The organism is Novosphingobium sp. GW835-FHT14H07, assembly GCF_058793515.1.
The window spans coordinates 108429-162935 of sequence record NZ_JBXAFX010000009.1; the positions used below are offsets into that span (position 1 = coordinate 108429).

Consider the following 54507-nt stretch of genomic DNA (forward strand, 5'->3'; position numbering starts at 1 on the left):
AGCACGTAGGGCCCTGAAGGGCTGTCGATCTTGTAAGTCGGGTTCGATTGCCCGCCCTTGAATTTCGAGACCGTAAGCGGGCCCTGAAAGCCCGCCACGTTTTCCTCGAACCAGCGGGTCAGGCTTGCCCCATCCAGCTTGTCCGCGCCTTCGGGAACGACCGTTCCCGTAAACGCTGCCTGTGCGTCCATCACCGCCTCGCTCATTGGCCGAACACGATGACCGAGCGGGCAGAATTGCCCTGCTTCATCTTCTCGAACCCTTCGTTGATGCCCTCCAACGGAATTCGTTCGGCAATGATGGTGTCGAGATCGAGAAGCCCGCGCATGTAGAAGTCAACCAGACGCGGCAGATCCACGGGGAAGTGATTGCCGCCCATGATGGCGCCTTGCAGCTTCTTGTCCGACAGCAGGTCCATCGCCGACAGGCCGACCTTGTGATTAAGCGGCATCATGCCGAGGATAGTGGCCGTCCCGCCGCGCCGCAGCGAAGCAACTGCCAGGTCGCCGGAAGCCGGCCTGCCCACTGCCTCGATGGCATGGTGGACGCCGCCCTTGGTCATCTCGACGATTTCCTTGGCCGCATCCGGCCCTGCGTCGATCGCATCGGTCGCGCCGAGCTTCAGCGCCAGTTCGCGCTTCTCGGGCATGGGGTCGACAGCGATGATTCGTCCGGCCCCTGCAATCTTTGCGGCATTGACGGTGGCCAGTCCCACTCCGCCGCAGCCGACGACGCAGATCGTTTCGCCCGGCGTCAGCTTGGCGGCGTTGAACACGGCGCCGGCACCGGTCGTCACCGCACATCCGATTACGGCGGCGCGGTCGAGCGGCATGTCCGGCGTGATCGCGACGCAGGCATGTTCATGCACCAGCATCTGCTCGGCAAAGGCCGAAAGGTTCAGCATCTGGTTCACGGTGCTGCCATCGTCGGTGCGGGTGAGGCGCGGGGGCGCGCCAACCCCGCGCCGGGTGTCGGCACCGAGGCACAGCGACATGCGTCCGGTGACGCAGAACTCGCAGTGCCCGCAGAAGGCCGACAGGCAGGTGACGACCGCGTCACCCACCTTCACGGTCCGCACTTCCGAACCCACGGCCTCGACGATCCCGGCTGCTTCATGTCCTGGCACGGCCGGGAGCGGATGCGGATAGGCGCCCTCGATGAAGTGCAGGTCCGAATGACACAGCCCGCAAGCGGCCGTACGGATCAGAACTTCGTGCGGACCCGGCTTTGAAACGGTCAGGTCCTGGATTTCGAGCGGTTTGCCCGGTTCGACGAGTACGGCGGCTTTCATCTTCTCTCTCCTTACCGAGCCACGCCCAGATCGCCCGAACTGAAGCCACGGTCGCCCGAGGGCAATTCCGAATGACGGGCAAATTCGATGCGGGCGATGGCGCGGGCGTGAACTTCGTCTGGTCCATCGGCCAGTCGCAGCGTCCGCTGGTGGGCATAGGCTTCGGCAAGACCGAAGTCTTCCGAAACGCCGCCGCCGCCATGGGCCTGGATCGCATCGTCGATGATCCGCAAGGCCATGTTCGGCGCCTGGACCTTGATCATCGCAATTTCCAGCGCAGCCGACTTGTTGCCGACCTTGTCCATCATGTCCGCCGCCTTGAGACAGAGCAGGCGGGTCATTTCGATGTCGATGCGGGCCTGCGCGATGCGCCATTCCCAGATCGATTGATCAGCCACGCGCTTGCCGAAGGCCACGCGCGATTGCAGGCGCTTGGCCATCTTGGCAATCGCCTCCTCGGCCACGCCGATCGTGCGCATGCAGTGATGGATGCGGCCCGGCCCGAGGCGTCCCTGCGCAATCTCGAAGCCGCGACCTTCGCCGAGCAGGATGTTGGATGCGGGCACGCGCACGTTGTTCATCACCACTTCCATGTGGCCGTGCGGCGCGTCGTCATAGCCGAAGACGGGCAGGTGACGGACGATCTCCACGCCCGGCGCGTCGAGCGGCATCAGGATCATCGACTGCTGCTGGTGACGCTTGGCCTCGAAGTCGGTCTTTCCCATGACGATGGCGATCTTGCAACGCGGATCGCCCACGCCCGACGACCACCACTTGCGCCCGTTTATCACGTACTCGTCGCCCTCGCGGCGGATCGAGGTTTCGATGTTGGTCGCGTCCGACGAGGCGACGGCCGGTTCGGTCATCAGGAAGGCGGAGCGAATCTCGCCGTTCATCAATGGGCGCAGCCACTGCTCCTTCTGCTCGAGAGTGCCGTAGCGATGGAACACTTCCATGTTCCCGGTATCAGGTGCCGAGCAGTTGAACACCTCGCTGGCCCAGCCGATGCGGCCCATTTCCTCGGCGCAAAGTGCATATTCAAGGTTGGTCAGGCCCGGGCCTTCGAATTCGAAGCTTTCCTCGACATGATGGTGACCGCCGTTGCGTGGCGGCATGAACAGGTTCCAGATTCCGGCAGCCTTGGCCTTGGCCTTCTCCTGCTCGACCGTCTGCAAAACCTTCCACCGGTCGCCCGTGGCCTGTTCGGCCTTGTAGTCCTTGTAGCGCGGGCGGACATTGTCCTCGATGAACTGGCGGACGCGGTCACGCCAATACTTCTGGCGGTCGGTCGGTTCGAAATCCATGAGCCTCTCCTTGGTTGCCCGGCAATGTCCATCGGGCCATGCGCGAATTCAAGCGGAAATTAAGTGACCGATTAAGTTCTGTCGTTGATTGGGATCATTGCGGCGTCAGGGATGCAATCCCGCGGCATCGGGATCGGCCCTTGCCACCTGATTGAGCCGTTCAAGTCGAGCCTGGTGCGTCGCCCGGTCAATCGGAAATCGCCGGACCACGAATGCGGTCATTCCCGCCAGCACGGCAATGCTGGCGCAATAGGCAAGACTGAGGCGATATGTCACTTCCGGCGCGACGGCATCGGGGGCGGTGTTGGGTTCCAGTCCCGCAAAGCTCAGTAGCAGCCCGGTACAGAACACGCCAAGCCCGCCTGCACACTTCGAGGCAAGGAATGCGCCTGCCGACAGTGTCCCTTCCGACCTTCGCCCGGTCTGTTCCTCGGACGCCTCCACAACATCCGCAACCATCGACCACAAGGTCATGGTGCCGGTGACAGTGAAGGTGTTCGAAAGCAGAGTGCATGCAAACATTCCCCCCAGCGACAAGGTAGAACCGTCTGCTGCCCACAGACCCAGCCAGCGCAACAGTAGCGGGCCTGCCCAGAAGACCATGCCCAGCGGCGCCATCCGCATGACTGTCCCCGCCTTGCCCCAGCGCAGTTGAGCGCGTCCGACGAGCAGCGATGCTCCCACGACGCTGGCGAAGAGCAGGAATGGGAAGGCCTGCAAGGCGGTTGGCGTGAATTTCCAGACGTAGAGGTAAAGGTAGTTGGACAAGGCAAACGTGATGCCCTGCGCGGTCAGCGCCGCTGCAATGCCTGCCATCACGATGAGGCAGGCAGGATGTGAGAAGCTCTCGCGAATTTCGTCCAGAGAAGCGAGGGCGCTCTTCCCTGTCGCCCCCCGTTCCGGTGGCCAGCCGGCAACTGCCCGATGTTGCCCGAATGCCGAAACCAGCACGCAGGTCACCATCAGCGCTGCGCCGAACAGGCCGAAGTTGCGATAACCTTCGCGTGCCAGCATCGCGTCGGGCAGGAACACGCCATAGGCGAGCAAAAGCATCAGCAGCCCGCCCCCCCATGAGAACAGGAAGCGGAAGCGTGTCAGGCGCGTCCTCTCGTCGTAGTCGCGGCTGATCTCGGCAACCAAGGCTGCAGACGGAACTTCGCACATCGCCACCAATGCGCGCACGATGATGGCTGATGCCAGCAACACGGCAAAGCTCGGCTCTCCGATCGGAGACCACAGGAATATCCAGGCAAGCCCGAGAGGGATTGGCGCGATATACAGGTAGGGCAATCGCCTGCCCCAGGCGGTTCTGGTGCGGTCGCTGAAATGCCCCACTATCGGGTCGATCAACCCGTCGAAGACCAGCGCGATCAGGAGGGCCAGGCTGACCAGCCGCGCGTCCATGCCAAGGACCTGATTGTAGAACAGCAGCAGGAACGTGGCGAAGCCATTGTCCTTTACGCCATAGGCGACACTGCCCAACCCGTTCGCCAGGGCGAGCCGGGTCGGCACGCGGCCTTCGATCGGGATCATGCAGCCTTTCCGCTGTCGACCATCTGCTGCAGCGCGTCGAACAGACCCGGCATGTTCGGGTCCCAGCTATGACGCGGCCCGATGGTGATCCCGCCATCGACGATGAGCGATGTACCCGTGACAAAGCCCGCCGCCTCGCTGGCGAGGAACAGCACGGCTTGCGCAATGTCGTCAGGCTGTCCGCCGCGCGCCACCGGCTGCGCCTGCTGCGACATTGCGGCAATCGCGCCCTTGGCCTGCGCCTCCAGTTCGGCGGGCATATCCAGCGAAGCGGTGAAGATGTTGGTGTTGATGAAGCCCGGCTGGACCGCGTTGACCCGGATCTGGTGCTTGGCAAGGTCGGCCGCGGCGACTTTGGTCAGGTGCAGGACGCCAGCCTTGGCGACCGCATAGGCAGTGGGCGAATAGCCCGGTCCGACTGCGGCAACGCTTGAAGTATTGACGAACGATGCGCCCTTGCGCCCGATCATGTGGGGGACGGCGTAGCGGATGCCGAACGCGACCGAACGCAGCAGCAGGTCCATAGTCCGGTCCCAGCCTTCGGGCTCGATCTCGTCGATCGGGGCTCTGTCGCCGCCAGCGCCTGCATTGTTGAAGACCGAGTCGATGCCGCCGGTCTCTGCCGCGGCGCGGTCCATCAGGGCCTTGATGTCCTCGCAACGCGTGACATCGCAGCGGGCAGTGACGACCTTGCCATTGGATGCGCTCGCCGTCGCCAGAAGGCCGGCCTCGTCGATGTCGGCAGCGTAGACCGTTGCCCCCTCGGCCGCAAAAGCGATCGCGCTCGCCCTCCCGATTCCCGAAGCTGCGCCGGTCACGACGACCGTCTTGCCGTTGAATCGCATCCCTCTCTCCAGCGTTCTTGTATCGTTTTACGTTTACGTCAGCTTAGGCGCGAAAGACCGTCCGTCAATGGCGATGGGGTTTACGCTACGGCAAGCGGCATTTGCCCCAAAGCGCAGGAAAGGCGCCGCAAATCCGCCCTTGCCAGACCATCGCGACTCGCCTTAACCTTCCGATTAAGAGAGGAGCATAACCATGTCAGACCTTGATGCTTTCCGCGCGGAAATCCGCGCATGGCTTGAAGAGAACTGCCCTGCCGAAATGCGCGAGCCCGTCCGCGACGAGGGCGACGTCTGCTGGGGCGGACGCAACTTCAAGTTCAAGAACGAGGCGCAGAAGACCTGGATGGAGCGCTGCGCAGCCAAGGGATACACCGTGCCCGATTGGCCCAAGCCCTATGGTGGCGCCGGCATGTCTCCGGCCGAGGCGAAGATCTGGCGCGAGGAATGCGCCCGCATCGGCGCCCGTCCGCCGCTGTCCAGCTTCGGCATCTGGATGCTCGGCCCCGCGCTGCTGAAGTTCGGCACGGAGGAGCAGAAGGTTCACTACCTCAACCAGATCGCCCGCGGCGAAATCCGCTGGTGCCAGGGCTATTCGGAACCCGGCTCGGGCTCGGACCTCGTCAGCTTGCAGACTTTCGGCGAGGACAAGGGCGATCACTGGCTCGTAAACGGCCAGAAGATCTGGACCTCTTATGCTGACAAGGCTGACTGGATCTTCTGCCTTGTCCGCACCGACAAGGCCAACAAGTACCAAGGCATCAGCTTCCTGCTGTTCGACATGACCACCCCGGGCGTGACGACCAAGCCGATCAAGCTGATCAGCGGCAATTCGCCGTTTTGCGAAACCTTCTTCGACAACGTCGTGGTGCCGAAGAACCAGATCGTCGGAGAACTGAACCGCGGCTGGGACGTCGCCAAGTACTTGCTCGGGCATGAGCGCGAGATGATCTCGGGTGCGGGCGGCGGCGATCGCCTCAACGCTATCGGCGCGATCGTTGCCCGTAACGGTCTCGAAGACCCGATCTTGCGCGCCGACCTCGCCATGTTCGATGTCGATGCCTTGGCCTATGCCTGCATGGGCGAGAAGTTCCTGGATGAGGCCAAGGTCGGCCGTGCCCATCCCGCGCAGCCCAACATGATGAAGTATGCCGGCACTGAACTGAACAAGCGCCGTCACGAACTGCTGATGTCGGCAGGCGGAGCGACGGCACTCGAATGGGAGAGCGAGCGCACCAATGGCGGCTCCCCGTCGCGTTCGTGGCTGCGCACCAAGGCCAACTCGATCGAGGGCGGCACCAGCGAAGTCATGCTCAACGTCGTTGCAAAACGCATCCTCGAACTGCCGGGAGCCTGATCGATGCCCCTTTTCCACACCGAAGATCAGGCCATGCTGGCCGAAAGCGTCACCGGCTTCATGGCCGATGAAGGCGGCATCAAGAAGCAGCTGCGCCACTATCGCGACATGAACTGCCAGGATGGCTTCGGCCATGCCCTGTGGAAGCAGTTCGCCGAGATGGGCCTCACCGGCATGCTTGCTGCCGAGGCTGATGGCGGTCTGGCGATGGGCCACGTCGAGGCAGGCATCGTCCTGCGCGAAATCGGTCGCAACCTAACCCCTTCGCCATTCCTGACCACCTCGGTCATGGGCGTGACGGCGCTTGCCGGCGGATCGGACGAGCTGCGCGGCCGCTGGCTCCCAGGGGTAATCGCCGGCGACAGTGTATTGGCCGTAGCGGTCGACGAAGGTCCGAAACATCGCCCCGAACGCATCGCCTGCAAGGCCGAAAAGGCTGGTAACGGCTTCCGCCTTCAGGGCAGCAAGGCCTTCGTCGTGCATGGAGCCTCGGCTGACGCGATCATCGTCGCTGCGCGCACGTCGGGCAGCGATACCGACAACGACGGCATCACGCTGTTCGCCGTACCCAAGGACGCATCGGGCGTGTCCCACGAGAACCTGCGCCTCGTCGACAGCGCGATGGCCAGCAACGTCACCTTCGACAGTGTCGAACTCGACGGCGATTGCGTTATCGGCGAAGTCGATGGCGGTCGCGAGCTGCTGAACAAGGTTCTCCGTGCAGGCCGCATCGGCGCTGCTGCCGAACTGACCGGTGTCGGGCAGGGGGCATTCGACATCACCACCGCCTACCTCAAGACGCGCAAGCAGTTCGGCCAGCTGATCGGAGAATTCCAGGCGCTTCAGCACCGCGCCGCGCACCTCTATTCCGAGCTGGAAATCGCCGAAGCCGCCGTGATCAAGGCGCAGCAACTGCTCGACGGCAATTCGGAGAAGGCCGACCTCATGGTTTCGGTTGCCAAGGCCAAGGCGGCCAAGGCCTGCAACCTCTCGGTTCGCGAAGGCGTTCAGATGCATGGCGGCGTCGGCATGACCGACGAATACGACATCGGCCTCTACATGAAGCGCGACCGTTCGCTCGCCGAGTTCATGGGCGACCAGTATTACCATGCCGAGCGCGTGGCCCAGCTTAGCGGCTATTGATGCAATCGCCCCCTCCTCGGCAGGGGAGGGGGACACGACCCGGGAAACGGGCGCGCAGGGGAACGACAACATGGATTTCAGCAAGCTTTTCAGCCTTGAAGGCCGCATTGCGGTCGTGACTGGTGGTTCGCGCGGGATTGGCGAGATGATCGCCGAAGGCTTCCTCGCCGCAGGTTGCGAGCGGGTGTACATCACCGCTCGCAAGGCTGCCGTGGTCGAGGAAACCGCCAGCCGCCTTGGCGATCGGTGCATCGCACTGCCCGGTGACATTTCCAACGTCGCCGGCATTGAACAGCTCGCCGCAGACCTTGCTGGCCGCGAAAACAAGCTCGACATTCTCGTGAACAACGCGGGCGCTGCCTGGGGCGCAGACTTCGAGGATTTTCCCGAAGTTGGCTGGGACAAGGTCATGGACCTGAACGTCAAGACGCCGTTCTTCCTCACTCAGAAGCTGCACGGACTGCTCAAGGCCGCCGCCAGCAAGGAACAGCCCGCCAAGGTGATCAATATCGCCTCGGTCGATGGCCTGCGTCTCAATGCTTGGGAGACCTACAGCTACCAGGCATCAAAGGCTGCCGTCATCCAGTTGACCAAGCGCATGGCGGCGCGGCTGATCCGGGACCAGATCGTCGCAAGCTGCATCTGTCCAGGAGCTTTCCCATCAGAGATGAACAAGGCTGCGGCGAAGAATCCCGAAGCCTCTGCCAAGGGCATCCCATCCAGGCGGATCGGCACGATTGAAGACATGGCCGGGGGCGCGATCTTCCTCGCCAGCCGCGCGGGCGACTATGTCGTCGGCACGCCGCTGCCGATCGATGGCGGTATCGTCAACGGCTGGATTCCTGAGAATGCCGTGGATCCATCGGGGCATTGATGGCGCTGACATTTGCGCCCCCGCGAAGGCGGGGACGCAAGTGTTGTTACGGAATTTTGGCGTCAAACCGCTGAGGTCCCCGCCTGCGCGGGGACGCAACACTTCCAGATGAGATACTACCCCCGCATCAACCCACGCACGAAGTCGATCAGCCCGGTCTGGCGCGTGCGCTTCATGCGCTCGGCGGCAAGGATCTCGCGCACCTTGTCGAAGCAGCCCTCAACGTCGTCGTTGATCACGACGTAATCGTAACCGTCCCAGTGGCTGATCTCGGCCTGTGCCCGGTCCATGCGCGCCGCGATAACCTCGGCGCTGTCGGTGCCGCGTCCGGTCAGGCGGCGGCGCAGTTCATCGAGGCTCGGCGGCAGGATGAACACGCGCACCACGTCGGCCTGCGCTTTCTGGTAAAGCTGCTGCGTGCCCTGCCAGTCGATGTCGAACAGGACGTCTCCGCCCGCTTTCAGCCGGTCGCGAATGTGCGCCTTGGGTGTGCCATAGCAATTGCCGAAGACCACTGCCCATTCATAGAACTCGTTCGCCTCGACCATGCGGTCGAACTCGGCCTTGTCGACGAAGTAGTAGTCCTTGCCCTCGACTTCGCCAGGCCGCATCGGCCGCGTCGTCACGGAAACGGATGCCGCGATCTCGTCATCTTCGGCGAGAAGCTTGCGTGCGATCGTCGTCTTGCCGGCGCCGGAGGGCGAGGACAGGATGAGCATCAGGCCCCGGCGGTGCAGGGTGTCGTCGTCTTGGGACTCGTGGACCATGTGCGCTAGTGGCGCATCGGTTCCCGCCCGGTCAAGGGGGGACGGCTCCGATCAGCCCTTCTTGCCGCGCTCGGCCTGTTCCTCGATTGCCGCTTCGCCAGCTGCCTCGGCGGTTCTGCTACGGCGGCGATCGTAAAGCGTCTTGGCGAGAAGACCACCCCCGACAACGATCGCGCCGGGAACGGAGCGGGTTGCAACCCGGGCGATGGCAGTCCCGACCAGAGTCTGCATCATCGTGCGCCCCTGGATCACACGACCCGCCTTCTTTGAACCCATCTTCGTCCCGATCAGGCCTTTTTCAACGCCACGGCGAAGCAACGAGCCCCCGGCGCGGAGGGCAATATCGGCCAGGATCAAGTTGGTCATCGGGTTGGGGCTGGGGGCAGGCACCTTGTCAGCGGCATCCTTGGCCGCATTTGTCAGCTTCTTGCCCTTCTTAGCCATGCCCTTGCCTTCTGTCAGCGGGGCGTTGTGCCCCTTACTTCTTCTTGCCGAAATCGACAGTGACGACGTTCGATCCGTCCTCGGTCCGCTCAACGGCAGGCGTGTCGGCTTGTTCCGGCGAATCGTTTTCGGCAGGCTCGACAGGTTCCGCCTCGTCATCCACAACTGCCTGGAATTGCAGACCGAAATCGACTGCTGGATCGACGAAAGCCGTGATTGCCGAGAACGGAATCACCAGAGTCGAAGGGATCTGATTGAATGAAAGGCCAACGCTGAACTGATCTGCCTCGACCTTGAGGTCCCAGAACTTGTTCTGGAGCACGATCGTCATCTCGTCGGGGAAGCGTTCGCGCAGGCGCTGCGGAATGTCCACGCCCGGAGCGCCGGTCTTGAAGGTGATATAGAAGTGATGGGTGCCCGGCAGCATCCCGCCGCCCGCTGCCACTTCGCCCAGCACGCGTCCGACAACGGCGCGCAGCGCCTCCTGCACGATTTCGTCGTAGGGGATCAGGCTGTCAGGTGCATCGCTCATGCCGCCACAACTGACCGCCCCGGCCCTTCGGGTCAAGTGGGGACGGACATTGATTCTAAACCGGAGCGGCGTATAGGCGCTTTCCCATGCGCACCGGATCGATCACGCGAAAGACCGAGGAAACCGACATTGCCGTGTCGGTGAACCTCGATGGCACCGGCACCTACAAGGTGGAAACGGGCATCGGCTTCCTCGATCACATGATCGAGCAGTTCAGCCGGCACTCGCTGATCGATATCGAATGCCGGGTGAAGGGTGACCTCCATGTCGACCAGCACCACACCACCGAGGACAGCGCCATCGCGCTCGGCCAGGCCATCTCACAGGCGCTGGGCGACAAGAAGGGCATAACCCGGTACGGCCACACCTATTCGCCGATGGACGAGGCGCTGAGCCGCGTCGCGCTCGATATTTCGGGCCGTCCGGTGCTGATCTGGAAGGCCTCATTCACGCAGCCTCGCTTGGGCGAGATGGATACCGAGCTGTTCGAGCACTGGTTCCAGTCGATCAGCCAGGCAGCCGGCATCACGCTGCACATCGAAAGCCTCTACGGCTCGAACAACCACCACATCATCGAGGGCATCTACAAGGGCTTTGCCCGCGCGATGCGTGCAGCGATCACCATCGATCCGCGCAAGGCCGATGCAGTCCCTTCGACCAAGGGCATTCTCGGTGGCTGATACCCTCGCGCTGGTCGATTACGGCGCGGGCAATCTGCGCTCCGTCGCCAACGCCCTCAAGGCAGCCGGTGCCGAAGGCGTGGTGGTGACGGCCGATCCCAATGTCGTCCGGGCCGCGGATCGTATCGTCCTGCCCGGCGTCGGTGCCTTCCGCGCCTGCATCTCGGCGCTTTGCGCTGTGCCCGGCCTTGTCGAGGCGATGGAAGAGCGCGTCCTCGTCGGCGGTGCTCCTTTCCTCGGCATCTGCGTCGGCATGCAGCTTCTGGCGGATCGCGGCATCGAGTTCGGCACGACCGACGGGCTTGGCTGGATCGGGGGCGAAGTCCGCGTAATCGAACCAGCCGATCCGTCGATCAAGGTGCCCCACATGGGCTGGAACGATGTCGCGCCGATGCCGCACCAGGGCGGTGCCGAACTGCTCGAGCCCGGCGAAGCCTATTTCCTGCACTCCTACCACTTCGTGCCCGAAGAGGGCACGCACGTGGCGGCGATGAGCGATCACGGCGGCGGCATCGTCGCCGCCGTCGCGCGCGACAATATTCTTGGCGTGCAGTTCCACCCGGAAAAAAGCCAGTCCTACGGCCTGTCGCTGCTCAATCGCTTCCTTGAATGGAAGCCCTGACAGGTTAGCCTGAGGGAACTGTAACACGCGCCCAGACCTTTCCTTCCTTTGAAGGAGGCCCTGCCGCATGACCACGTTTCCGTTCGACCGCCTGGTATTCACGCCCTTCATGGTGGACCTCGCGCAGTCACCGTTGCGCGGCCACTTCGATGCGGAAACTTACGTTCTGGGGGCCTTCAACCCCGGCATGACGGTCCTGCCGAACGGCAACCTGCTCTTCATGGTCCGCGTGGCCGAGGCGCTGCGCCAGCCAATCCGCGATGGCAAGGTCCATGCGATTCGCTGGCACGACGGGGGCTATGTTCTCGATGGCTGGCCGCTGGAGCTTGCCGATACTTCGGACCCTCGCAAGTTCCTTCTGCATGGTGGCGGCTGGAAGATCATGGCGCTGACCTCCCTGTCATGGCTGTTGCCGGTCGAGATGTCGGCCGACGGGCTTGATGTCATCGCAATCCACTATGACAAGGCCATCGCGCCGCAAGGTTCGTTCCAGTGCTACGGCATCGAGGATGCCCGCATCTCGCGCATGGGCGAGGGCGCCTATCTGATGACCACCTGCTCGGTCAGCCCGGAACGACACTCGACCACGCTCTATTCCTCGGAAGATGGCCTGAACTGGCATTTCGAAGGCATTGCTCTCGATCACCAGAACAAGGACATGTTGATCTTCGAGGGCCTTGTTCACGGCGAATACTGGGCACAGACCCGCCCCTTGGGCGACCTCTACTTCGCCTACCCGCCTGGCAGCGAATGGCGCTCCGGCCCCTCGATCAACCTTGCGACTTCGCCGGATGCCCTTCACTGGCGTCCTCGCCTCGAACCAGGCATTCGTCCGCATGCTGGTACCGCCGCAACGGCGCGCATGGGTGGTGGCACACCCCCGATCCTCACGGAGATTGACGGTCAGCGTGGCTGGCTTACCCTCTGGCACGGCGTCGAACCGAAGGAGATCGTGGGCATCTACCGTACCTACTGGACCCTCCTCGACCCGGAAGAGCCATGGAAGACCATCGGCGGCAGCCACACCCCGCTGCTGGAGCCCAACCCGGAACTCACCCGACCGCTCGAGGACCTGCTCTACTTGCGCGATGTCGCGTTCACGACCGGCATCGCTGAGCTGGAGGATCGCTACATCGTCGCCTCGGGCGAGGCCGATCTTGCCTGCCGCATCACCCATGTGCCCAAGGAAGCCTTCCGTTCGGCGTAATCCGCTGCTAGGCGCGCGGTCCATGATCGTCTTTCCCGCCATTGACCTGAAAGCTGGCCAGGTCGTTCGCCTCGCCGAAGGAGACATGGACCGCGCCACGGTCTACGGCGATAACCCCGCCCATCAGGCAAGCCTCTTCGCCGAGGCCGGTTCGCAGTACCTCCACGTCGTCGATCTCGACGGTTCGTTCGCCGGTCGCGCCGAGAACCGCGAGGCGGTGGAGGGAATCCTCAAGTCGTTCCCCGGCCACGTCCAGCTCGGCGGCGGCATCCGCACGCGTGAGGCGGTCTCGGGCTGGTTCGACGTCGGTGTCAGCCGCGTCGTCATGGGCACGGCTGCGCTCAAGGACCCGCAATTCGTCAAGGACATGGCAAAGGAGTTCCCCGGCGGCATCGTCGTCGCGGTTGACGCACGCGACGGCATGGTCGCCACCGAGGGCTGGGCCGACGTGTCCGACGTCTCGGTCGTCGATCTCGCCCGCCGCTTTGAGGATGCGGGCGTTGCCAGCCTGCTCTTCACCGACATCGGACGCGACGGCCTGCTCAAGGGCGTGAATCTTGACGCCACCGTCGAACTCGCGCGCCGCGTCGACATTCCCGTGATCGCCAGCGGCGGCGTCAAGGGCATCGACGACATCCGGATGCTCAAGATTCATGAAGCCGACGGCATCGAAGGTGTCATCACCGGCCGTGCGCTGTTCGAAGGCAAGCTCGATCTTGCGGCTGCCATTGCGATGGCCGAGGCCTGACATGACTGTCCGAGTCCGCGTCATCCCCTGTCTCGACGTCGCCAATGGCCGCGTGGTCAAGGGCGTCAATTTCGTCGACCTGCGCGATGCCGGCGATCCGGTCGAGCAGGCGCGCGCCTATGACAAGGCCGGGGCGGACGAGTTGTGCTTCCTCGACATCTCCGCCAGCCATGAAGGCCGCGGCACCCTGCTTGATGTCGTCGCCCGGACTGCGGAAGTCTGTTTCATGCCGCTGACAGTCGGCGGTGGGGTGAGGGCAGTCGAGGACGCCCGCGCCCTCCTCCTCGCTGGTGCCGACAAGGTCGCGGTCAATTCCGCCGCCGTCGCCCGTCCCGAACTGGTGCGCGACATTGCCGAGAAGTTTGGCGCGCAGTGCGTGGTTGGCTCGGTCGATGCGCGACGCACCGGGTCGGGCAAATGGGAGATATTCACCCACGGCGGGCGCAAGGCAACTGGCATCGACGCGCTGGCCCACGCCGTGAACCTTGCCACGCTGGGCGCGGGCGAACTGCTCGTCACTTCGATGGACGGTGACGGGACGCAAAAGGGCTACGACCTGGAACTGACCCGCGCCATCGCTGATGCCGTGCCGGTCCCGGTGATCGCCAGCGGTGGCGTCGGCAGTCTCCGACACCTTGTCGCAGGTGTAACCGAAGGCCATGCCAGCGCGGTGCTGGCGGCATCGATCTTCCACTTCGGAACCCACTCGATTGCAGAAGCCCACGCCGCGCTGCGGGCTGCAGGTCTGCCAGCACGCTCCTGAGTCCCAAGATGGGTCATTAACCATTTGTTATAAGGGATTTTACCGAATCACGCGGTCTGGCATTGGGTTGGGGTTAACAACTCAAGGTCGCTTGCCCTGTGCTTCGTATCGGTACCATCCTTCTTGCGGTCCTCGCGTCGGTTTCTCCGTCGCTGGCGCAGTCGGCCGGCATCTCGATTCCCGAACCGACTGACGGCGCACTCTTCGCCTTGGGGCTCGTCGGTCTCATCGTCGGCCGCCAGATCGCCAAGCGCCGGGGTTGACCGCACCGCCCGTTCCGCGCCATTGCGCTGCCCATGGAACACGGTGAAATCCTCGCCCGGCTCGAAGCCACGATAGCCCAGCGCCGCGCGGGCGATCCTTCCGCCAGCTACGTCGCCAAGCTCAATGCCAAGGGTATCGCCAAGATAGCCCAGAAGGTTGGCGAGGAGGGCACGGAAACTGTCATTGCTGCATTGGCTGGAGACCGCAAGGAACTCGTCGGCGAAGCGGCGGACCTCATCTTCCACCTGATGGTGCTGCTCTCCGCCAAGGACGTGCCGCTCGCCGAAGTGCTGGCCGAACTCGAGCGGCGCGAAGGCACCTCGGGCATCGCTGAAAAAGCCAGCCGGAGCAACTGACATGGCCGTTGACGCAACGCTCCCCTACGACGACCAGAACATCTTCGCCAAGATCCTGCGCGGGGAGATCCCCAACCGCACGGTTTATGAAGACGATTATGCGCTGGCATTTCACGACATCAACCCGCAGGCGCCGACCCACGTCCTGGTGATCCCCAAGGGCGCCTACGTGTGCTGGGACGATTTCTCCGAGAAGGCTTCGGAGGCCGAAATCGCCGGCTTCGTCCGCGCAGTCGGCAAGGTAGCGCGTGATCTCGGTCTGGTGGCTCCGGGCTATCGCCTGCTCGCCAACACCGGCACCAACAGCCATCAGGAAGTGCCGCATCTGCACGTCCACCTCTTTGCCGGCCAGCCGCTTGGCCCGATGCTGGTGCGCTGAACGGGGGGAACACGGAGGTAAGGCGTTAACCACCCCTTGCCCTTCGACTCGTCGCAAGGGTAGGGTCACCGCCGAATGTCCGTTCCGCTTGCACCCTCCGGCCTGTTCGATGGCCCTCAGCACCTTTACCCGGTCCGCGTCTACTTCGAGGACACGGACCTTTCGGGCGTGGTCTATCACGCCAATTACCTGCGCTGGTTTGAACGTGCCCGCTCCGACATGCTGCGCCTGCTCGGCATAGACCAGCGCGCTGCGCACGAAGCCGGCGAGGGCGCCTATGCCGTCAGCGAGATGGACCTGCGTTATCTGCGCCCCGCCAAGCTTGATGATGAGGTCATGGTCCACAGCCACGTCGCCGAACTTTCCCCAGCCACCTGCCGAATCGTGCAGCGTGCGTTCAGGGACGGGACGCTTCTGTGCGAGGCGAGGGTGCGCGTCGCCTTCGTCGCGCCGGATGGTCGCCCCCGCCGCCAGCCGCGCGAATGGATGGCCGCTTTCCAGACAATCACAACTGCTCCCGAAGGACAGGAAACCGCATGATTCTCCCGATGCTCGCCAATGGCGTTGCCTTCGCGCCGACCTCGCTCAACCCCGTGCAGCTTTTCCTCGATGCTGACTATGTCGTCCAGGGTGTCATGGTCGGGCTCGTGCTCGCCAGCATCTGGACGTGGACGATCATCATCGGTTTTTCGCTGAAGATGGGCAGCGTCCAGAAGGGCTGTGACAAGTACGAGCGCGAATTCTGGGAGGCGCGCGACATCGACCAGTTCCAGAAGGACAACAAGGGCCGCGATCTGCCTTCCGCCCGCGTCGTCAATGCAGCGCTCGTCGAATGGCGCCGTTCCACCTCGGGCAAGGCCATCGATCGCGAAGGCACTCGCCAGCGCTTGACCACCGCGCTCGATGGCGCAGTCGTCACTGAGACAGACGCGCTGGCCAGTCGCCTCAATTTCCTCGCGACCGTCGGGTCGGTGGCCCCATTTGTCGGCCTGTTCGGTACTGTCTGGGGCATCATGGACAGCTTCTTCAACATCGGTGCGCAGCAGAACTCCTCGCTTGCCGTCGTCGCACCCGGCATCTCCGAGGCGCTGTTCGCCACGGCCATCGGTCTGTTCGCCGCCATTCCCGCAGTCATCGCCTACAACCGCTTTTCGCACCGCGTGAACCGCTTCGAGACCCGCCTCTATCGCTTCGCCGACCGCTTCCACGCCTCGCTCAGCCGCGAACTGGAGGCCTGAGTCATGGCGATGTCCATGGGTTCCGGCAGCGGAGGCGGCAGAGGTCGCAGGGGGCGTGGCGGTCGTGCCGCGATGAGCGAAATCAACGTCACCCCGCTGGTCGACGTCATGCTCGTGCTGCTGATCATCTTCATGGTCACCGCGCCGATGCTGGCCGCTGGCGTGCCGGTCGACTTGCCCGACAGCAAGGCGGACCCGCTCGACCAGCAGCAGGACCAGATCACCGTCACTATCGATGCTCAGGGCAACGTCTTCCTCGATGATCAGCAGCTCGCCCCCGGCGAGCTGACCGACCGCCTTGCCGGGCTGCAGAAGGGGCCGAAACCCCCGCTGGTGACCTTGCGCGCAGATCGCGTGCTCGATTGGGGCCGCGTCGCTGCCGTGATGGGAGAGTTGAACGCTGCGGGCTTCAAGTCGATCTCGCTGGTCACCAACAGTTCATCCGCACCGCAATAGGTCAGAAGCGATGCGCGATCCTACCGCAACAGGACTCTCGAAGCAGGAAGGCGCAGGGCTGGCCATTGCCGCGCTGGCTCACGCGGGCCTGCTCGGCTTCCTCATGCTTTCCCCACCGGGCAAGACGGTGAAGCCACCGCCGCAGCGCATGGAAGTGACGTTCTCCGAAGAGATTGCCGATCAGTCGACCTCGCCCGACCCCATGGCCGAGGCGGCGCCTGACGTTGCGCCCGAACTGGGCGAGCCCGCGCCTGAGCCGGTTGCGCAACCGCAGCCGCTGCCTGCGCCGCCCAGACCCGTTCCACCGCCGCCGCAACCGCAGCCCAAGCCGGTGCCCGCGCCGCCCAAGCCCGCGCCCAAGCCGCAGCCGCAACCAAAGCCTGCACCGCCCAAACCGACGCCGCCAAGGCCCGCTCCTCCGAAGCCTGCTCCTGCAAAGCCGGCTCCGGCCAAGCCTGCGCCAGCGAAACCGGCGGCGAAGCCTGCACCGGCGAAGGCCACGACGCCAAAGTCCGGTTCCGGTGATACCAGCCCCCGCCGCAGGCCGGATGCTCCCACGGGCGGTTCGCGAATCGGCTCGGACTTTCTGAAAGGCATTCCCGGCTCGACCAAGCCGGGAACAGCAAAGGCGGCCCCTGCAGCAACGATAGGACCCGAGGTCAGGTCGTCGCTGGCGGGCGCGATTTCGCGCCAGATCAAGCCGCACTGGGCGGCGCCCCAGGGCGTCGACGCCGACAAGCTGGTGACTATCCTGGCTTGGGACCTCAACCCGGATGGCAGCCTCGCCGGTCGCCCTCGCGTCGTCGATCAGCAGGGCATTACCCCCGCCAACGAGGCGCAAGCCAAACGGCATGCCGAGCAGGCGATTCGCGCTGTGCAATTGGCCGCTCCGTTCGATCTGCCAGATACCTACTATTCCGGCTGGAAGCGCGTTGCCGCCTTCCGCTTTGACAGGAAGTTGTCCCAATGAAGATGCGTTTCCTTGTTGTTGCCGCAGGGCTTGTCTCGGTGCCTGCGCTCGTCGCTGCACAGCAGACTGCGCTTCCTTCCTCCACTGCGGCGCAGGCCTCTGCCGACGAAGGGCTGACCGGCTCTGTCTCCGATGAGAACGAATGGCAGGACCTTGGCATTGCCATCCCGTCCTTTCCCACCAACGCCTCGGTCGCCACCGCAGCCGAAGGCGGCAACACCGAAGCGCTCGGCCGCAATGTCGCGCGCGTCGTCTACAACGACCTGCGCAACAACGGTCTGTTCAAGCCGGTCGGTCCCGATCAGCTTCCCGAAGTCGCCTTCCCGCAAGTCGCTGCGCCGACGTTCGACACCTGGCGCGGGCGTTCGGCTGAAATGCTGGTACAAGGCTTCGTCAAGGCGAACGACGATGGCCGCCTCACAGTCGGCTGCTATCTCTATGACGTTGCGCTCGGGTCCGAACTCGCGCGGCAGGGCTATGTCGTCAAGCCTGAGGAATGGCGGCGCGCCGCGCACAAGTGCGCCGACATGGTCTATTCGCGCCTCTCCGGCGAAAGCCCGTTCTTCGACAGCAAGATTGCCTACATTGCCGAGACCGGCCCCAAGGACCGTCGCCGCAAGCAACTTGCGATCATGGATTCCGATGGCGCCAACCATCGCTTCATCACCAACGGGCAGGCGACGGCTCTTACCCCGCGCTATTCCCCTGATTACAGCCGGATCGTCTACCTGAGCTACCTAAACGGTGCGCCGCGCATCTACGTCTACAACGTCGGCACCGGCCAGCAGACGCTGGTAACCTCAAGCACCAATCCCACTTTCGCCCCACGCTGGTCGCCCGATGGCAAGTGGATCCTCTATTCGATGGCCATCGCCGGCAACACAGACATCTATCGCGTGCCCGCCACTGGCGGCCAGTCGACACGTCTCACCGACAGCCCCGGCATCGACGTCGGCGGCTCGTACTCGCCCGATGGCAGCAAGATCGTCTTCGAAAGCGACCGTTCGGGCAGCCAGCAGCTTTACGTGATGGACGCGGACGGCTCGAACCAGAAGCGCATCAGTTTCTTCGGAGGTCGCGCCGCCACGCCGGAATGGTCGCCACGTGGAGACCAGATCGCCTTTACCCATATCGGCGGCAACTTCCGTATCGCTGTGACCGACCCGTACGGCAAGGGCATGCGGTTCCTCACGGATTCGTGGCAGGATGAAGCCCCGACGTGGTCGCCCAACGGCCGTATCGTGCAATTCTTCCGCACCGAGCGCGGCAGCGGCAAGACCGGCATTTGGCAAGTCGACCTGACTGGTCGAAATGAACGGAAACTCAACACGCCGGTTGATGGTTCAGACCCTGCATGGGGGCCGGTTCTGCCCTGACCCTGCCTTGGCAAGGGCGATTTGCGCCCTTGTCAATTCATCGCTGAAACTGCACCTTGCGTCGCCATCTCTCCCCCTCTCTCCCAAGGAGAATGCCCATGACCCGTCCGATCCTGATTGCCGGCCTTGCTGCTCTCACGCTTGGCCTCGGTGCCTGCGCATCGAAGCCCAAGCAGCTTCCGCCTGAGCCCGGTGCCACCACGACAACGCAGACGACCCCGCAGACTACGCAGCCGACCGGCCCGGTTCCCGGCAGCCAGGCCGATTTCGTGGCGTCGGTCATCTCCGACACCGTGAACTTCGATACGGACCGCTACAACATCGACGCATCCGACCAGGGCATCCTGCAAAGCCAGGCCTCGTGGCTGGCCCGCTATCCGGCCAAGGCCATCACCATCGAAGGCCACTGCGACGAGCGCGGCACGCGCGACTACAACATTGCGCTGGGTGAACGCCGCGCCAATGCGGCCAAGAACTACCTGGTCAGCCTCGGCGTAGATCCATCGCGGATCACGGTTGTCAGCTATGGCAAGGAACGCCCGCTTGCGCTTGGTTCGGACGAGGATTCGTGGGCGCGCAACCGCCGCGCGGTCACCGTCACGGTCAACTGATCACCCGACAATGCAGGCAAGGCCCGAACCCCGCCAGGTTCGGGCCTTTCGCATTGCCGGCACCACACCCATCTTGACCTTTCCTGCGGGTTTGGCTTGGGATTGAGGCATGGCACGCAATACACGATCGTCTGACTGGGGCTTCCCGCGCTGGCGTGGCTACGGCAGCGCCTTCGAGGCTGCGCCAGTGCGGCTGTGCGACCGTGCGGGATGCGACCAGAAGGGCGATTGCCCGGCGCCCAAGTCCCCCAACAACCCCGAACGCTGGTATTTCTGTCAGCAGCACGCGGCGGAATACAATCAGGGCTGGAACTACTTCGAAGGGCTGGACAAGGAAGAGGCCGAACGTCGCGAAGCCGAAGAGCGTGGCGAAGCCTCTGGTTTTCGCCAGGCTGCATGGGCCGAATGGGGCGGTTCTGGCGATGGCACGCGCAGCCGGGACGAACTGCGCGCCCTCGAAACCCTTGGCCTCGATCCGGATGCCGATTTCGACGCGGTGAAGAAGGCCTGGCGCTCCAGGGCCAAAGAAGTCCACCCCGATGTGCGGCCCGGCGACAAGGCCGCGGCAGAGCAGTTCCAGAAGCTGCAGGTGTCCTACGAGGTGCTTCGTGCTGCCGAAGAACGTCGCGAGTGGAAGGGCTGACATGACCGCAGGCATCTCGCGTTTCGGCGGAGAGGCCGCGGATGAGGCTGCCGAGGCGTTGTCAAGAGACGGGGTGGTCGCCCTCGAAGGGCTTTGGCCTGCGCAGCGGATTGACGAACTGGCCCTGGCCCTGCGCCAATCCATTCCCGGCGCGTTCGACACGCGCGCTCCGCTCCCGGAGGACATCTGGGTGGTTGGCACGAAGCGGATCAACGGCCTTGTCCCGATCGCCGGCAGGATGGCGGGCTGCATCGACCTTCTGCAAAACCCGGCGCTGCTTGCCTTGCTGGACAAAGCCCTGGGCAACAATTGGGTCTACGAATCCTTCGGCGTCATCAGCTCCTTTCCGGGTTCCACGGTGCAGAAGCTGCACTCCGACAGTCCGCATCTGTTCGAGGACAAGACGATTGCAGCGATGCTGCCGCCATTTGCGCTGACGATTTCCATCCCGCTCGTCGATGTTGACGAAGTCAACGGCTCGACCGAATTCCTGCCGGGCACGCACCGTATCTTGCAATCACCTGAGACTGCAGATGGCTCGGTGTGGAACGCCGTGCTGCGCGGCAATTGCATGATCTGGGATTTCCGGGTCCGGCATCGCGGACAGCCCAACAACAGCGCCGAGCCACGGCCCATGTTCTACGCAACCGCCTGCCGCGCCTTCTGGCAGGATTCCACGAACTTCGTGCCGGATGCGCGCAAGCTTGTCATCGGGCGGAACGCGCGGGCAAGGATCGCTGCCGATCGCCACAGGCATTTCGCGCGGGCCAGGCCGATGCCTGGCGTTGTCAGCGCGGCTCAGACCTTCAACCGCCTTGTGCGCTGGTATGCGCCACGATTTCATCGAGCATTGCGAAGACTTGCCCGGCGTCCGGAAACTGCGCTTTGATCCACCGCGCTTCCACCTGACGAAGAATGCGCGCAACCTCCGGGCCCGCCTTTATGCCGCGGGCAACAATGTCCCCGCCCTTGATCGGCAGCTGGGGCACGTTCCACCCCTCCAGCGGAGCCGTTGCCTGACCTGCCAGCAGCAGCCGGTCACGCGCTTCCTCGATACCCACGCGGTAGGCAAGGGCACGCGCATCGGTCTCTTCGCCGTCGCGGGCGGCAGCAATGGCAAGCCGCTTGCGCTGGGCAATGGAAAGGCGCAGTCGGGCGGCAACCTGTTCGGCAAGAGCCGGGTCCGCCGGCAGGAGCGCGGCAAGACGACGCAGCGCCACGGCCTGCGCTCTGGCAGCCTGCTCGTTGTCGATAAGGGTATCCAGCAATGCCAGGCCAGCCTCGGTTGCCTCTGGCAGGACATGGGCCAGAACGCCGAGTTCGGCCATGCGACGGACGGTCGGCGCGGGATCTGGCAGGCCCAGCAGGTTCATCAGCTCCCAGCCGACACGTTCGCGAGAAAGCCCTTTCAATCCCGCGGCAAGCTCGGAAACGGCTTCCTCTGAAGCCTTGTCTGCGGGAATGGAGCCAAAGCGGGCCTGAAAGCGGAAGTAACGCAGGATGCGCAGGTAATCTTCGCGGATGCGCTCGCGGGCATCGCCAATGAAACGCACCTGCCGATTGGCCAGATCCGCAAGGCCGCCGTGATAGTCGAACAGTTCCAGGCTACGCGGATCGGCGTAAAGCGCGTTGATCGTGAAATCCCGGCGGGCTGCATCGTCGCGCCAGTCGGTGGAAAATGCCACCGTCGCATGGCGGCCATCGGTGGAAACGTCGCGACGCAGCGTGGTGATCTCCACTGTGCCACCGTCGAGAACCGCAGTGATCGTGCCATGGGCAATGCCCGTCGGCACGGCCTTGATCCCGGCCTGGCCAAGCCGGGCGGCGGTTTCCTCCGGCAGCAGCGTCGTGGCCATGTCCACGTCTTTCGGGGCATGGCCGAGAATCGTGTCGCGCACCACGCCGCCCACCCACCGGCAGTTGCCCTCGGCATGCGGATCGAGCGCGGTTACAAGGGCGGCGAGGTCCTCGCGTCTTGTCCACGCAGCGGCGGGCAGGCGCTCAGTCATGCCAGCTGATCCGCTTTGCCAGGTTGGAAATGATCGCCGCCGTCACGCCCCATATGCGATGCTCGTTCCAAAGGATCTCGATGAAGCGCCCCTTGCGCCCGTTCCATTCCGCCGATTGCCAGACATGCCGCATCGGGTCGAGAAGGAAGCCCAAAGGGGGCTCGAACCAGCTCGCCACTTCCGCCGGATTGGGTTGAAGCGGCAGATCCGGCGGCACCAGCGCCAGCACGGGCGTGATGTCATAACCCGTGCCCGTGCGGAACCGGTCGGTTTCGCCGATCACGGACACGTCTTCCGGCCGGATGCCCAATTCCTCGTTGGCTTCGCGCAGGGCTGCCTCGACCGGGGTCTCGCCGGGATCGAGCTTGCCGCCCGGAAAAGCGGCTTGTCCCGGATGCGCGCGCATGTGCGAAGGCCGGTGGATCAGGAGAACCCCGGGGCCATCCGGATGGTTCTGTCGCTCGGTCACCGCAATCAGTACAGCGGCAGGGCGCAAACCGTGCTCGGGCAGTGGGCGCCAGTCTTCGTAGAGCTCCTTGGCAGGCTCCCGGTGTCCTTCGGCATACAGGTCCGTAAGCCTTGTCAGCAAATTCATGTGCCGGGCACCAGCACGAAGCGTTGGCCAAGACTTTCCACGGCAAGGTCAGCGCTGCCCAGAGACAGGGCATGATCGATGAGCTGTCCGTAGGTGCTGCGGTTGAGCCGTGCCTCCGTTCCGTTTCGGACGGCGAGGTAGAAGGCCGGGATGTCAGTCGTGCCCGCGACCCGCAGCGGATGGTCCGGCCCGCAGACCACCAGATCGTCGCTATTGAGCCGGAAGGCCAATGCCGTGCGCCCCTCGGGGTCCAGCTTGGCCTGCATGTCAGTCGCCAGGAAGGCGGCGTCCTCCACAGCGATCGCCAGCTTCTGGAACGGCGTTACCAGCCAGTGCTGGCCCTGCTCGTCGCGCGTCAACAGCGAGGAAAACGCGCGCACCATTGCTGGACGCCGGATTTCGCCATCCTGATGGAACCAGCGGCCATCTGCGGCGATGCGCATTTCGCTGTCTCCGATCTCCTGCGGGCTCCACTGGTTGATGGGCGGCAGCTTGCGCGCAGCAACCTGCGCAGCAAGTTCGGCAAGGCTCAAGGATGCGAGTTCGGGCGGGGGAGTGTAAGGCACCGTTTGCCGATGCCAGATCGGATCAGCGCCGCCAAGGCCCCAACATGCCCTCTTGCGGCAGGACGGCAGGATTGGCGGTGCGGCACAGCAGGCGATGCTGCTCGTACGGCCCCGGCAGGCGCCATCCGCCAGTCTGGGCGTTGCTGAAGCCGAAGAAGCGCTCGTAATACTCGGGATCGCCGATCAGCACTTGCGGCAGCGGCGCGCGCGGATCGATCGCGGTAAGCGCCGCCGTCATCAGCGCCTTGCCGAAGCCTTCGCCCTGAAGATGCGGCATGACCGCCACCGGGCCGACCATGATCATCGGATGCATGCGGCCACTGTCATCGGTGAGCGCCACCGGCCAGCACTGGATCGTGCCCGCCAGCATGTCCTCGTCGTCGAGCGCGGCGAACGACAGGTTTGGCAGCCATTCCATGCCCTCGCGCACCTTGTAGGCGGTTCGCTGGTGCCGCGTCGGCTCGAACGCAGCATCGAGCAACTGCTCGACCAGCGCGGGATCGACATCGGCAAGCGGGATGATCTTGGACAACGGCGGTGCTTTCTTCGGCCCTGCGAAGGCGGGCGGGATGCGCGCCGATAGCCCCCAAGGCCACATGCTGCAAGTTTGGAGGAACGGCGCGCTTGCACAGCGGTTTTCAGGATGCAGAAACTGCAAGCGCTGCTTCGGGAATATCACTTTAGCTCATGCTCATATATGGCTAGGAAGTGATTGAGGCGCCACGAGAAGACGCCCGATCCCGTGCAGGGGAGATAAACGTGTTCGCAGGTATGGACAGCCAAACGACCGCGCTGGTTCTGGCGCGTATGCAGTTCGCCTTCACGGTGAGCTTCCACTTCATCTTCCCGGCTTTTTCGATCGGCCTCGCCAGCTATCTCGCCGTGCTTGAGGCACTCTGGCTGAAGACCGGCAAGCAGCTTTATCTCGACCTGTTCCGCTACTGGCTGAAGATCTTCTCCGTCGCCTTCGCGATGGGCGTGGTCTCGGGTCTGGTCATGTCCTACCAGTTCGGCACCAACTGGTCGGTCTTTTCCGACAAGGTCGGCGGCGTGATCGGGCCCCTCATGGCCTACGAGGTTCTCACCGCCTTCTTCCTCGAGGCTGGCTTCCTTGGCGTGATGCTGTTCGGCATGAACCGGGTCGGCAGGGGACTGCACTTTGCCGCCACGCTGATGGTGGCCATCGGCACCTTCATATCGGCGTTCTGGATTCTCTCGGTCAATTCCTGGATGCAGACGCCCACCGGGTTCGAGATGGGGCCCAATGGCGAGTTCCTGCCCGGTCCAAGCTGGGCGGCGATCATCTTCAACCCCAGCTTCCCCTATCGCCTCGTCCACACCGTGATTGCTGCATACCTGACCACGGCTTTCGTCGTCGGCGCAGTCGGCGCGTGGCATTTGCTTCGTGACCGCGCAAACCTTCACGCCCGCAAGATGTTCTCGATGGCGATGTGGATGGCCGCAATCGTCGCGCCGGTGCAGATCTTCGTCGGCGACATGCATGGCCTCGACACGCTCGAGCACCAGCCCGCCAAGGTCATGGCCATGGAAGGGCACTACCAGTCCCACCCTGAAGGCGCACCGCTCTACCTGTTCGGCATTCCGAACGACAAGGACCAGAAGCTCGATTACGCCATCGGCATCCCCAAGGCCTCGAGCCTTGTCCTGAAGCATGATCCCGACGCCCCCCTCGCGGGACTGGACACCATCGCGCCGCACAACCGGCCGCCGGTGTGGATCGTTTTCTGGTCATTCCGCATCATGGTCGGCCTCGGTTTTCTCATGCTCGGCCTCGGCCTGTGGAGCCTGCTCGCCCGCACGCGCAAGAAGTTGTACGACTGGCCGCTGCTCCACCGCCTTGCCGTGCTGATGGGGCCCTCGGGCTTCATCGCGGTGATCGCCGGTTGGGTGACGACCGAGGTCGGCCGCCAGCCCTGGACAGTCTACGGCCTGCTGCGCACCGCAGATTCGGTCAGCCCGATCGCCGCGCCTGCCGTCGCCACCTCGCTCGCCGCCTTCGTCGTCGTCTACTTCGCGGTCTTCGGCATCGGCACGTGGTACATCCTGCATCTCATGAAGGACGCGCCACATCCGCACGAGCCGGGCCCGGAACAGGAAGAGCGCGCCCCGATCCGCTCTGCCGGGATCACGCCCGCTCAGCAGCAGGAGGAAGTGCAATGATCGACCTCACTGTCATCTGGGCCCTGATCATCGCCTTCGCCGTGCTGATGTATGTCGTGATGGACGGTTTCGACCTCGGCATCGGCATTCTCTTCCCCTGGTTTGACGAAGGCGCCGAGCGCGATCAGGCGATGAATGCCATCGCCCCGGTGTGGGACGGCAACGAGACCTGGCTGGTGCTGGGCGGAGGAGGGCTGCTCGCCGCCTTCCCGCTGGCCTATGCGATCATCCTGCCGGCGACCTACCCGTTGATCATCGCCATGCTCCTCGGCCTCGTCTTCCGCGGCGTCGCTTTCGAGTTCCGCTGGCGCGATCCCCGCCATCGCGCGTTCTGGGACCGTGCCTTCTTCGCCGGCTCGCTTGTCGCGGCCCTCGCACAAGGCATCACCCTCGGCGCGCTGCTGCAGGGCATCCACGTTGAGGGGAGGGCCTATGCCGGGGGCTGGCTCGACTGGCTGTCACCCTATTCGCTCCTGACCGGTGCGGGAGTTGTCGCGGGCTATGCGCTGCTCGGCGCCTGCTGGCTGGCGATCAAGGTCGAGGGCCGCGCCGAGGACAAGGCCTTCGCCTTCGCCCGCCGCGCCGCCTGGGCCACGCTGGCGCTCATGGCTGCTGTCAGCCTCGCCACTCCGTTCCTTGCGGGACAGTACTTCCAGCGTTGGTTCACCGAACCGATGGTCTTCTGGCTTACACCGGTTCCGCTGGCGACGGCAGCACTCGCCATCTCGCTCCTGCGCTCGCTCCAACAGCGCCACGCCGTGCGTCCGTTCCTCTACGCGCTCGGCCTGTTCCTGCTCGGCATGATCGGGCTGGGCGTCTCGATGTGGCCATGGGTCGTGCCACAGAGCATTTCGATCTGGGACGCTGCCGCGCCGGAGCGCTCACAGGTCTTCATGCTCATCGGCGTCGGCCTGATCATGCCGCTGATCCTCGCCTATACGGGCTGGGCCTACTGGGTCTTCCGGGGCAAGGTGGGCGAACATGGCTATCATTGACCCCCGCCTCGATGGTGCGGAGCGGGCCGAGGCAAAGCCCCTGTGGCAGCGTCTGGGCTGGATGGCGGCGATCTGGCTGGGCAGCGTGCTGACGCTCGGCGCGGTCGCCGTGGTAATCCGCTACTGGCTCAACTCTCCGCAAAGCTGAAGGGCTCGGCCCCGCGCCGGTAGTCGTCGGGCAGGATCTCGCGCCCGATCGGCGGCTCGGCCCGCGCCGTGCATTGCGCGCGGTGGCACAGCCGGCAGGTCACCCCGATCGGCGTTGCTTCCACCGCCTTTGGGTCAGCCCCCGCCGCATAGACGAGTCGCGGTGCGTGCTCGGCCGCACAGGCCAGCGCGATCGCGCGTGTCCATCGCGCCCGCCCGAACCCGCCACCGCCCGAAGTCACCGTCCGCGCCAGCGAGAAAAAGCGCTGCCCGTCCGGCAGCTCCACCCACTGCGTCACGATCTCGCCCGGCGTGCGGAAGCATTCGTGCACGCTCCACAGCGGGCACCCGCCGCCATGCGCGGCAAAGGGAAAGCCCGCGCCGTCCAGCCGTTTCGACACATTGCCCGCCGTATCGACGCGGATGAAGAAGAACGGCACGCGCTCCTGCCCTGGACGGCCCAGCGTGGTCAGCCGGTGCGCCACCTGCTCGAAACTCGCGCCGAACTGCCCGGACAGCGCTTCGATGTCGTACCTGCGGGCATCCACTGCCCTTGCAAACCGGTCATAGGGCATCACCAGCGCCGCCGCCGCGTAACCCGCCAGCGCCCGCCGCACCAATTGCGCCGCCGTCTCGCTGGCAAAGCTTTCCCCCCGGATCACGCCCGCGATCTCACTCCGCAGCGCGGTATAGGCAATGTGCTGCATCAGTTGCCACGCTCGCCCCGATGGCGACAGCGTGTCATCAATCAGCAATTGCTCGTTGTGCCGGTCATAGCGGCGCACTGCGTCCATCATCACGTCGGGCGGCAGGAAGCGTACCCGCACGCCGCGCAGCCGCAGCCATTCCGCTGCGCCGCCCGCCTTCGCGATTTCGTCCGAAAGCTCCTCCGCCTTCGAATCGATCGCCGGGAAATAGTTGCGCCACGCTGCCACAAAGCGCCGTGCCTCGCCCACCGGATCGCTCGCCCCGGTGCCTGGAACAGCACTGCGCTGCTCGGCCAATGCCTGCTGCTCGCGTTGCCACGCACCGTAAAGCCGTAGCAACGCCTCGGTCACACCCGGAAAGCTGGCCGCCACGTCCGACACTTCCAGTGCCGGCAGGTCGATGTCGGTGAAGATCGGATCGCGCAAGGCATCAGTCAGGCGCCGCGCATAGTCGTCGCGCTCGTCGCTGGCGAGGTCCGCCATGTCCAGCTTGTAGGCCCGTGCCAGCCGCAGCAGCAGGTCTGCCGTCAGCGGCCGCTGGTTCCGCTCGATCAGCGCGATGTAGCTCGGCGAAATGCCAAGTTCGTCGGCCATCGCCTGCTGCGTCAGCCCAAGTTCGCGACGGATGCGCTTGAGCCGCGGCCCCAGATACAACGGTCTTGTCGACACTTCACACGCCTCTTGTAGTGACTACACAACTTTACAAGCATATCCTGTAAAGTTTGACAACATCACTCCGCGCGCCGTTCCGTATCAGCGATTCGCGCGTTACCCCGATCTCACACAGACGCACACCACGTGAGGGAACACGGGACATGACCTACCACAGCAAGATCGTCGAAGCAGGCAAGGCCATCGCGCCTTTCGCCCAGACCTGGGATGGCATCGAGCCCGAGAGCGTGGCCCGCATGCGCCTGCAGAACCGCTTCCACACCGGCCTCGACATCGCCCGCTACACCGCGAAGATCATGCGCCGCGATATGGAAGCTTACGACGCTGATCCGGCGAACTACACGCAGTCGCTCGGCTGCTGGCACGGTTTCATCGGCCAGCAGAAGATGATCTCCATCAAGAAGCACTTCGGCACCACCAAGGGCCGCTACCTCTATCTCTCGGGCTGGATGGTCGCCGCGCTGCGCAGCGAATTCGGCCCGCTGCCCGACCAGTCGATGCACGAGAAGACCAGCGTTCCGGCGCTGATCGAAGAACTCTACACCTTCCTCAAGCAGGCTGACGCTCGCGAGCTCGGCATGCTGTTCCGCGATCTCGATGCTGCCAAGAAGGCGGGCGACGCGGTCAATACCCACCGCCTTCTGCACAAGATCGACGAATTCGAAACCCACGTGGTTCCGATCATCGCAGATATCGACGCAGGCTTCGGCAATGCGGAGGCGACCTACCTGCTCGCCAAGAAGTTCATCGAAGCAGGCGCCTGCTGCATCCAGATCGAGAACCAGGTCTCGGACGAAAAGCAGTGCGGCCACCAGGATGGCAAGGTCACCGTTCCGCACGAGGACTTCCTCGCGAAGATCCGCGCGGTCCGCTACGCCTTCATGGAACTCGGCGTCGATGATGGCGTGATCGTTGCCCGCACCGACTCGCTGGGCGCCGGCCTGACCAAGCAGATCGCCTACGTGAAGGAGCCGGGCGACCTCGGCGACCAGTACAACAGCTTCCTCGATTGCGAGGAGGTCGATGCCGCCAACCTCGGCCACGGCGACGTGCTGATCGCTCGCGACGGCAAGCTGATGCGGCCGAAGCGCCTGCCTTCGAACCTCTACCAGTTCCGCAGCGGAACCGGCGAGGACCGTTGCGTGCTGGACTGCATCACGAGCCTGCAGAACGGCGCCGACCTGCTCTGGATCGAAACCGAAAAGCCGCACATCGGCCAGATCGGCGGCATGGTCAGCCGCATCCGCGAAGTGATCCCGAACGCCAAGCTGGTGTACAACAACAGCCCGTCGTTCAACTGGACGCTGAACTTCCGCCAGCAGGTCTATGATGCCATGGTCGAAGCGGGCAAGGACGTCTCGGCCTACGATCGCGCCAAGCTGATGAGCGTTGACTATGACGGCACCGAGCTTGGGATCGAAGCTGACGAGCGCATCCGTACCTTCCAGCGCGACGCTGCGGCGCAGGCGGGCATCTTCCACCACCTGATCACGCTGCCGACCTATCACACGGCTGCGCTCAGCACTGACAACCTCGCCAAGCGCTACTTCGGCGAAGAGGGCATGCTCGGCTACGTCAAGCAGGTTCAGCGCGAGGAAATTCGCCAGGGGATCGCTTGCGTGAAGCACCAGAACATGGCCGGCTCCGACATTGGTGACGACCACAAGGAATACTTCGCCGGTGAAGCAGCGCTGAAGGCTGGCGGCGCCCACAACACGATGAACCAGTTCGCAGCGTAACCTGCGAATTGCAGAAAGCCCCTCCCTGCAAGGGAGGGGTTGGGGAGGGGCTTCCCCCTCCCACCCAAGCAAATCCTCGCGGCAATCAAGCCTCGAAGATCCAAGAAGGAGACCCACCATGGCTGAACCTGCACGTGCCCGCGCGGTCCTCTCGACCGAGGACTTCAAGCTGATCCGCGAAGCCGTACTGCACTACCTGAAGGCAATCGAGGACCAGCCCGAATCGGTCAAGTTCTCGAACCTTTACCACCGGCTTGGCAGCGCCCTCGGTCGTTAACACTTCACGGCGTTAACATTCTTCGCTGCCTGACAGGACCTTTCCTGGGGAGGAAAGTCCGGCCCGTCGCGCCTCATGCCAGGCGCGGCGGGCCTTTTTTGCGTGGTTGGTGGTACGCCAAAGTTTACCGCTGCTTACGATTGGATAATGAATTCCTTGTAATTCAACCATCGTGACGAACCCCAACGCGCCCGAACCCGATGCTTTACCGGTGAAGCTGCCGATCCTTGCCGTGATCGGATTGCGTGATCCGGTCGAAGGCGATTGGGGCAGGTTGCGCGGCTTGCAGTACTCCAGCCTCGCGAAGTTGACGTTCGCCCGGCTTGTCGCTCACGCAATGGCGGCCCTACTCGTTCTGCAGACCTATGCTGGCGAAGTCCACGTCGCGTTTCTGGTTGGTTGGATGGCGCTGCTGATTGGCGTCCTTATCTCCGGCGCAAGGTTCGATCGCACACTTATCGATGCGGACCGGCGGCGGGTAAGCCGTCAGGAGATGCACCGGCAGACTATCAGCTCGTTGTTCGTTGCATTGATCTGGGCCATCCCCATGCTGGCCTTCTCCCCGTTCGGAGATCAGGCGCAGCGCATGACGCTGTGGACAGTCCTTGCCATGCTGATGACCGGCATGGCCGTGACATTTGCCGCCATGCCGATGGCAACAGTGATGTTCGGCGGGATTGTCGGTCTGTCGGGCATAGCTGCATTCCTGTTCTGGGGGGAATACATCGCCGCAGCGGTTGCGGTCGCTTTCGTGCTGATCGTCAGCGTCGGCGGGGTCGAGGCCGCGCGCACTTTCCTTGGCGCGCGGGTCGCCGAAGCAGGCATGGCGGAGAAGGCCGAAGTCGTGTCGCTGCTGCTGCGCGAATTCGAGGAAGGAGACGCCGACTGGCTCTGGCAGGTCGATGCCAACCGCCGGGTCCGCTCGGTCAGCCCGCGTTTTGCCTTTGCGCTGGGCGAGGACCCCGAGGATGTCGACGGCAAGCCGTTGATCCAGCTTGTCGCAGGGCCAGCCTGGGATTCCGGCCACTTCCATTCCAGCCTCCACGATCTGGCCGAGCGCCTCAAGCGCCGCGAAAGCTTCTCCAACCTGCTTGTGCGCGTGTCGCTCCATGGCGGCTATCGCTGGTGGGAGCTGTCGGCTTCGCCCAAGTTCGATGAAAACGGCACTTTCGTCGGCTTCCGCGGAGTCGGGTCGGACGTGACCGAGCAGCGCGAAAGCGCCGAAAAGATCGCCTACCTTGCGCGCTACGATACGCTGACCGGCCTGCCCAACCGCCTGATGCTGACCGAGGCCCTCGGCGAGGCGATGGGCTATGCCGAGAAGTGGCGCACGCGCTGCGCTTTCCTGATGATTGACCTAGACCGCTTCAAGGCGATCAATGATACGCTCGGCCACCTCGTCGGTGACCAGTTGCTTGCCCTCGTCTCGGATCGGCTCAAGCTGATCATGCAGGAAGGCGAGGTCTGCGGACGTCTGGGGGGCGACGAGTTCGCTGTCGTCATCCGCGATGCGGCCGACGAGGCGCGCGTCACCGATCTCAGCGTGGCAATCATCTCTACGCTCTCGCAGCCCTACGAGATCGATCACCACATGCTCTATGTCGGTGCCAGCGTCGGCTCGGCGATCGGGCCGCGTGATGGTTCGACGGTCGAGACCCTGCTGCGTAACGCCGACCTTGCGCTCTACCGCGCCAAAGATGAGGGCGGTGGGCGGCACTGTACTTACGAGCCTTCGCTGCACGCCCACGCCGAGGAACGCCGCAAGCTCGAATTCTCGCTGCGCCACGCGCTTGAGCGCAACGAGTTCTCGCTGATGTACCAGCCTGTCGTCGATGCGACGACCGAGCAGGTGCTGAGCTTCGAGGCGTTGATCCGGTGGAACAGCACCGAGCACGGCTTCGTCAGCCCGGCCAAGTTCATTCCGCTGGCCGAGGACACTCGCCTGATCGTCCCGATCGGTGATTGGGTCCTGCGTACTGCCTGCGCCGAGGCGAGGAATTGGCCCGAGCATGTCAAGATCGCGGTCAATGTGTCCGGCGAACAGTTGCTCGATCCCTATTTTGCCGAAACCGTCGTCGGCGCGCTCGCATCGACCGGCCTTTCGCCGCACCGGCTCGAGATCGAGGTGACCGAGAGCATCTTCGTGCGCGATGGTACTACGGCGCAGATGACGCTCGAGAACCTCATGGGCATCGGCTGCGGCGTCGCGCTCGACGATTTCGGCACCGGCTACTCGTCGCTGGGCTACCTCAGGAAGATGCGCTTCTCGACGATCAAGGTCGATCGCAGCTTCGTGCAGGGCGCGGCCAAGGACAATCCGGAGAGCCTTGCCATTGTCCGCGCCGTCGTGGCCATGGCCGACGCGCTGGAAATGTCGACGACGGCCGAGGGCGTCGAGACCGAGGCCGAACTCGAATGCATCCGCCGTCTCGGTGCCAAGAAGATCCAGGGCTACTACTTCGGCCGACCGATGAACCGGACCGATGCACTGGCCCTGTTTGGCCAGACCCGCTTCAAGGAGCGGGCCGCAGGTTAGGCGGCGACGAGCCCGCGCACGACACTTTCGAACAGCGCGCGGCCGTCCGAACCACCCTGCGCCGCTTCGATCATGCGCTCGGGGTGCGGCATCATGCCCAGCACGTTGCCGCGATCATTGAGGACGCCCGCGATGTTGCGCGCCGAGCCGTTGACGGCCTCTGCATAACGGAACGCGACGCGGCCTTCGCCTTCGAGCCGGTCCAGCGTCGCGTCGTCGGCGAAGAAGTTGCCGTCGTGGTGCGCGACGGGGATCGTGATCTGCTGGCCAGCGTCATAGCCCGCGGTGAACAGCGATTGGTTGTTCTCGACCGTCAGCTTCACGTCGCGGCAGACGAAGCGGATGCCGGCGTTGCGCATCAGCGCGCCGGGCAGGAGACCAGCCTCGGTCAGCACCTGGAAGCCGTTGCATACGCCGAGCACGGTCACGCCTCGCTCAGCCGCGCGCACTACCGCCTGCATCACCGGTGAGCGTGCCGCCATCGCGCCGGAGCGCAAGTAGTCGCCATAGGAGAAGCCACCGGGCAGGGCGATGAAATCGAGATTTTCAGGCAGGTCGGCATCGCCGTGCCAGACGCGATGGACCGTGCCGCCGCAGACCTGCTCGATCGCCACCGCCATGTCGCGATCGCAGTTCGAGCCGGGGAAGGTGATGACGGCGGAGGTGAAAGCCATGGCGCGGGTTCCTAAGCTCAGGCGGCCTTTTCGATGCGGTAGTTCTCGATCACCATGTTGGCGAGGAGCTTGCTGCACATCTCGTCAAGCGCTGCATCCGAAGTGGTGTCTGCCACGTCGAGTTCAATGACCCGCCCGGCGCGCACGTCGTTCACGCCTTCGAAACCAAGGCCTTCAAGCGCGTGGTGGATGGCGCGGCCTTGGGGGTCGAGGACGCCGTTCTTGAGGGTGACAATGACGCGGACCTTCATCGGCGGGGCCTTTCGGAACCTGAATGCTGGAGAATCTTGGGGGCGCCTATGCATCGGGAGAGCCGAAAGAGCAAGGCGAAGGGTTTACGGGGTTTACACTGTCCGGAGAAACTTCGGCAAAGGCACGCGGGCGCACTGAGGGATGGGCCGGGACCCCCGGTAAACCGCCAGTTTTCCGGATATAGCACAAAACGCTTACGTAGGAAAACGCTGAGACGAAGCCGCAGAAAGATGGCATCAAGGCCTTACTCCGCAAGGAGAAATCTCCTTTCGGTGGCAGGGCGGCCTGGACACCATAACTGCACCCCACGCAACGCATCCGGAAACCCTGCCACCGGACTTTTACCGCTTTACATGACTGACGTGTCAGTTATTTTGCGGCCATGCCACGAGTTACGCCAGCAGACAGACGCGAGCGCATTCTGGACGCTGCGCGCGAGGAATTTGCCGAACGGGGCTTTGCCGCCGCACGCATGGAGGACGTGGCCAGGCGCGTCGGCATCAGCCGCGCGGCGCTCTACCTCGCCTTCGACAGCAAGGACGCGCTGTTCCGTGCGCTGGTGTCGGAAGTCATCACCGAAATGATGCCGTCGCTGCTGCCGAGCGACTACGGCAGCCTGCCCGCGCCGGCATTGCTGCGGGCCTTCGTGAAGAACGCGATCAAGCGCATCGCCAGCCCGGAAATGGCCTTCCTGCCGCGCCTGATCGTGGGCGAGGGCCGCAATTTCCCCGAACTTGCCCGATTTTACCACGAAACCGCAATGATATGCATCCTTGGCGCGATCGAGCGGCTGATTGCCCATGGCATTGCCCGGGGCGAGTTTGCCTGCCCCGATCCGAAGACGGCGGCACAATGCGTGGCAGGAGGAATCATCTTTGCCGCACTGTGGCGCAACGTGTTCGAACCGGTGGGAGCAGAGCCGCTGAACGTGGACTGGATGGCCGAGAACCAGGCGGCGTTGGTGCTTTACGGGCTGACGACCGGGTAGGGCGGGGAGCTGGGTGCTGGGGGCCTACCCCCGCCCCCTCCCGCCTGCGGGAGGGGGGGAAGAAAGGGGCGCGTTCCGCCTGCGGCGATAATGGCCCCCGGACGTGGATCCTAGAAGCTATCGAGATCGCTGGCGATCGTTACAGGGCCCGCGTATTCGGCGCGGACGCCGGCCGTGACGCCTTCGACGTGCGCGGCGCTTGTGCTGCCGCCCGCGAAATGCGTGACGACCACGGCCTTGACCCCGGCATGCCTGGCCATCTTGCCGACGTCTGGCGGGGCGAGATGGTGCGTGGTCAGGTGCCGGACCAGATCCGCCTTCGCCTTTTCCGGCATGTTCGGCGAGTTGCGGGCGACCGTTGCCATGGTCGAATCAATGTCGATCATTTCGCTCACGAGCAGGTCTGCCCCAGCCGCCAGCTTCTCGACGGCGGCGGACGGGCCGGTATCGCCGGTATAGGCAATGGAGCGCCCGGGCAAATCGAACCGGAAGGAAAGCGACTTGAAGGATCGGTCTTCCTCGCTGCCGGGGGCGAAATCATAGTGGGTGTTCTGCGCTGCGCGGACCACAATGTTGCCCACGCTGGCCTTGAACCCATCGCCCATTTCCACGACGGCGACTGTCCCTGCAGGATCGGGCCAGGGCTTGCCCGGTATTCCGTATCCCGCGCGAGCAGCGGGCCGCATCGAGGCTACCATGCCATCGACCATTTCCCGCGTTCCGGGCGGGCCGTAGATCGTCAGCTTCTGCGCAACCAGGGTCTGGTTGCGCAGCGCCAGAAGCGCGGAGAGGCCGCCCGTATGATCGGCGTGCAGATGGCTGAGGAACACTGCCTTGACGTTCGGCAGCGCCAGGCCGGCCTTGGCCATCTGCTGCACGACGCCATCGCCCGCATCGACGACATAGAGATCCTTCCCGTCGACGAGGGCGTTGGCCGGTTGAGAACGGCGGCCATCACCGACCGGCCCGCCCATCGTGCCAAGCGTGATGAAGCGTGAGCCACTTTCAGATGACTCATGTGCCGCGACCTGGGCGACTTCTCCGGACGTGACCAGAGCAACGGCGATGCCGGCGATGATGGCCAATCGCATCAGAAGGTGTATCCCATGCGGATGCCATAGGTTCTGGGCGGAGCAAGCGTCGCGACGGAGAAGTCGAGAATTGGCCTTGAACCGGATCGCACGATCACTTCTTCATCCTCGATGTTGTTGATGAAGCCGGTGAGCGTCCAGCGGCCACCATCGCCCTCGAGCGTGAGGTAGGCATCGGACATCATGAAGCCGCCTTGCCGTTCTTCCGGGCGATAGTTCGGATTGAGGAAGCGACCGGATTCGATCGAGGTCCGGCCACCGAGCAGCAGGCGCATGGAATCGGACAGGTCGAACCCGCGTTCGTATCCGAGGCCCAGCGACCACTTCGGCGCGTTTACGGCTGGTTTGCCCGAACAGTCGATATCATAGAAGCGCGCATTGTTGCCCGGGACGCCCGGGTTGGCGAGGCGGCTGCCCAGCGTGGTACAGCCAGTGGCCACCGGCGCACCCGTGGGCGAGAAGTTGGCCGTCCTGAGGCTGTTGTACTTGCCATTCAGGTACTGCAGATTGAGATCGAACCGGTCGTTGCGGCTGGGCTGGAAGCGCACTTCGGCTTCGAACCCGTAGATGCGGGATTTGCCCGCGTTCTCGGTGCGCGAACCCTGGGCGAAAATGTTGTTCGCCGTGCGCACGCCGCCCACGAAGGTGATCTGCTGGTTGGTGTAGTCCCAGTAGAACGCCTCGACATTCACCTGCAGCTTGTTGTCGAAGAAGCGGTTCTTGCTGCCCAGCGTATAGGCCGTGAGCGTTTCGGGAGCGAAGGTGTTTTCCGGTGGCGCGGCAACGAAGAAACCGCCGGATTTGAAGCCGGTCGAAACATCGGCATAGATAAGCGATGCAGGGCCCGCATCGAACTCGATGCCGGCTTTCCACGTGAACTTCTCGAAATCCAGTGCGCCGGTGAACGGCGCTCCCAGCGGCGGATTGACCGGTCCGGGCCGTCCGCCAGACACCGTGGCGGTCAACTGATCCTTGGTTTCCTTGGTATAGCGCCCGCCGGCAACGAGCCGCAGCGCATCGGTGACCTTGTAGGTGAACTGGCCGAACGCGGCGAGGCTTTCCGTGTTGACGTTTGGCGTGAAGCGCGTGGTGGAAAGATCACCCTGGCGGAAGAAGTTCAGCGCGTTCTGGTCTTCCTTGAAATAGAAGCCACCCAGGACATAGTTGAGCGGGCCATCGTGATCCGACGCGAAGCGCGCTTCGAACGAGAACTGTTCAGCCTTTTCGGTGATTTCCCCGCGGAAGCCCGGGAGATAGGTGACGAAGTTGATGTCCGTCTTGCGCCAGGCCGGCTGGAGCGTGAGCTTGCCGAAGCCGAGGTCGCCCTCGATCGTCGCGCTCAGGCCATAGAACTTGTTGTCGAGGAAGCCGGTATCTGCCGGAAGATCGATGCAGCCGCTGGTCACGAACCCGCCGAAGCCGCCGCAGAACGGTGGCGCGAAAACGCCGGCGGCGAGGTTGCGGATCGCGGCCAGCGCGGCGGGGCTGGAAATGCCGACATGATCATTCAGGTCTGGCGCATTCAGCGTGGCACTCGGGAGCAGGACGCTGCCCCAACCCTTGCCATGCTGGTTGAAATAATCGCCGACCAACAGCACCGACCAGTCCGCCGACGGTTCGATCAGGAACGAGGCGCGCACACCTTCGCCCTTCTCGTCGTTGTAGCCGTCGGTAAGGAAACCATCACGGTCCACGACCTGCCCGGCGACGCGCAGGGCCGCGGAATCACCGATCGGAAGGTTGAGCGCGGCCGATGCCTTCTTGCTGTCGTAGTTTCCGTACTCGGCGCGCACTTCCCCGCCGAACTTGCCGAGATCGGGCTTGCGCGGGATGACGTTGATGGCGCCGCCAGTTGCGTTTCGACCGTAAAGCGTGCCCTGCGGTCCCTTGACCACCTCGACGCGGGCGAGATCGTAGAACGCACCGGCAGGAGCCGATGGGCGCGCCACGTAGACACCATTGAAGTTGAAGGCGACGGCATTTTCCGAGAACGAGTTCTGCGAATTGGTGCCAACGCCGCGCAGGAAGAAGCTGGTGGTGCCGCCGGTCGGCGAAACGGCCAGGGCGGGCACGAGCTTCTGGAGATCGACCAGTTCGGTGATGCCGGCTTCGGCAATGTCTGCCCCGGTTACGGCGGTGACCGCGACGGCAGCTCGCTGCAGGCTTTCCTCACGGCGCTGTGCAGTTACGACGATGTCGGTGATGCCCTGTTCTTCGCCTGAAACCTGCGCTTCCTGAGCGAGAAGCGGGGTGGCGGCGCACAGGGCGGCCAGCGACACGGTCCAGCGAATGACTGATTTGTTGCTCATTCTTGTCTCCCTTTGATCGGCTGCTTTTGATTTGCGCAGTCGTATGCATAAGGAGGCGAGATTAGAGAAATAGATTATATTTGCGGTTGGCTATGTCCAAAATTTATCAATTGAGACGTGGGCGAACCGGCGCTCGTGCTCAAGGAACGGCTGCTCCCTCGGGCAGAACGAGCACCTGCACCGCTTTCTCGGGAACGAGATAGCGCCGGGCGATGGCCTGCAGATCTGTCGCGGTGAGCTTTTCCAACCGGGCGCGTGCCGCCTTGGCGCGGGCGAGGCGCTCGGGCTGGGTCTGGGCGCGTTCGGCCAGCGCGCTCCAGCCGCCGTTGGTCTTCAACGAATTGTCGATGCGTTCGAGCATGGGGGCCCGGGCGCGTTGCAGCACGTCTGCATCGACCGGGGCGGCGATGAGGGCGCGGGCGGTTTCTTCCAATGCGGCGCGGGTGGCTGCGACGTCGACGAGGTCTACCGAAGCGTTCATCGTGAACGTGCCGTAGCCGGTCCAGACGCGGCTGAGGGCCGAGGACGCGCCGGGACTGTATGCCTTGCCGAGGTTCTCGCGCACCGTATCGAGCACTTCGATCCCGGCGACTTCGGCAAGCAGCGAGAGCGCCATCGCTTCATCCGGGTCCCGGTCGTCGCGGGTGGGCCAGGAGTAGCGGACCACGGCCTGATTGGCCTCGCCGGTGTGGCGGATGATCTGGAGACCGCGCCTGGACGTGAAACCCCGCCGGCGTTCGGCGGTGTAGGCGCGGAAATCGGGTTCCCGCTTGGGCAGGGCGCCGAAAGTGCGGGCAACGGCGTCGACCGCCGCTGCTTCGTCGATGTCGCCCACGATCGAGATCTCGATCGCACCGCGGGAGAGCCGGTCGGATATCTCTTGCCTGAGCTTGCCATAGCCGAGCGCGGCGTAGGCCGATTGCGGTTGCAGCGTGAAGCGCGGGTCGTTGTCCGAAAGGATGCCGCCGATGGAGTTGGACAGGGCCGCGCTGGGGCTTGAGCGCAGGCGGGCGAAGAAGTTGGCGATGTTCTGGCGATACAGCACTTCGCCTTCGGGGCGGTAGCCGGGGTCGGTCAGCAGCGCGGCGAAGAGCTGCAGTTGCAGCGTCAGGTCGCGCGGGGTTGTGGTCGCATCGGCCGAGAAGGTATCGCCCGATGCGCTCAGGCCGAATGCGACCGAGCGCCCGGCGAGCAGGGTCTGGAGGTCGTCCTCGCTGTGCTTGCCGAGGCCTCCGCGGGCGAGGACGCCGGTCATTTCGGTGGCGAGGGGATCTTGCGGGGTGTCGAGCATTTCGCCGCCGTCGAGATTGAGGCGGACGTCGATGCGGTCCTTGGCGAGGTCGGTGCGCTTGAGGTTGAGGCGGACGTTGTTGGCAAAGCGGATTTGGCGGATGCCGTAGAGCGGTTCGGTGGTGTCCGCCACGACGGTGCCGGCCGGGCCGAAGTCGGTGTAGGCGAAGGGGATCGGCGCGGGCACTTCGCCGGCCGGGGCCTTGGCGCGGGTGGCCTTGGCCCAGGTTTTGCGCAGTGCCTCCTCGCCACCCTTGGGCGCGGTGCGGCCCTGGAAGCGGAGCAGCGGGTCCTTGAGGGGGACGGCTTCCTCTTTCAGTGCGGCCATGACGGTCTTCGGGGTAATCGTCGGCGCGAACTGGTTGAAACGGGCGAGGCCGGATTGCGGCGTCGTCGGCACCTGATCATCGCGGATCAGGGCGAGCGCGGCGGCGACCAGCGTGCCGTGGGAGCGGGTGTCGGCCCCGGCGGCGGCGTTCTCCAGCCCGGTGCGGATGCTGGCCAGTTGCTCGTCGATCTCAGGCTTAGTGAAGCCGGTGGCGAGGGCGCGCGCGTAGACACCGGCTGCGGCGGCGAGGCCTCGCTGCCAGCCGCCGTCAACGGTATCGACGATGACATTGGTGGTGCGGCCGATCCTGAACACCTCGCTCGTGCCGAAGCCCGCCCCTCGGAACGGCGGGTCGATGGCGCGGCTGAGGCGGGCGAGGCGGCGGTTGACGACGCCGTAGCCGATCTGGCGCAGCAGGTTGCGGCGGCGGTTGGCGATGGTGTCTGGCTCGTCGAGCCAGGCCCCGTGCCGCGATGCGGTGACGCGTTCGGACAGTGACGGATCGAGGTGGATGTCGACCCTGGCCTTCTGCTTCGGCTCGACCTTGCCCTGATCGGGGCGCGGGGTCTGCGCCTTGGCTTGCCAGTCGGCGAAGCGGGTGCGGATGGCCTGTTCGACCGCATCGGTATCGAAATCGCCCACCACGATCAGCGTGGTCTTCGACGGGACGTATTCGCGCGCCCAGAAGGCCTTGAGCGCATCGGCGGTGGCAGCGTTCAGTGTTTCGACCGTGCCGATGGGCAGGCGCCTGGGGTAGGTCGCTGCGGGGTAGAAGAACGCGAGCTGGTCTTCGAGGTTGGTGCGGCTCCAGCCTTGCCCGTCACGCAGTTCGGACAGGACGACGCCGCGTTCGCGCACAACGGCTTGCGGATCGAAGGTCAGCTCGCTGGCGGTTTCTCGCATCAGCATCAGCGCGGTGTCGAGCAGCTTCGCATCGTTGCGTGGCAGGTCGAGCATATAGAGCGTCTGTTCGAACGAGGTCTGGGCGTTGGTGTCTGCTCCGAAGGACAGGCCGTTGCGCTCGAGCAGCTTGACCATCTCGCCTTCGGGCACGCGGGTCGAGCCGTTGAACGCCATATGCTCGACGAAATGGGCAAACCCGCGCTCGGTCTCGCGCTCGTCGAGCGAGCCGGTGGCAATGTCCATGCGCACCTGCGCGGTGCCGGCGGGCGTGGCGTTGCGGCGGATGATGAAGCGCATGCCGTTGGGCAACTGGCCGTAACGGTAGGCGGGATCGGGCGGCAGGTCGCTCTGCTGGAAGGCCCAGGTCGGTTTTGGCGCGCTATCTACGCTTGCGGGTTGCGCGGCGCAGGCGGCGAGGGTGAGAGCTGCGGCGAGGGGAAGCAGGCGGTGGAGGAACATTGCCTAGCGATGTGCCCGGTTGGGCGCGGTGGCGCAATGGGCTGTTAGGGATAGGGAAGTGCCAGCATCCTTCGACGGGCTCAGGGCGAGCGGGATTGAGGTGGGACTGCACAAATAAAAACCCCCTCCGTTGCCGAAGGGGGTCTTGTTTGTCAGCGCAGGGACTGAAGCTTACTTCTTCCCGCGGAGCTTGCGGTGGGCGCCGAGGTCGAAGACTTCGCTTGGGCCGCCGTCGTTCTCGAGCAGGCCGAGGCGGCGGGCGACTTCCTGGTAGGCTTCCTCTTCGCCGCCGAGGTCGCGGCGGAAGCGGTCCTTGTCGAGCTTTTCGCCGGTGGTCATGTCCCAGAGGCGACAACCGTCGGGGCTGATTTCGTCAGCGAGGATCACGCGGCTGTAGTCGCCGTCCCAGATGCGGCCGAATTCGAGCTTGAAATCGACGAGGCTGATGTTGATCGCCGCGAACATGCCGCAGAGGAAATCGTTCACGCGGATGGCCATCGAGGAGATGTCCTGCATTTCCTCGTTCGATGCCCAGCCGAAGCAGGCGATGTGCTCTTCGGCGATCATCGGATCGCCCAGCGCATCGTCCTTGTAGTAGTATTCGATCAGGGTGTGCGGCAGCGGTTCACCCTCTTCGATGCCGAGACGCTTTGAGATCGAGCCCGCGGCGATGTTACGCACGACCACTTCGATCGGGATGATCTCTGCCTGGCGCACGAGCTGTTCGCGCATGTTCAGGCGGCGGATGAAGTGGGTGGGAATGCCAATGTGGGCGAGGCGCGTGAACACGTACTCGCTGATGCGGTTGTTGATCACGCCCTTGCCGTTGATCGTGCCGCGCTTCTGCGCGTTGAAGGCAGTGGCATCATCCTTGAAGTACTGGATGATCGTGCCCGGTTCGGGGCCTTCGTAAAGGATCTTGGCCTTGCCTTCGTAGATCTGGCGGCGACGGGACATGATAACGTCTTCCTGCACGGCGCCGGGCAGCGGCCCGGCCAGAATACAAAACCCCGGCATCGCGTTGGAGGCGAATCCATCGCAAGCGCCGGGGCGTTCTTGCCGCCCATAGGCGAACACGCGCCAAAGTGCAATTCCGCGCACCTGTGCAATGGAGCCTTGCAGGGCAGGGTGCTGGATTGGCAGGGTGGGTGGCGCTAGATCGGACGGCAAAGGAGACACCTGTCATGACCAGCCCTGCCGCCCGTACTGACGCGATTGCCCTGCTGGCCCGCTATTACGCCGCCTTCAATGCCGGCCATTGGGAGGGGATGCTCGAGTGCCTGAGCGACGATGTGGCGCACGATATCAACCAGGGCGAGCGAGTTGTGGGCAAGGCGGCGTTCGCCGAATTTCTGAAGCACATGGAACGCTGCTACAAGGAGCGGCTGGAAGACATCGTGCTGATGGCCAGCGAGGACGGCACGCGGGCGGCTGCGGAGTTCGTGGTGCACGGGCAATATCTGGCGACCGACGAAGGACTGCCCGAGGCCAACGGGCAGACCTATGTGCTGCCGGCCGGGGCGTTCCTCGCGATCGAGGGCGGCAAGATCACGCGGCTGACCATGTACTACAACCTTGGCGACTGGACGAAGCAGGTCGTCGGGTAATGGGGATCGAGGTTCGGCCGCTGACCGGAAACGAGATCGCGGCGGCGCTGGATGATCTGGCCGCCTTGAGGATCACGGTCTTTGCGGCCTATCCCTATCTCTATGATGGCGATGCGGCCTATGAAGCGGACTATCTGACCGAATATGCCGCTGCGCCCGATGCGGTGCTGGTGGCAGCGTTCGATGGGGCGCGGATAGTCGGCGCGGCCACGGCGGCGCCGATGATGCACCAGAAGGCGGAGTTTCGCAGACCCTTCGAGGCACGGGGAATCGATACGGCGCGGCTGTTCTATTTCGGCGAAAGCGTGCTGCTGCCGGAGTATCGCGGGCACGGGATCGGGCATGCGTTCTTCGATCAGCGCGAGGCGCAGGCCGTGGCGTGCGGGGCGAATGCGGCCTGCTTTGCTGCCGTGGTGCGGGCTGACGACCATCCGGCCAAGCCGCAAGACTATTCGCCCCTCGATGCCTTCTGGGCGCGGCGCGGCTATGCCGTGGTTCCGGACCTGACCACCGAGCTTGCGTGGAAGGAGCATGGCGACGAGGCCGAGCGGGTCAACCTCATGCAATATTGGATGCGCCAATGGTAAGCTTCACCGTCGCCGCTGCGCAGTATCCGATTGACCGGTTGGACAGCTGGGAGGCGTATGAGGACAAGCTGACGCGGTGGGTGGAAGAGGCCGCAGCGCAGGGTGCCAAGCTCGCCGTGTTTCCCGAATATGGGGCGATGGAACTGGCGAGCCTTGATCCGGCGACGATGGGCGATCTGGCGGGGTCGATCGAGACGGTTTCGGCGCTGCTGCCGCGTGTAGATGCACTGCATGGCCAACTTGCGGCGCGAACCGGCCTACATATTCTGGCAGCCTCGGCACCGCGCAAGGATGCGGACGGGCGCTTTCGCAATGCCGCGCGGCTGTTTGCGCCGAATGGCAAGTCCTCGGTTCAGGACAAGCTGGTGATGACCCGGTTCGAGCGGGAGCAGTGGGACATAGCCGCCGGTGCCACGTTGCGGGTGTTCGATACGGCGCTGGGAAGGCTGGCGGTTTCGATCTGCTATGACAGCGAGTTTCCGTTGTTGGCGCGGGCCTGCGTGGAAGCAGGGACAGAAGTGCTGCTGGTGCCTTCGTGCACGGATACGCTGCATGGCTACTGGCGCGTGCGGATCGGGGCGCTGGCCCGCGCGCTGGAGGGGCAATGCTATGCGGTGCATTCGCCGACCGTGGGCGAGGCGGCGTGGTCTCCTGCCGTTGACGAGAACCGCGGCGCGGCGGGGGTCTATGGGCCACCGGATCGCGGAATGCCTGAAGATGGCGTGCTGGCGATCGGCGTGGAAGGGGCGCCGCAATGGGTCTTTGCGGAAGTCGATACGGCATTGGTGGCCGAACTGCGCGCCGATGGTGGCGTGCTCAATGCGCGGCATTGGGGGGAGCAGCCGGGGGCAGTGGCCTTGCCGCCGGTGGAGGTCGTGGACTTGCGCTAGACGGGCGGCTATCACGCGGGTTCGTTACGAGGGAAACCATCCGCAATGTCGCTTGATGCCGCCGAGCAGGTTCACCGGCAGTTCCTTGATGCACTGGAAAACGGCACGGCGCGCAGGCGCTCGAACCTCGGGCTGAAGGACGTGGGGCTGGCGCCGGAGCGGGCGGCGGCGCTGTTCCGTTCGCAGGCGCTGTCGCGCCAGCTCGACCGGATGAGCCGCAAGCTGCAGGCGCGGGGCGAGGGGTTCTATACGATCGGCTCCTCGGGCCACGAGGGCAATGCGGTGCTGGCCGAAGTGCTGCGCATCGACGACATGGCGTTCCTTCATTATCGTGACGCTGCGTTCCAGATCCACCGCGCCCACCGCGTGCCGGGCGAGAACCCGGCGTGGGACATGCTGCTGAGCTTTGCCGCGAGCATGGAAGACCCGATCTCGGGCGGGCGGCACAAGGTGTTGGGATCGAAGCGCCTGTTCATCCCGCCGCAGACTTCGACCATCGCCAGCCACCTGCCCAAGGCGGTGGGAGCCGCGTTCTCCATCGGCATCGCGCGGCGCATGGGTTGGAGCGATACGGTTCTGTCGAAGGACGGCGTGGTGTTGTGCAGCTTTGGCGATGCCAGCGCCAATCATTCGACCGCGCTGGGCGCGATCAATACCGCGTGCTGGGCGGCATTCCAGGGTACGCCCATGCCGATCATCTTCCTGTGCGAAGACAATGGCATCGGCATTTCCACGCGGACGCCGCCGGGGTGGATCGAGGCGAACTTCTCGGGGCGGGCAGGGCTGCACTACATCGGGTGTGATGGCTCGGACCTTGTCGATACGATGCGTGCGGCGCGCGAGGCCGAACAGATGGCGCGGCGGCAGAGGAAGCCGGTGTTCCTGCACATGAAGACGGTGCGGCTTTACGGCCATGCCGGGAACGACGTGCAGCTTTCCTATCGCACGAAGGAAGAAGTGCGGGCCGAGGAAGAGCGCGATCCGCTGCTGGCGAGCGCGGCGCTGCTGATCGAGGAAGGCGTGATGACCGCGCCAGAGGTCCGCGCGGTCTATGACGAGATCGAGGCGACGCTGGAGCGGCAGGTGGAGCTGGCGATCCGGCGGCCCAAGCTGCCGGATGCGGCGGCGGTGATGGCCAGCATCGTGCCGCCGAAGCGCGAAGGTGTGGAGAGGCCGCTGGCCCCGCCGCAGGACCGTGCTGCGCTTTTTGCCGACGATGCCGCCGCGATGGACAAGCCGCAGCATATGGCAAGGCTGATCAGCTGGGCGATGGCGGACCTGCTGTTGCAGTATCCCAACGCGATCGTCTGCGGAGAGGATGTGGGGCCGAAGGGCGGGGTCTATGCCGCCACGCAGAAGCTGCATGCGCGGTTCGGCTCGGCGCGGGTGATCAATACCTTGCTGGATGAGCAGGCGATCCTCGGGCTGGCGATTGGCGCGGCGCATAATGGTCTGCTGCCGATGCCGGAGATCCAGTTCCTCGCCTATGTCCACAATGCCGAGGACCAGATCCGGGGCGAGGCGGCGACGCTGTCGTTCTTCTCGAACGGGCAATACACCAACCCGATGGTCGTGCGCATCGCCGGGCTGCCATACCAGAAGGGCTTTGGCGGGCACTTCCACAACGACAATTCGCTGGCCGTCTTCCGCGACATTCCGGGGGTGGTGCTGGCGGTGCCGTCCAATGGGCGCGATGCGGTGGCAATGCTGCGTGAATGCGTGCGGCTGGCGCATGAGGAGAGCCGCGTCGTCGTCTTCGTGGAGCCGATCGCGCTCTACATGACGCGGGACTTGCACGAGCCGGGGGATGGCTTGTGGGCGAGCGTCTATCAGCCGCCGGGTGAGGGCGCGATTGCCTTCGGGCAGATCGGTGTCGCGGGCGAGGGCACCGCTGTCGCCATCGTGACTTACGGCAACGGATTCTATCTTTCGCTGCAGGCGCGCAAGTTGCTGGCCGAGCAGGGCGTGGACGTGCGCGTGATCGACTTGCGCTGGTTGGGGCCGGTGAACGAAGATGCCGTGATCGAGACTGTCGCGCCCTGTTCGCGCGTGCTGGTGGTGGACGAATGCCGCATCACCGGTGGGCAGAACGAGGCGCTGATGGCGCTTCTGGCCGAACGCGCGCCGGGCAAGGCAATTGCACGCATGGCTGCGATGGACAGCTTCATCCCGCTGGCGCGCGCGGCGACGCATACCCTGCCGAGCCGGGACGGGATCGTGGCCAAGGTGCTGGAGATGGTGCGTGGCTAAGGAAACCGTCCTTGTCGTCTGCCCCGGGCGGGGCACCTACAATGCCCCGGAACTGGGCTATCTGGGGCGGCATCATGCCGGGTCGGAGTGGTTGGCGCGGTTCGATGCGATGCGGGGCGAGGCGGGCAAGGAGACCTTGTCGGCACTGGATGGGGCGGCGAAGTTCACGCCTGCGCACTTGCGGGGGGACAATGCGGCGCCGCTGATCCACGCCTGTGCCTGGCTGGATTTTCTCGAGATCGACCGCGAGCGGTTCGAGATCGTCGCGGTGACCGGCAATTCGATGGGCTGGTACACGGCGCTGGCCTGTGCCGGGGCGGTTTCGCCCGAGCATGGCTTTGCCATTGCCGATGGCATGGGGATCAATTCGCAGCGCCATGAGCCGGGTGGACAGTCGGTGCTGGTGCTGGCGGGGGAGGATTGGACGGTCGATCCTGCACTGCAGGCCGAGGTTGAAGCGGCAATGGCGCGGCACGGCGTGCTGCCCTCGATCCGGCTGGGGGGAATGCTGGTTGTCGCGGGGCCGGTTGCGGCGCTCGATGCGTTCGAGAAGGACTTGCCGCCGCTTTCGCGCCCGCCGATGCGGCTCGCTGGGCATGGGCCGTTCCACACGCCGCTAATGCAGCAGAGCAGCGATGCGGCGCGGGCGCAGTTTCCGGCGGACTGGTTCGATCACCCGCAGGTGCCGCTGATCGACGGGCGAGGGAAGGTGTGGCGGCGGTTCGAAAGTGCCCGCGAGGCGCTGTGGGACTATACTTTCGGGCACCAGATCCTGGCCCCCTACGACTTCACCGCTGCGATGACCGTGGGCATTCGCGAATTCGCGCCCGACCGGGTCGTTCTGCTAGGACCGGGGGAGACGCTGGGCGGGGCTATCGGGCAGGTGCTGATTGCTCGAAAATGGATGGACATCGCGTCACGAAGCATGTTCACTGCGCGGCAGGGAGAGGATCCGTTCCTGATTGGCCTGGGGAGACCCAGCCAGCGGAGTATCGTGATCCCGTGAGCCAACCGTCAATACTGTTCGTCTGCCTTGGAAACATCTGCCGCTCGCCTCTCGCCCAGGCGGCCTTGCGCGCGCAATCGGTGGCAGCGGGCGTGGCGATGACCATCGATTCCGCGGGGACCGGTGACTGGCATGTCGGCCGACCGCCCGATCCCCGGGCGCAGGAAACCGCGCGGAAGCACGGCCTCGATATCTCAAGCTACCGCGCACGGCAGGTCACGACGGAAGACTTCCACCGCTTCGGCCACATCTTCGCGCTCGACCAGCAGAACCTCAAGGACCTGCGCCGGATCGAGCCTTCGCGCCACATTGCCGAAGTTGGGCTGCTGATGGACCTGGTGCCTGGCCGCAAGGGTACGGCGGTGATCGATCCCTACTATGGCGACGAGGACGATTTCGAGCAGGCCTGGGCCGACGTCAGCGCAGCGGCGGAGCGGCTGGTGAAGCGCTACTTGCGTTGAGAGTCAGGCGCCCAAGGCCGCCGTGATCCGCGCTTCGGCAGCGGAGGCTTCCTCAATCAGCGCCCGCAGCACGGTTGCCGTGTCCTGCATCAGCCTTTCGGAAATGGGCTTTTCGCCGGTGACGAAGCGCCTGATCGCGCGCTCGTCGATGCCGAGCCGGCGGCTGGCAGCGGTCGTGCCGCCAAGCACCTGAATGCAGTGGGCGAAATGCTCGGACAGTTCGGTTTCGGTGAACGGGGCGCTCATTCTGTCTCCTCTGCCCGATTGAATTGGCGGGCGATGATCCTGTGCCCTATAGGCCCTGAGATGAACATTGAAACGGGCCTTGAAACGGAACTTGAAGCCGGATCTGAAACCGATCCTGACCCCGAACCTGGTAGGGCCGACGCATCGCTCACCAGACCGCAACGCCGATTGCTGCGGCGGATCTACAACGGGCGGACCGTGCCGATCGTGGTGGATGGCAAGCCGTTCCTGACGTTCAGGGAGGCGAGCCGCTATCTTCTCACGCTTTCGCCGGAAGCGCGCGAAGCGGCCTATCTGGAAATGCGCGGGCAGGCGAAGTAACGGTTAAACCACCACCAGCTTGACACCAGCGTCCTGCAGGGCCTTGGCCATGTCCGGCGTTATGCCGCTGTCGGTGATCACGGTGTCGATCTCGTCCAGACCGCAGACGATGGTGCCCGACTGGCTGCGGAACTTGCTGCTGTCGACGAGGAGGATCACTTCCTCGGCACGGTCGATCAGGCGACGTTCGGCGGCGACCAGCACCGGGTCTGCCTGCATCGCGCCCTGCGGGCCGATGGCGGCGGCACCCATGAACAGGCGGGGGGCGTGGAAGCGTGGCATCGATTCCTCGCCGGCGGGGGCAAGGATGATGTTCTGTTCGCGAAACACTGCGCCCGATGGCAGCAGGATGCGCGTGCCTGCCTGCGGGAGCAGTGCGTTGACGATGTGCAGCGAGTTGGTCAGCACCTGCAGTCCGAGACCGTCGAGATGGGGGCACATCTGCAGCGTGGTTGTGCCGCCATCGATCATCACGCCTTCGCTTGGGCTGCACAGCGCCGCTGCAGCCTTGCCGATTGCCTGCTTTGGGCCGAGGTTCTGGGTAATGTTCTGATCGAACGAGGTGCCGAGAAGGCGCGGCCCACCGGCATCTTCGGTTTCGGGAAGCTTGGCTCCACCGTGAACGCGGACGATCTGGCCGGACTCCTCGAGCCGTGTCAGGTCCCGCCGGATCGTCGCGGGCGAGGCATCGAGCAGGACTTCGAGATCGCGATAGCTGACAAAGCCGGTTGGCCGCAGCGCCTCGAAGATGCGTCTTTCCCGTTCTGCCGCGTGCATGGTGCCCCATCGTCCCTAACTTGGCGCTTATGCACTCGCCTGCAGCATGTTGCCAGCGCCGATCACGATGGTCGAGCCGACGAGGAGGCCGATACCGGTCCACACCAGCGCGCGGGTGCGGGGCGATGCGCCCTTCCATTCCTTGAGCGCAAAGCCCCAGAGGGTGGAGAAGAGGATGATCGAGGCCATGTGCAGCGTCCACGAGGAGAAGCCGTATTCGCCCATCTGGCTCTCGCCCATGGTGTAGAAGAAGAATTGGCCGTACCATAGCGTGCCGCCCAAGGCGGCCAGCAGCCAGTTGGCCAGCAGGTTGGGACGTTCGCCCGGCTGTGCCTCTGGCGAGGCTGCGCCGAAGAACTGGCCGAAGCTGCGGTTCTTCGCGATCAGCCAGGCGCACCACAGTGCGTTGGTGGTGAGGCCGCCCGCAAGGACCACGCAGAGTACCGGGAGACCCTGGGAAAGCGGATCTGTGCCTGCGGCCAGCGTCAGGTCACGGATCGGCTGGCCCGCGGCAAGGCCCCAGGCAAAACAGCCGGACATCACGCCCGAGAAGGTCGCGATCAGCAAGCCCTTGCGAAGGTTGAATTCGGCCACGCCCTCCGATGCTGCGCCACCGAGGTCGGCTTCCTTGGCATTGCCGGCGCGTGCGACCACGACGATGCCCGCCAGCGTGATCAGGATGCCAATGAGCGTCAGCTTGCCGCTGGTCGTTGCCGCGATGGCACCCAGTGTGCCGTCAAAGATCGGCGGTCCCATCGTGCCGATCACGGTGGTCAGCCCCAAGGCCACGGCCATACCGAGCGAGAGGCCGAGATAGCGCATGGTCAGGCCGAAGGTCAGCCCGCCGAAGCCCCACATTGCCCCCCAGAACCAGCACCACATCAGCGTTTCTCGCGGCGTTGCGGAGAGGACGCCAATGAGGTCGTTCGTCTGGATCGAGGCGAACAGCCACGGCGCGATCGCCCAGGAGAACAGGCCGCCTGCCAGCCAGAACACCTCCCACGACCACAACTTGATGCGCTTGTAGGGGACATAGAAGCTGGCCGAGGAGAAGCCCCCGATCCAGTGAAAGATTACGCCCAGCAGCGGGTTCGCGCCCATCGGTTCCTGTCCCTTGTTCTTATGGCTTCACGAGGATCGAGCGGTCGATCTCGCTGATGCTTTTCACGCCAGTCAGCGTCATGGCGACGCGCATTTCGGCCTCGATCAGGCGGAGCATGTGCTCGACGCCTTGCTGTCCCTGCGCGGCAAGGGCGAAGACCCAGGCGCGGCCGAGCAGCACGCCCTTTGCGCCAAGCGCGAGCAGGCGCACCACGTCGAGCCCCGAACGCACGCCGCCATCGGCGAGCACGGTCAGCCGGTCGCCCACGGCCTCGGCAATGGCAGGCAGAGCGCGTGCGGTGGAGGGCACGCCATCCAATTGGCGGCCGCCGTGGTTGGAAACGACGATGCCATCGGCGCCGAGGTTTGCCGCTTCCACCGCGTCCTCGGCATCGAGCAGGCCCTTTATGACCAGCGGCCCCTTCCATTCGGAGCGGATGAAATCGAGGTCCTTCCACGAGATCGAACTGTCGAAGTTCTCGCGCATCCACGCGAAGAAGTCCTCGATCCCGGTCTTGCCCTCAAGCTTGCGGATCACGTTGCCGAGGCCATGCGGGCGGCCCATCACGCCCACATCCCACGCCCAGGCAGGCTTCACTGCGCCCTGCAGGGTGCGGCGGATGGCGCCGGTTAGCCCGGAGGCACCGGCGAGGCCTGAGTGATAGTCGCGATAGCGGCTCCCCGGCACCGGCATGTCGACGGTGAAGACCAGCGTCGAGCAATTCAGCTCCACCGCTTCCTGCAGCAATTCGCGCATGAAGCCGCGGTCACGGGTCATGTAGAGCTGGAACCAGAAGGGCCTGGCTGCCGCCTTGGCCACCTCGGCGAGCGAGCAGGCCGAGACGGTGGAGAGGGTGAAAGGGATGCCAGCCGTTTCGGCTGCGCGCACTGCCTGGCATTCGCCGCGCCGCGCGTTCATCCCGGCAAGGCCGATGGGGGCGAGGGCGACAGGCAGAGCAAGCTTCTGGCCGAACAGTTCGGTCGACAGGTCAAGCCCCGATACGTCGCGAAGCACGCGCTGGCGCAGGGCGATATCGCGCAAGTCCTCGACATTCCGCCTGAGCGTCGTCTCGCTGTAGGAGCCGCCGTCGATGTATTCGAACAGGAAGTGCGGCAGGCGGCGGCGGGCGAGTTCGCGGAAGTCCGATATGGAGGCGGCGATCATGCGGCGGTTCTCTTCGAAACGGCGTCGATCTCGGCGTGCCAGTGGTTGCGGTAGGTGTCGAGGTCGCCGTCAAGCGGCTGGACGCGCACCAGTTCGCCCTGTGGCTTGAGCGAAGGATCGATCAGGCGCAGCGCGCCGAACGACACGTCGTTGTGGGCGTTGGCGGTATAGACGGCGGTGTCGGGGCGAAGGGCGGCAAGCGCGCGCACGAAGACCTCGGCCTCGGCAAAACGGCCTTCGACCAGCAGGCGTTCTGACGAGCCGATCAGGTCCAGCGAGGTGTCTGCGACCAGCGCGGCATAGAGACAGGCGGCGGCGCGGCGCTCGTACCAGTCCTCCGGGCGGTTGACCCAGCCGAAGGTGCCCTGCGGATAGGGGCCGAAACCGCGCATCAGGGTGGGCAGGACCATGCGGGAGGCGCGCAGAACTTCCGGGACGGCGGCGAGCATTGCTGGCTGGTCAGGCTTGATGTCGACGCGGCGGGTATCGATCTCGATCAGCGTCTCGATCTCGCGACCGCCCATGAAGCGCGCCGAGGGGACGGGGCGGCCATGCACGTCTATGTTGACGAGGCAGTCGCGGCCCTCGGGCAGGCTCGCCGTATCGACCGGCGTTGCGGGCAAACGCATACCGATGAACCAGGTGCCGGTGGACAGCACGGTGGCCTCATGATCGGCAATCTCGGCAAAGCCGCGCGCGGCGAGCAGGGCGGCGTTGGAATCGTGCAGGCCGGCGAGCACGCGGACGTTTGGAGAAAGACCGGTTTGCGCGGCAATCTCCGGGCGGATCTTGCCGACGGTATCGCCGGCGCGGGCGAGCGGGGCAAAGCGCTCGGCCCAGCCGAGGCGCTTGGCCATGGGCGAGAAGTCAGCCTCCTGCGGGCACCACAAGTCTGAATGGCAGCCAAGGCTGGTCACTTCGCTCAACGCATTGCCGGTGAGGAACCACGCCCAGTATTGCGCCCAGGGCAGCAACGTGGCGCGGGCCATCGCCTCGGGCGCCAGGCGCTCCATCCACCACAGCTGGCTGCCGAAGTTCAGGCCATCGGGCAGAGCGGGGGAGCCGGTCATGCCAAAGGCATCGCGCTGGGCGCGGTATTCGGCCATGATCTCGGGCGGCAGGGCCTGCTCGTAATCGAATGGCGGGAATGCCATCGCACCATCGACCAGCGCGACCACGCCCGCGCCGTGGCCGACCGGCACGATCGTCTCCACCGGGGCATGGGCGTAGCGAGCCAGCGTCTCGATCAGCCACTTGCCGGTTGCGGGCGCATCGAGCCGACGGATCCCGCCCATTTCCAGCGGTACGTTGGGGCGCACCTGACGGTCGAGCATCGTCCCGCCCGCGTCCCACAGGCTGACCTTGCTCAGCGTCTTGCCGAGATCGATGACGATGGTTGCGCCTGATGGCACTGCGCTCTCCCGCAGACTTTTCAATAAACGATCAATAGCAATCAAATATGATCGTTTCCAGCAAAAACTCAGAAGACCGCGTGATCGCCGCGATCGACGCTGGCACGGCCATCCAGCACGGCGCGATAATGGTCGAACAGGGTGTCGCTGCCCGTCGATGGGGTGGCATCGGCATCGTAGCGGCCCGTTGCCGGATCGAGCACCAGCATCGATTCGCTGGCATAGTACCGCCCGATCCGCGCCAGTTCCGCTTTGGTCGCCAGGCTCGGAATGACCTTGCCAGCGAGGCCGAGGATCCCGGCAATCGTGTCGAGCAGCCCCAGCGGCACCGAGCGGAAGCGCGGCTCCTTTCCGAGCATCGCAAACAGCGCTTCGCCCTGCTGACGCGGAGTCAGCGCAGGGCCGGGGCCAGCGATCGGCAGCACGCGGTTCCAGCGCTCCTCATGCTCGAGGCACTCGGCAATGTAGGCTGCAAGATCGCCATCGCTGATCGGCTTGCAGGCGGTCAATTCGCCGTTGCCGAAGACGAGAAACGGTTTTCCGGCCTTGACCCGTTCGATCTGTCCGGAGAGCGATTTGAAGAAGGCGGTAGGGCGGACGATCGAATAGCGGATGCCGGATGCGACAAGCGCAGCCTCGAACGCCAGCTTGGCATGCTGGAACGCCAGCAGCGGCTTCTGAACGCAGATGGCCGAAAGCAGCACGAAGTGCCCAATGCCAGCCTCCTTCGCGGCATCGAGCAGGTTGAGGTTGGCCCGGTGGTCCACCGCCCAGGCATCGCCCGGCACTCCGGTGCGCGAAGCGATGCACGAGATGACCGCATCGAACCGACCTTCACCGAAGGTGCGCCACAAGACGTTTGTGTATGACAGGTCGGCGAGGATGACTTCCGCAATCGCTGCCAGACCGTCATCCGGCCGTCGCGTAAGGCAACTGACCACATGCCCGCGCTTCGCCAGATTGCGAACTACCGCACGCCCGATTGTCCCCGTCCCCCCAGCCACGCAGACCCGCATCGCTTCCTCCCGGCCCACCGACGAACAGGCCTCAGGCGGGAACAGTCAAGCAGATCGCAAAGGCGATCAAGCGGCGATGTGAAGATCGATGGAAATGGTGCCGGGGACGGAACCGCGAAAATCGCGTAAGATGTTGCGTAATATTGATATTTCTAACGCGGTTTTTGGTTGAGGCCCCCAAAAAGGCCCCCAGCGCCATCAGGCTACCCCATTTTTTCCACCGCTTCCTTCGTCATCGTTCGCAGGTGTGCGCCCATGATAGGACGCCCAACTCACGGCTTATCCAGCCCTTAGCCTTCATCAACCAGTCGCTCCAGGATGTCCTCAGCGCTAACGGCCTTCACGTACTCGACGCCAATCGCCTTGAAGTGTGCTTCCCCGCAGCGAACCTTGGCATATTCGTTGTCCCGCAACGCGGTGAAGTCGCTTTTGGACTCGGACACGAGGTGCACCATGGGCGCTTCGTTGCTACCCCCTGTCACCGCCCAGTCGGGGTTGTACGTGCCCAGCGGTGTGTCGATCTTGAAGCCTGAGGGCAGCTTGGCGAACA

At 64.5% G+C, this 54507-nt stretch carries 59 protein-coding genes (2 of these 59 running past the window's edge); 33 read left to right on the forward strand and 26 right to left on the reverse strand.

Translation table 11 applies throughout. The annotated features are described in order from the left end of the window. The 5 genes from AC1Q5P_RS10585 to AC1Q5P_RS10605 form a co-directional block, all read right to left on the reverse strand. Positions 1 to 206, reverse strand: the 5' portion of a protein-coding gene (locus AC1Q5P_RS10585; RefSeq protein ID WP_492518899.1) for a phosphotransferase family protein. The gene continues 871 nt to the left of window position 1, outside the view; only the first 206 of its 1077 coding nucleotides appear in the window; it begins with the start codon at positions 204 to 206; its stop codon lies off the left edge, out of view. After that, positions 203 to 1291, reverse strand: coding sequence for a Zn-dependent alcohol dehydrogenase (locus AC1Q5P_RS10590; RefSeq protein WP_427464229.1), 1089 nt, complete (start codon positions 1289 to 1291; stop codon positions 203 to 205). The genes AC1Q5P_RS10585 and AC1Q5P_RS10590 overlap by 4 nt, the downstream gene beginning before the upstream one ends. 11 nt (positions 1292 to 1302) lie before the next feature. Further along, entirely contained in the window at positions 1303 to 2595 is a 1293-nt protein-coding gene (locus tag AC1Q5P_RS10595; RefSeq protein ID WP_039332774.1) for an acyl-CoA dehydrogenase family protein, read from the reverse strand. A 105-nt stretch (positions 2596 to 2700) separates the two neighbouring features. Beyond that, positions 2701 to 4128 (reverse strand): MFS transporter, encoded by a 1428-nt coding sequence (locus tag AC1Q5P_RS10600; RefSeq protein WP_492518900.1) that lies wholly within the window; start codon positions 4126 to 4128, stop codon positions 2701 to 2703. After that, on the reverse strand, positions 4125 to 4973 hold the full coding sequence (locus AC1Q5P_RS10605; RefSeq protein WP_039332778.1) for an SDR family NAD(P)-dependent oxidoreductase: 849 nt from the start codon (positions 4971 to 4973) through the stop codon (positions 4125 to 4127). The genes AC1Q5P_RS10600 and AC1Q5P_RS10605 overlap by 4 nt, the downstream gene beginning before the upstream one ends. Before the next feature lie 193 nt (positions 4974 to 5166). Between AC1Q5P_RS10605 and AC1Q5P_RS10610 the strand changes: the two genes are divergently transcribed. From AC1Q5P_RS10610 to AC1Q5P_RS10620, 3 genes are all read left to right on the forward strand, one after another. Beyond that, the gene (locus AC1Q5P_RS10610; protein ID WP_492518901.1) at positions 5167 to 6327 is read left to right on the forward strand and encodes an acyl-CoA dehydrogenase family protein; all 1161 of its coding nucleotides are present in this window, start codon (positions 5167 to 5169) and stop codon (positions 6325 to 6327) included. A 3-nt stretch (positions 6328 to 6330) separates the two neighbouring features. Continuing rightward, entirely contained in the window at positions 6331 to 7470 is a 1140-nt protein-coding gene (locus AC1Q5P_RS10615) for an acyl-CoA dehydrogenase family protein (RefSeq protein WP_062342275.1), read from the forward strand. A 70-nt stretch (positions 7471 to 7540) separates the two neighbouring features. Beyond that, positions 7541 to 8344 (forward strand): SDR family oxidoreductase, encoded by an 804-nt coding sequence (locus AC1Q5P_RS10620; RefSeq protein WP_039332784.1) that lies wholly within the window; start codon positions 7541 to 7543, stop codon positions 8342 to 8344. A 116-nt stretch (positions 8345 to 8460) separates the two neighbouring features. Here the strand turns inward: AC1Q5P_RS10620 and gmk are convergent, their stop codons facing one another. From gmk to AC1Q5P_RS10635, 3 genes are read right to left on the reverse strand one after another with little or no spacing between them, the layout of a single operon-like run. Continuing rightward, on the reverse strand, positions 8461 to 9111 hold the full coding sequence (gene gmk, locus AC1Q5P_RS10625) for a guanylate kinase (RefSeq protein ID WP_062342273.1): 651 nt from the start codon (positions 9109 to 9111) through the stop codon (positions 8461 to 8463). Positions 9112 to 9162: 51 nt separating this feature from the next. Continuing rightward, entirely contained in the window at positions 9163 to 9555 is a 393-nt protein-coding gene (locus tag AC1Q5P_RS10630) for a hypothetical protein (RefSeq protein WP_492477543.1), read from the reverse strand. 34 nt (positions 9556 to 9589) lie between these two features. Continuing rightward, positions 9590 to 10087, reverse strand: a complete 498-nt coding sequence (locus AC1Q5P_RS10635; RefSeq protein WP_062342268.1) for an SspB family protein — start codon at positions 10085 to 10087, stop codon at positions 9590 to 9592. Positions 10088 to 10173: 86 nt separating this feature from the next. Here AC1Q5P_RS10635 and hisB point away from each other — a divergent pair, with 86 nt between their 5' ends. The 16 genes from hisB to AC1Q5P_RS10715 all read left to right on the forward strand — a co-directional run bounded on the left by hisB (position 10174) and on the right by AC1Q5P_RS10715 (position 21289). After that, entirely contained in the window at positions 10174 to 10767 is a 594-nt protein-coding gene (gene hisB, locus AC1Q5P_RS10640) for an imidazoleglycerol-phosphate dehydratase HisB (RefSeq protein ID WP_039332791.1), read from the forward strand. After that, positions 10760 to 11389 carry an imidazole glycerol phosphate synthase subunit HisH gene (hisH, locus tag AC1Q5P_RS10645; RefSeq protein WP_039332793.1) on the forward strand — a complete coding sequence of 210 codons (630 nt, stop codon included), beginning with the start codon at positions 10760 to 10762 and terminating at the stop codon, positions 11387 to 11389. Before hisB ends, hisH begins: the two co-directional genes overlap by 8 nt. Positions 11390 to 11456: 67 nt before the next feature. Further along, positions 11457 to 12596 (forward strand): glycoside hydrolase family 130 protein, encoded by a 1140-nt coding sequence (locus tag AC1Q5P_RS10650; protein WP_492518902.1) that lies wholly within the window; start codon positions 11457 to 11459, stop codon positions 12594 to 12596. A 22-nt stretch (positions 12597 to 12618) separates the two neighbouring features. Beyond that, complete coding sequence (hisA, locus tag AC1Q5P_RS10655) at positions 12619 to 13344, forward strand: 1-(5-phosphoribosyl)-5-[(5-phosphoribosylamino)methylideneamino]imidazole-4-carboxamide isomerase (protein WP_039332797.1); 726 nt, start codon at positions 12619 to 12621, stop codon at positions 13342 to 13344. A 1-nt stretch (position 13345) separates the two neighbouring features. Next, a complete protein-coding gene (hisF, locus tag AC1Q5P_RS10660; RefSeq protein WP_492518903.1) occupies positions 13346 to 14107 on the forward strand; it encodes an imidazole glycerol phosphate synthase subunit HisF in 762 nt (253 codons plus the stop codon). A 98-nt stretch (positions 14108 to 14205) separates the two neighbouring features. Next, on the forward strand, positions 14206 to 14370 hold the full coding sequence (locus tag AC1Q5P_RS10665) for a hypothetical protein (protein WP_156135729.1): 165 nt from the start codon (positions 14206 to 14208) through the stop codon (positions 14368 to 14370). Positions 14371 to 14403: 33 nt separating this feature from the next. After that, positions 14404 to 14727 carry a phosphoribosyl-ATP diphosphatase gene (locus AC1Q5P_RS10670; protein ID WP_039332801.1) on the forward strand — a complete coding sequence of 108 codons (324 nt, stop codon included), beginning with the start codon at positions 14404 to 14406 and terminating at the stop codon, positions 14725 to 14727. 1 nt (position 14728) lies between these two features. Continuing rightward, positions 14729 to 15106, forward strand: a complete 378-nt coding sequence (locus AC1Q5P_RS10675) for a histidine triad nucleotide-binding protein (protein ID WP_118072178.1) — start codon at positions 14729 to 14731, stop codon at positions 15104 to 15106. Positions 15107 to 15181: 75 nt separating this feature from the next. After that, complete coding sequence (locus AC1Q5P_RS10680) at positions 15182 to 15646, forward strand: YbgC/FadM family acyl-CoA thioesterase (RefSeq protein ID WP_492518904.1); 465 nt, start codon at positions 15182 to 15184, stop codon at positions 15644 to 15646. Then, complete coding sequence (tolQ, locus tag AC1Q5P_RS10685; RefSeq protein WP_039332807.1) at positions 15643 to 16344, forward strand: protein TolQ; 702 nt, start codon at positions 15643 to 15645, stop codon at positions 16342 to 16344. Before AC1Q5P_RS10680 ends, tolQ begins: the two co-directional genes overlap by 4 nt. A gap of 3 nt (positions 16345 to 16347) precedes the next feature. Further along, positions 16348 to 16800: an ExbD/TolR family protein gene (locus AC1Q5P_RS10690; protein ID WP_174544596.1), complete on the forward strand. Its 453-nt coding sequence runs from the start codon at positions 16348 to 16350 to the stop codon at positions 16798 to 16800. Positions 16801 to 16810: 10 nt separating this feature from the next. Next, positions 16811 to 17770, forward strand: a complete 960-nt coding sequence (locus AC1Q5P_RS10695) for a hypothetical protein (RefSeq protein ID WP_492518905.1) — start codon at positions 16811 to 16813, stop codon at positions 17768 to 17770. Continuing rightward, on the forward strand, positions 17767 to 19146 hold the full coding sequence (gene tolB, locus AC1Q5P_RS10700) for a Tol-Pal system beta propeller repeat protein TolB (RefSeq protein WP_492518906.1): 1380 nt from the start codon (positions 17767 to 17769) through the stop codon (positions 19144 to 19146). Before AC1Q5P_RS10695 ends, tolB begins: the two co-directional genes overlap by 4 nt. Before the next feature lie 92 nt (positions 19147 to 19238). After that, positions 19239 to 19757, forward strand: a complete 519-nt coding sequence (gene pal / locus AC1Q5P_RS10705; RefSeq protein WP_039332812.1) for a peptidoglycan-associated lipoprotein Pal — start codon at positions 19239 to 19241, stop codon at positions 19755 to 19757. A 109-nt stretch (positions 19758 to 19866) separates the two neighbouring features. Beyond that, complete coding sequence (locus AC1Q5P_RS10710) at positions 19867 to 20400, forward strand: J domain-containing protein (RefSeq protein WP_039332814.1); 534 nt, start codon at positions 19867 to 19869, stop codon at positions 20398 to 20400. A gap of 1 nt (position 20401) precedes the next feature. After that, positions 20402 to 21289, forward strand: coding sequence for a phytanoyl-CoA dioxygenase family protein (locus tag AC1Q5P_RS10715; protein WP_492518907.1), 888 nt, complete (start codon positions 20402 to 20404; stop codon positions 21287 to 21289). Here AC1Q5P_RS10715 and AC1Q5P_RS10720 read toward each other — a convergent pair. From AC1Q5P_RS10720 to AC1Q5P_RS10735, 4 genes are read right to left on the reverse strand one after another with little or no spacing between them, the layout of a single operon-like run. Beyond that, positions 21207 to 22409 (reverse strand): CCA tRNA nucleotidyltransferase, encoded by a 1203-nt coding sequence (locus AC1Q5P_RS10720; protein WP_492518908.1) that lies wholly within the window; start codon positions 22407 to 22409, stop codon positions 21207 to 21209. The two genes, AC1Q5P_RS10715 and AC1Q5P_RS10720, sit on opposite strands and share 83 nt — an antisense overlap. After that, positions 22402 to 23004 (reverse strand): CoA pyrophosphatase, encoded by a 603-nt coding sequence (locus tag AC1Q5P_RS10725; protein ID WP_039332819.1) that lies wholly within the window; start codon positions 23002 to 23004, stop codon positions 22402 to 22404. Before AC1Q5P_RS10725 ends, AC1Q5P_RS10720 begins: the two co-directional genes overlap by 8 nt. Next, positions 23001 to 23570, reverse strand: a complete 570-nt coding sequence (locus AC1Q5P_RS10730; RefSeq protein ID WP_492518909.1) for a DUF1285 domain-containing protein — start codon at positions 23568 to 23570, stop codon at positions 23001 to 23003. The genes AC1Q5P_RS10725 and AC1Q5P_RS10730 overlap by 4 nt, the downstream gene beginning before the upstream one ends. 22 nt (positions 23571 to 23592) lie before the next feature. Next, entirely contained in the window at positions 23593 to 24102 is a 510-nt protein-coding gene (locus AC1Q5P_RS10735) for a GNAT family N-acetyltransferase (RefSeq protein ID WP_062342330.1), read from the reverse strand. Between the two features lie 239 nt (positions 24103 to 24341). On the opposite strand from AC1Q5P_RS10735, the gene AC1Q5P_RS10740 reads away from it, so the two are divergent. Genes AC1Q5P_RS10740 through AC1Q5P_RS10750 form a run of 3 tightly spaced genes read left to right on the forward strand, consistent with a single transcriptional unit; the run spans position 24342 to position 26894 of the window. Further along, positions 24342 to 25751: a cytochrome ubiquinol oxidase subunit I gene (locus AC1Q5P_RS10740; RefSeq protein ID WP_492518934.1), complete on the forward strand. Its 1410-nt coding sequence runs from the start codon at positions 24342 to 24344 to the stop codon at positions 25749 to 25751. Then, positions 25748 to 26746, forward strand: a complete 999-nt coding sequence (cydB, locus tag AC1Q5P_RS10745; RefSeq protein WP_062342235.1) for a cytochrome d ubiquinol oxidase subunit II — start codon at positions 25748 to 25750, stop codon at positions 26744 to 26746. The genes AC1Q5P_RS10740 and cydB overlap by 4 nt, the downstream gene beginning before the upstream one ends. Next, on the forward strand, positions 26733 to 26894 hold the full coding sequence (locus tag AC1Q5P_RS10750) for a DUF2474 domain-containing protein (protein WP_492518910.1): 162 nt from the start codon (positions 26733 to 26735) through the stop codon (positions 26892 to 26894). Before cydB ends, AC1Q5P_RS10750 begins: the two co-directional genes overlap by 14 nt. On the opposite strand, the gene AC1Q5P_RS10755 is transcribed toward AC1Q5P_RS10750, so the two are convergent. Then, entirely contained in the window at positions 26875 to 28269 is a 1395-nt protein-coding gene (locus AC1Q5P_RS10755) for a helix-turn-helix domain-containing protein (protein ID WP_492518911.1), read from the reverse strand. The two genes, AC1Q5P_RS10750 and AC1Q5P_RS10755, sit on opposite strands and share 20 nt — an antisense overlap. Positions 28270 to 28415: 146 nt before the next feature. On the opposite strand from AC1Q5P_RS10755, the gene AC1Q5P_RS10760 reads away from it, so the two are divergent. From AC1Q5P_RS10760 to AC1Q5P_RS10770, 3 genes are all read left to right on the forward strand, one after another. Next, the gene (locus tag AC1Q5P_RS10760; protein ID WP_193827829.1) at positions 28416 to 30011 is read left to right on the forward strand and encodes an isocitrate lyase; all 1596 of its coding nucleotides are present in this window, start codon (positions 28416 to 28418) and stop codon (positions 30009 to 30011) included. Between the two features lie 118 nt (positions 30012 to 30129). Further along, on the forward strand, positions 30130 to 30288 hold the full coding sequence (locus AC1Q5P_RS10765; protein WP_011444689.1) for a hypothetical protein: 159 nt from the start codon (positions 30130 to 30132) through the stop codon (positions 30286 to 30288). Positions 30289 to 30460: 172 nt separating this feature from the next. Further along, the gene (locus tag AC1Q5P_RS10770) at positions 30461 to 32824 is read left to right on the forward strand and encodes a putative bifunctional diguanylate cyclase/phosphodiesterase (protein ID WP_492518912.1); all 2364 of its coding nucleotides are present in this window, start codon (positions 30461 to 30463) and stop codon (positions 32822 to 32824) included. Here AC1Q5P_RS10770 and purQ read toward each other — a convergent pair. After that, entirely contained in the window at positions 32821 to 33498 is a 678-nt protein-coding gene (gene purQ / locus AC1Q5P_RS10775; protein WP_039332831.1) for a phosphoribosylformylglycinamidine synthase subunit PurQ, read from the reverse strand. The genes AC1Q5P_RS10770 and purQ overlap by 4 nt on opposite strands. Before the next feature lie 17 nt (positions 33499 to 33515). Beyond that, a complete protein-coding gene (purS, locus tag AC1Q5P_RS10780) occupies positions 33516 to 33749 on the reverse strand; it encodes a phosphoribosylformylglycinamidine synthase subunit PurS (protein WP_039332834.1) in 234 nt (77 codons plus the stop codon). Positions 33750 to 34132: 383 nt separating this feature from the next. Between purS and AC1Q5P_RS10785 the strand changes: the two genes are divergently transcribed. Next, positions 34133 to 34738, forward strand: coding sequence for a TetR/AcrR family transcriptional regulator (locus tag AC1Q5P_RS10785; protein ID WP_062342225.1), 606 nt, complete (start codon positions 34133 to 34135; stop codon positions 34736 to 34738). Between the two features lie 110 nt (positions 34739 to 34848). Here the strand turns inward: AC1Q5P_RS10785 and AC1Q5P_RS10790 are convergent, their stop codons facing one another. The 4 genes from AC1Q5P_RS10790 to purC form a co-directional block, all read right to left on the reverse strand. After that, positions 34849 to 35829, reverse strand: a complete 981-nt coding sequence (locus tag AC1Q5P_RS10790) for an MBL fold metallo-hydrolase (RefSeq protein ID WP_492518913.1) — start codon at positions 35827 to 35829, stop codon at positions 34849 to 34851. Continuing rightward, entirely contained in the window at positions 35829 to 38138 is a 2310-nt protein-coding gene (locus AC1Q5P_RS10795; RefSeq protein ID WP_492518914.1) for a TonB-dependent receptor, read from the reverse strand. The genes AC1Q5P_RS10790 and AC1Q5P_RS10795 overlap by 1 nt, the downstream gene beginning before the upstream one ends. Positions 38139 to 38277: 139 nt before the next feature. Next, positions 38278 to 41118, reverse strand: coding sequence for a M16 family metallopeptidase (locus AC1Q5P_RS10800; RefSeq protein ID WP_492518915.1), 2841 nt, complete (start codon positions 41116 to 41118; stop codon positions 38278 to 38280). Between the two features lie 171 nt (positions 41119 to 41289). Continuing rightward, positions 41290 to 42075, reverse strand: a complete 786-nt coding sequence (gene purC, locus AC1Q5P_RS10805; RefSeq protein WP_039332937.1) for a phosphoribosylaminoimidazolesuccinocarboxamide synthase — start codon at positions 42073 to 42075, stop codon at positions 41290 to 41292. Between the two features lie 227 nt (positions 42076 to 42302). On the opposite strand from purC, the gene AC1Q5P_RS10810 reads away from it, so the two are divergent. The 6 genes from AC1Q5P_RS10810 to AC1Q5P_RS10835 are packed head-to-tail and all read left to right on the forward strand — an operon-like array spanning position 42303 to position 47919. After that, on the forward strand, positions 42303 to 42725 hold the full coding sequence (locus tag AC1Q5P_RS10810; RefSeq protein ID WP_492518916.1) for a ketosteroid isomerase-related protein: 423 nt from the start codon (positions 42303 to 42305) through the stop codon (positions 42723 to 42725). Then, positions 42725 to 43312, forward strand: a complete 588-nt coding sequence (locus AC1Q5P_RS10815) for a GNAT family N-acetyltransferase (RefSeq protein WP_492518917.1) — start codon at positions 42725 to 42727, stop codon at positions 43310 to 43312. The genes AC1Q5P_RS10810 and AC1Q5P_RS10815 overlap by 1 nt, the downstream gene beginning before the upstream one ends. After that, complete coding sequence (locus tag AC1Q5P_RS10820; RefSeq protein ID WP_492518918.1) at positions 43306 to 44202, forward strand: carbon-nitrogen hydrolase family protein; 897 nt, start codon at positions 43306 to 43308, stop codon at positions 44200 to 44202. The genes AC1Q5P_RS10815 and AC1Q5P_RS10820 overlap by 7 nt, the downstream gene beginning before the upstream one ends. 45 nt (positions 44203 to 44247) lie before the next feature. After that, on the forward strand, positions 44248 to 46452 hold the full coding sequence (locus tag AC1Q5P_RS10825) for a dehydrogenase E1 component subunit alpha/beta (RefSeq protein ID WP_492518919.1): 2205 nt from the start codon (positions 44248 to 44250) through the stop codon (positions 46450 to 46452). Next, on the forward strand, positions 46445 to 47458 hold the full coding sequence (locus AC1Q5P_RS10830) for an ACP S-malonyltransferase (protein ID WP_492518920.1): 1014 nt from the start codon (positions 46445 to 46447) through the stop codon (positions 47456 to 47458). Before AC1Q5P_RS10825 ends, AC1Q5P_RS10830 begins: the two co-directional genes overlap by 8 nt. Continuing rightward, positions 47455 to 47919 carry a low molecular weight protein-tyrosine-phosphatase gene (locus AC1Q5P_RS10835; RefSeq protein WP_492518921.1) on the forward strand — a complete coding sequence of 155 codons (465 nt, stop codon included), beginning with the start codon at positions 47455 to 47457 and terminating at the stop codon, positions 47917 to 47919. The genes AC1Q5P_RS10830 and AC1Q5P_RS10835 overlap by 4 nt, the downstream gene beginning before the upstream one ends. A 3-nt stretch (positions 47920 to 47922) precedes the next feature. Here AC1Q5P_RS10835 and AC1Q5P_RS10840 read toward each other — a convergent pair whose 3' ends face one another. After that, positions 47923 to 48165: a helix-turn-helix domain-containing protein gene (locus tag AC1Q5P_RS10840; RefSeq protein ID WP_492518922.1), complete on the reverse strand. Its 243-nt coding sequence runs from the start codon at positions 48163 to 48165 to the stop codon at positions 47923 to 47925. 60 nt (positions 48166 to 48225) lie between these two features. Between AC1Q5P_RS10840 and AC1Q5P_RS10845 the strand changes: the two genes are divergently transcribed. Further along, on the forward strand, positions 48226 to 48486 hold the full coding sequence (locus tag AC1Q5P_RS10845; RefSeq protein WP_492518923.1) for a hypothetical protein: 261 nt from the start codon (positions 48226 to 48228) through the stop codon (positions 48484 to 48486). A 3-nt stretch (positions 48487 to 48489) separates the two neighbouring features. Here AC1Q5P_RS10845 and AC1Q5P_RS10850 read toward each other — a convergent pair whose 3' ends face one another. The 6 genes from AC1Q5P_RS10850 to AC1Q5P_RS10875 all read right to left on the reverse strand — a co-directional run. Next, the gene (locus AC1Q5P_RS10850; protein ID WP_492518924.1) at positions 48490 to 49263 is read right to left on the reverse strand and encodes a DeoR/GlpR family DNA-binding transcription regulator; all 774 of its coding nucleotides are present in this window, start codon (positions 49261 to 49263) and stop codon (positions 48490 to 48492) included. A gap of 27 nt (positions 49264 to 49290) precedes the next feature. Then, complete coding sequence (gene rhaT / locus AC1Q5P_RS10855) at positions 49291 to 50364, reverse strand: L-rhamnose/proton symporter RhaT (RefSeq protein ID WP_492518925.1); 1074 nt, start codon at positions 50362 to 50364, stop codon at positions 49291 to 49293. A 19-nt stretch (positions 50365 to 50383) separates the two neighbouring features. Next, positions 50384 to 51529, reverse strand: coding sequence for an FMN-dependent L-lactate dehydrogenase LldD (gene lldD / locus AC1Q5P_RS10860; protein WP_193827838.1), 1146 nt, complete (start codon positions 51527 to 51529; stop codon positions 50384 to 50386). Continuing rightward, positions 51526 to 52941 carry an FGGY-family carbohydrate kinase gene (locus AC1Q5P_RS10865; protein ID WP_492518926.1) on the reverse strand — a complete coding sequence of 472 codons (1416 nt, stop codon included), beginning with the start codon at positions 52939 to 52941 and terminating at the stop codon, positions 51526 to 51528. The genes lldD and AC1Q5P_RS10865 overlap by 4 nt, the downstream gene beginning before the upstream one ends. Positions 52942 to 53009: 68 nt before the next feature. Continuing rightward, positions 53010 to 53945, reverse strand: coding sequence for an NAD(P)H-binding protein (locus AC1Q5P_RS10870; RefSeq protein ID WP_492518927.1), 936 nt, complete (start codon positions 53943 to 53945; stop codon positions 53010 to 53012). 302 nt (positions 53946 to 54247) lie between these two features. Further along, on the reverse strand, positions 54248 to 54507 hold the end of the coding sequence (locus tag AC1Q5P_RS10875; RefSeq protein ID WP_492518928.1) for a restriction endonuclease. Its footprint extends 2698 nt past the window's final position; 260 of the gene's 2958 nt are visible here — the last part of the coding sequence; the start codon falls outside the window, past its right edge; its stop codon occupies positions 54248 to 54250.

Bases quoted from the DNA above. Each gene is read 5' to 3' on its own strand.
- AC1Q5P_RS10590 (WP_427464229.1), bottom strand. From the start codon at position 1,291: ATGAAAGCCGCCGTACTCGTCGAACCGGGCAAACCGCTCGAAATCCAG.
- AC1Q5P_RS10595 (WP_039332774.1), bottom strand. From the start codon at position 2,595: ATGGATTTCGAACCGACCGACCGCCAGAAGTATTGGCGTGACCGCGTC.
- AC1Q5P_RS10600 (WP_492518900.1), bottom strand. From the start codon at position 4,128: ATGATCCCGATCGAAGGCCGCGTGCCGACCCGGCTCGCCCTGGCGAAC.
- AC1Q5P_RS10605 (WP_039332778.1), bottom strand. From the start codon at position 4,973: ATGCGATTCAACGGCAAGACGGTCGTCGTGACCGGCGCAGCTTCGGGA.
- AC1Q5P_RS10610 (WP_492518901.1), top strand. From the start codon at position 5,167: ATGTCAGACCTTGATGCTTTCCGCGCGGAAATCCGCGCATGGCTTGAA.
- AC1Q5P_RS10615 (WP_062342275.1), top strand. From the start codon at position 6,331: ATGCCCCTTTTCCACACCGAAGATCAGGCCATGCTGGCCGAAAGCGTC.
- AC1Q5P_RS10620 (WP_039332784.1), top strand. From the start codon at position 7,541: ATGGATTTCAGCAAGCTTTTCAGCCTTGAAGGCCGCATTGCGGTCGTG.
- gmk (WP_062342273.1), bottom strand. From the start codon at position 9,111: ATGGTCCACGAGTCCCAAGACGACGACACCCTGCACCGCCGGGGCCTG.
- AC1Q5P_RS10630 (WP_492477543.1), bottom strand. From the start codon at position 9,555: ATGGCTAAGAAGGGCAAGAAGCTGACAAATGCGGCCAAGGATGCCGCT.
- AC1Q5P_RS10635 (WP_062342268.1), bottom strand. From the start codon at position 10,087: ATGAGCGATGCACCTGACAGCCTGATCCCCTACGACGAAATCGTGCAG.
- hisB (WP_039332791.1), top strand. From the start codon at position 10,174: ATGCGCACCGGATCGATCACGCGAAAGACCGAGGAAACCGACATTGCC.
- AC1Q5P_RS10650 (WP_492518902.1), top strand. From the start codon at position 11,457: ATGACCACGTTTCCGTTCGACCGCCTGGTATTCACGCCCTTCATGGTG.
- hisA (WP_039332797.1), top strand. From the start codon at position 12,619: ATGATCGTCTTTCCCGCCATTGACCTGAAAGCTGGCCAGGTCGTTCGC.
- hisF (WP_492518903.1), top strand. From the start codon at position 13,346: ATGACTGTCCGAGTCCGCGTCATCCCCTGTCTCGACGTCGCCAATGGC.
- AC1Q5P_RS10670 (WP_039332801.1), top strand. From the start codon at position 14,404: ATGGAACACGGTGAAATCCTCGCCCGGCTCGAAGCCACGATAGCCCAG.
- AC1Q5P_RS10675 (WP_118072178.1), top strand. From the start codon at position 14,729: ATGGCCGTTGACGCAACGCTCCCCTACGACGACCAGAACATCTTCGCC.
- AC1Q5P_RS10680 (WP_492518904.1), top strand. From the start codon at position 15,182: ATGTCCGTTCCGCTTGCACCCTCCGGCCTGTTCGATGGCCCTCAGCAC.
- tolQ (WP_039332807.1), top strand. From the start codon at position 15,643: ATGATTCTCCCGATGCTCGCCAATGGCGTTGCCTTCGCGCCGACCTCG.
- AC1Q5P_RS10690 (WP_174544596.1), top strand. From the start codon at position 16,348: ATGGCGATGTCCATGGGTTCCGGCAGCGGAGGCGGCAGAGGTCGCAGG.
- AC1Q5P_RS10695 (WP_492518905.1), top strand. From the start codon at position 16,811: ATGCGCGATCCTACCGCAACAGGACTCTCGAAGCAGGAAGGCGCAGGG.
- tolB (WP_492518906.1), top strand. From the start codon at position 17,767: ATGAAGATGCGTTTCCTTGTTGTTGCCGCAGGGCTTGTCTCGGTGCCT.
- pal (WP_039332812.1), top strand. From the start codon at position 19,239: ATGCCCATGACCCGTCCGATCCTGATTGCCGGCCTTGCTGCTCTCACG.
- AC1Q5P_RS10710 (WP_039332814.1), top strand. From the start codon at position 19,867: ATGGCACGCAATACACGATCGTCTGACTGGGGCTTCCCGCGCTGGCGT.
- AC1Q5P_RS10715 (WP_492518907.1), top strand. From the start codon at position 20,402: ATGACCGCAGGCATCTCGCGTTTCGGCGGAGAGGCCGCGGATGAGGCT.
- AC1Q5P_RS10720 (WP_492518908.1), bottom strand. From the start codon at position 22,409: ATGACTGAGCGCCTGCCCGCCGCTGCGTGGACAAGACGCGAGGACCTC.
- AC1Q5P_RS10725 (WP_039332819.1), bottom strand. From the start codon at position 23,004: ATGAATTTGCTGACAAGGCTTACGGACCTGTATGCCGAAGGACACCGG.
- AC1Q5P_RS10740 (WP_492518934.1), top strand. From the start codon at position 24,342: ATGGACAGCCAAACGACCGCGCTGGTTCTGGCGCGTATGCAGTTCGCC.
- cydB (WP_062342235.1), top strand. From the start codon at position 25,748: ATGATCGACCTCACTGTCATCTGGGCCCTGATCATCGCCTTCGCCGTG.
- AC1Q5P_RS10750 (WP_492518910.1), top strand. From the start codon at position 26,733: ATGGCTATCATTGACCCCCGCCTCGATGGTGCGGAGCGGGCCGAGGCA.
- AC1Q5P_RS10760 (WP_193827829.1), top strand. From the start codon at position 28,416: ATGACCTACCACAGCAAGATCGTCGAAGCAGGCAAGGCCATCGCGCCT.
- AC1Q5P_RS10765 (WP_011444689.1), top strand. From the start codon at position 30,130: ATGGCTGAACCTGCACGTGCCCGCGCGGTCCTCTCGACCGAGGACTTC.
- purQ (WP_039332831.1), bottom strand. From the start codon at position 33,498: ATGGCTTTCACCTCCGCCGTCATCACCTTCCCCGGCTCGAACTGCGAT.
- purS (WP_039332834.1), bottom strand. From the start codon at position 33,749: ATGAAGGTCCGCGTCATTGTCACCCTCAAGAACGGCGTCCTCGACCCC.
- AC1Q5P_RS10785 (WP_062342225.1), top strand. From the start codon at position 34,133: ATGCCACGAGTTACGCCAGCAGACAGACGCGAGCGCATTCTGGACGCT.
- AC1Q5P_RS10790 (WP_492518913.1), bottom strand. From the start codon at position 35,829: ATGCGATTGGCCATCATCGCCGGCATCGCCGTTGCTCTGGTCACGTCC.
- AC1Q5P_RS10795 (WP_492518914.1), bottom strand. From the start codon at position 38,138: ATGAGCAACAAATCAGTCATTCGCTGGACCGTGTCGCTGGCCGCCCTG.
- AC1Q5P_RS10800 (WP_492518915.1), bottom strand. From the start codon at position 41,118: ATGTTCCTCCACCGCCTGCTTCCCCTCGCCGCAGCTCTCACCCTCGCC.
- purC (WP_039332937.1), bottom strand. From the start codon at position 42,075: ATGTCCCGTCGCCGCCAGATCTACGAAGGCAAGGCCAAGATCCTTTAC.
- AC1Q5P_RS10810 (WP_492518916.1), top strand. From the start codon at position 42,303: ATGACCAGCCCTGCCGCCCGTACTGACGCGATTGCCCTGCTGGCCCGC.
- AC1Q5P_RS10815 (WP_492518917.1), top strand. From the start codon at position 42,725: ATGGGGATCGAGGTTCGGCCGCTGACCGGAAACGAGATCGCGGCGGCG.
- AC1Q5P_RS10820 (WP_492518918.1), top strand. From the start codon at position 43,306: ATGGTAAGCTTCACCGTCGCCGCTGCGCAGTATCCGATTGACCGGTTG.
- AC1Q5P_RS10825 (WP_492518919.1), top strand. From the start codon at position 44,248: ATGTCGCTTGATGCCGCCGAGCAGGTTCACCGGCAGTTCCTTGATGCA.
- AC1Q5P_RS10840 (WP_492518922.1), bottom strand. From the start codon at position 48,165: ATGAGCGCCCCGTTCACCGAAACCGAACTGTCCGAGCATTTCGCCCAC.
- AC1Q5P_RS10845 (WP_492518923.1), top strand. From the start codon at position 48,226: ATGAACATTGAAACGGGCCTTGAAACGGAACTTGAAGCCGGATCTGAA.
- AC1Q5P_RS10850 (WP_492518924.1), bottom strand. From the start codon at position 49,263: ATGCACGCGGCAGAACGGGAAAGACGCATCTTCGAGGCGCTGCGGCCA.
- rhaT (WP_492518925.1), bottom strand. From the start codon at position 50,364: ATGGGCGCGAACCCGCTGCTGGGCGTAATCTTTCACTGGATCGGGGGC.
- lldD (WP_193827838.1), bottom strand. From the start codon at position 51,529: ATGATCGCCGCCTCCATATCGGACTTCCGCGAACTCGCCCGCCGCCGC.